The 54595-nt window shown below is 69.3% G+C and carries 58 protein-coding genes and 4 tRNA genes (2 of these 62 only partly in view); 20 read left to right on the forward strand and 42 right to left on the reverse strand.

Annotated elements, in window-relative coordinates:
• The 3 genes from KTR66_RS10790 to KTR66_RS10800 form a co-directional block, all read right to left on the reverse strand.
• Window positions 1–126 carry the 5' portion of a Zn-dependent hydrolase gene (locus tag KTR66_RS10790; RefSeq protein WP_213612606.1) on the reverse strand. The gene continues 1137 nt to the left of window position 1, outside the view, so only the first 126 of its 1263 coding nucleotides appear in the window; its start codon is at window positions 124–126; its stop codon lies off the left edge, out of view.
• Between the two features lie 64 nt (window positions 127–190).
• Window positions 191–267: transfer RNA gene (locus tag KTR66_RS10795), tRNA-Arg, on the reverse strand.
• A gap of 43 nt (window positions 268–310) precedes the next feature.
• Complete coding sequence (locus KTR66_RS10800) at window positions 311–862, reverse strand: carboxymuconolactone decarboxylase family protein (protein ID WP_213612607.1); 552 nt, start codon at window positions 860–862, stop codon at window positions 311–313.
• Between the two features lie 55 nt (window positions 863–917).
• On the opposite strand from KTR66_RS10800, the gene KTR66_RS10805 reads away from it, so the two are divergent.
• A complete protein-coding gene (locus KTR66_RS10805) occupies window positions 918–2480 on the forward strand; it encodes a sulfatase-like hydrolase/transferase (protein WP_213612608.1) in 1563 nt (520 codons plus the stop codon).
• A gap of 64 nt (window positions 2481–2544) precedes the next feature.
• On the opposite strand, the gene KTR66_RS10810 is transcribed toward KTR66_RS10805, so the two are convergent.
• Both KTR66_RS10810 and KTR66_RS10815 read right to left on the reverse strand, forming a co-directional pair.
• Window positions 2545–3042: a flavin reductase gene (locus KTR66_RS10810; protein WP_213612609.1), complete on the reverse strand. Its 498-nt coding sequence runs from the start codon at window positions 3040–3042 to the stop codon at window positions 2545–2547.
• Between the two features lie 8 nt (window positions 3043–3050).
• Window positions 3051–3734: a DUF3047 domain-containing protein gene (locus KTR66_RS10815; protein WP_213612610.1), complete on the reverse strand. Its 684-nt coding sequence runs from the start codon at window positions 3732–3734 to the stop codon at window positions 3051–3053.
• Here KTR66_RS10815 and KTR66_RS10820 point away from each other — a divergent pair.
• The gene (locus tag KTR66_RS10820) at window positions 3718–4485 is read left to right on the forward strand and encodes a dienelactone hydrolase family protein (RefSeq protein WP_371819087.1); all 768 of its coding nucleotides are present in this window, start codon (window positions 3718–3720) and stop codon (window positions 4483–4485) included. The genes KTR66_RS10815 and KTR66_RS10820 overlap by 17 nt on opposite strands.
• Window positions 4486–4524: 39 nt before the next feature.
• Here KTR66_RS10820 and gloA read toward each other — a convergent pair whose 3' ends face one another.
• From gloA to KTR66_RS10900, 16 genes are all read right to left on the reverse strand, one after another.
• On the reverse strand, window positions 4525–4920 hold the full coding sequence (gloA, locus tag KTR66_RS10825) for a lactoylglutathione lyase (protein ID WP_371819088.1): 396 nt from the start codon (window positions 4918–4920) through the stop codon (window positions 4525–4527).
• Between the two features lie 28 nt (window positions 4921–4948).
• Window positions 4949–5782, reverse strand: a complete 834-nt coding sequence (locus KTR66_RS10830) for an LpxI family protein (RefSeq protein ID WP_213612612.1) — start codon at window positions 5780–5782, stop codon at window positions 4949–4951.
• Entirely contained in the window at window positions 5779–6633 is an 855-nt protein-coding gene (gene lpxA, locus KTR66_RS10835) for an acyl-ACP--UDP-N-acetylglucosamine O-acyltransferase (RefSeq protein ID WP_371819089.1), read from the reverse strand. Before lpxA ends, KTR66_RS10830 begins: the two co-directional genes overlap by 4 nt.
• Window positions 6630–7106: a 3-hydroxyacyl-ACP dehydratase FabZ gene (fabZ, locus tag KTR66_RS10840; RefSeq protein WP_371819103.1), complete on the reverse strand. Its 477-nt coding sequence runs from the start codon at window positions 7104–7106 to the stop codon at window positions 6630–6632. Before fabZ ends, lpxA begins: the two co-directional genes overlap by 4 nt.
• Window positions 7106–8110 (reverse strand): UDP-3-O-(3-hydroxymyristoyl)glucosamine N-acyltransferase, encoded by a 1005-nt coding sequence (gene lpxD, locus KTR66_RS10845; protein ID WP_249732030.1) that lies wholly within the window; start codon window positions 8108–8110, stop codon window positions 7106–7108. The genes fabZ and lpxD overlap by 1 nt, the downstream gene beginning before the upstream one ends.
• Before the next feature lie 61 nt (window positions 8111–8171).
• The gene (locus KTR66_RS10850; RefSeq protein ID WP_213612614.1) at window positions 8172–8939 is read right to left on the reverse strand and encodes an OmpH family outer membrane protein; all 768 of its coding nucleotides are present in this window, start codon (window positions 8937–8939) and stop codon (window positions 8172–8174) included.
• A gap of 21 nt (window positions 8940–8960) precedes the next feature.
• Entirely contained in the window at window positions 8961–11288 is a 2328-nt protein-coding gene (gene bamA, locus KTR66_RS10855; RefSeq protein WP_213612615.1) for an outer membrane protein assembly factor BamA, read from the reverse strand.
• 95 nt (window positions 11289–11383) lie between these two features.
• A complete protein-coding gene (gene rseP / locus KTR66_RS10860; protein ID WP_371819090.1) occupies window positions 11384–12499 on the reverse strand; it encodes an RIP metalloprotease RseP in 1116 nt (371 codons plus the stop codon).
• Window positions 12500–12511: 12 nt separating this feature from the next.
• A complete protein-coding gene (gene dxr / locus KTR66_RS10865; RefSeq protein WP_213612616.1) occupies window positions 12512–13696 on the reverse strand; it encodes a 1-deoxy-D-xylulose-5-phosphate reductoisomerase in 1185 nt (394 codons plus the stop codon).
• On the reverse strand, window positions 13687–14499 hold the full coding sequence (locus tag KTR66_RS10870) for a phosphatidate cytidylyltransferase (RefSeq protein WP_213612617.1): 813 nt from the start codon (window positions 14497–14499) through the stop codon (window positions 13687–13689). The genes dxr and KTR66_RS10870 overlap by 10 nt, the downstream gene beginning before the upstream one ends.
• Complete coding sequence (uppS, locus tag KTR66_RS10875; protein ID WP_213612618.1) at window positions 14499–15239, reverse strand: polyprenyl diphosphate synthase; 741 nt, start codon at window positions 15237–15239, stop codon at window positions 14499–14501. The genes KTR66_RS10870 and uppS overlap by 1 nt, the downstream gene beginning before the upstream one ends.
• Window positions 15239–15814, reverse strand: coding sequence for a ribosome recycling factor (frr, locus tag KTR66_RS10880; protein WP_213612619.1), 576 nt, complete (start codon window positions 15812–15814; stop codon window positions 15239–15241). Before frr ends, uppS begins: the two co-directional genes overlap by 1 nt.
• A 12-nt stretch (window positions 15815–15826) precedes the next feature.
• Window positions 15827–16552 (reverse strand): UMP kinase, encoded by a 726-nt coding sequence (pyrH, locus tag KTR66_RS10885; protein WP_213612620.1) that lies wholly within the window; start codon window positions 16550–16552, stop codon window positions 15827–15829.
• A gap of 137 nt (window positions 16553–16689) precedes the next feature.
• Window positions 16690–17601: a translation elongation factor Ts gene (gene tsf, locus KTR66_RS10890; protein ID WP_213612621.1), complete on the reverse strand. Its 912-nt coding sequence runs from the start codon at window positions 17599–17601 to the stop codon at window positions 16690–16692.
• 24 nt (window positions 17602–17625) lie between these two features.
• Entirely contained in the window at window positions 17626–18411 is a 786-nt protein-coding gene (gene rpsB, locus KTR66_RS10895; RefSeq protein ID WP_213612622.1) for a 30S ribosomal protein S2, read from the reverse strand.
• A gap of 137 nt (window positions 18412–18548) precedes the next feature.
• The gene (locus tag KTR66_RS10900; protein ID WP_213612623.1) at window positions 18549–19145 is read right to left on the reverse strand and encodes a phosphonate metabolism protein/1,5-bisphosphokinase (PRPP-forming) PhnN; all 597 of its coding nucleotides are present in this window, start codon (window positions 19143–19145) and stop codon (window positions 18549–18551) included.
• A 17-nt stretch (window positions 19146–19162) separates the two neighbouring features.
• On the opposite strand from KTR66_RS10900, the gene KTR66_RS10905 reads away from it, so the two are divergent.
• On the forward strand, window positions 19163–20950 hold the full coding sequence (locus tag KTR66_RS10905) for a gamma-glutamyltransferase family protein (protein WP_213612624.1): 1788 nt from the start codon (window positions 19163–19165) through the stop codon (window positions 20948–20950).
• A gap of 235 nt (window positions 20951–21185) precedes the next feature.
• Here KTR66_RS10905 and KTR66_RS10910 read toward each other — a convergent pair whose 3' ends face one another.
• Window positions 21186–21935 carry an SDR family oxidoreductase gene (locus KTR66_RS10910; RefSeq protein WP_213612625.1) on the reverse strand — a complete coding sequence of 250 codons (750 nt, stop codon included), beginning with the start codon at window positions 21933–21935 and terminating at the stop codon, window positions 21186–21188.
• 127 nt (window positions 21936–22062) lie between these two features.
• On the opposite strand from KTR66_RS10910, the gene KTR66_RS10915 reads away from it, so the two are divergent.
• On the forward strand, window positions 22063–23106 hold the full coding sequence (locus KTR66_RS10915; protein WP_213612626.1) for a C-terminal binding protein: 1044 nt from the start codon (window positions 22063–22065) through the stop codon (window positions 23104–23106).
• 39 nt (window positions 23107–23145) lie between these two features.
• Here KTR66_RS10915 and KTR66_RS10920 read toward each other — a convergent pair whose 3' ends face one another.
• From KTR66_RS10920 to KTR66_RS11000, 17 genes are all read right to left on the reverse strand, one after another.
• Window positions 23146–24117: a tripartite tricarboxylate transporter substrate binding protein gene (locus tag KTR66_RS10920; RefSeq protein ID WP_213612627.1), complete on the reverse strand. Its 972-nt coding sequence runs from the start codon at window positions 24115–24117 to the stop codon at window positions 23146–23148.
• A gap of 3 nt (window positions 24118–24120) precedes the next feature.
• Entirely contained in the window at window positions 24121–24903 is a 783-nt protein-coding gene (locus tag KTR66_RS10925) for an SDR family NAD(P)-dependent oxidoreductase (protein WP_371819091.1), read from the reverse strand.
• A 40-nt stretch (window positions 24904–24943) separates the two neighbouring features.
• Window positions 24944–26296: an NAD(P)H-dependent oxidoreductase gene (locus tag KTR66_RS10930; protein WP_213612629.1), complete on the reverse strand. Its 1353-nt coding sequence runs from the start codon at window positions 26294–26296 to the stop codon at window positions 24944–24946.
• A gap of 65 nt (window positions 26297–26361) precedes the next feature.
• Window positions 26362–26733 (reverse strand): hypothetical protein, encoded by a 372-nt coding sequence (locus tag KTR66_RS10935; protein ID WP_213612630.1) that lies wholly within the window; start codon window positions 26731–26733, stop codon window positions 26362–26364.
• A gap of 112 nt (window positions 26734–26845) precedes the next feature.
• Window positions 26846–28132 carry a histidinol dehydrogenase gene (hisD, locus tag KTR66_RS10940; RefSeq protein ID WP_213612631.1) on the reverse strand — a complete coding sequence of 429 codons (1287 nt, stop codon included), beginning with the start codon at window positions 28130–28132 and terminating at the stop codon, window positions 26846–26848.
• A 119-nt stretch (window positions 28133–28251) separates the two neighbouring features.
• Window positions 28252–28923, reverse strand: a complete 672-nt coding sequence (gene hisG, locus KTR66_RS10945) for an ATP phosphoribosyltransferase (protein WP_249732031.1) — start codon at window positions 28921–28923, stop codon at window positions 28252–28254.
• A gap of 11 nt (window positions 28924–28934) precedes the next feature.
• Window positions 28935–30197 (reverse strand): UDP-N-acetylglucosamine 1-carboxyvinyltransferase, encoded by a 1263-nt coding sequence (gene murA, locus KTR66_RS10950; RefSeq protein WP_213612632.1) that lies wholly within the window; start codon window positions 30195–30197, stop codon window positions 28935–28937.
• 120 nt (window positions 30198–30317) lie between these two features.
• A complete protein-coding gene (locus KTR66_RS10955) occupies window positions 30318–31544 on the reverse strand; it encodes an HlyD family secretion protein (protein ID WP_213612633.1) in 1227 nt (408 codons plus the stop codon).
• A gap of 3 nt (window positions 31545–31547) precedes the next feature.
• On the reverse strand, window positions 31548–31964 hold the full coding sequence (locus KTR66_RS10960) for a hypothetical protein (RefSeq protein WP_213612634.1): 417 nt from the start codon (window positions 31962–31964) through the stop codon (window positions 31548–31550).
• Window positions 31965–32042: 78 nt separating this feature from the next.
• Complete coding sequence (locus KTR66_RS10965; RefSeq protein ID WP_213612635.1) at window positions 32043–32846, reverse strand: SDR family NAD(P)-dependent oxidoreductase; 804 nt, start codon at window positions 32844–32846, stop codon at window positions 32043–32045.
• 30 nt (window positions 32847–32876) lie between these two features.
• Entirely contained in the window at window positions 32877–33431 is a 555-nt protein-coding gene (gene dcd / locus KTR66_RS10970; protein ID WP_213612636.1) for a dCTP deaminase, read from the reverse strand.
• Window position 33432: 1 nt separating this feature from the next.
• The gene (locus tag KTR66_RS10975) at window positions 33433–33603 is read right to left on the reverse strand and encodes a hypothetical protein (protein WP_213612637.1); all 171 of its coding nucleotides are present in this window, start codon (window positions 33601–33603) and stop codon (window positions 33433–33435) included.
• A 46-nt stretch (window positions 33604–33649) separates the two neighbouring features.
• Complete coding sequence (locus tag KTR66_RS10980) at window positions 33650–34627, reverse strand: tripartite tricarboxylate transporter substrate binding protein (protein ID WP_213612638.1); 978 nt, start codon at window positions 34625–34627, stop codon at window positions 33650–33652.
• Window positions 34628–34701: 74 nt separating this feature from the next.
• Window positions 34702–35130, reverse strand: a complete 429-nt coding sequence (locus KTR66_RS10985; RefSeq protein ID WP_213612639.1) for a GNAT family N-acetyltransferase — start codon at window positions 35128–35130, stop codon at window positions 34702–34704.
• Window positions 35127–35582 carry a CopD family protein gene (locus KTR66_RS10990; RefSeq protein WP_213612640.1) on the reverse strand — a complete coding sequence of 152 codons (456 nt, stop codon included), beginning with the start codon at window positions 35580–35582 and terminating at the stop codon, window positions 35127–35129. The genes KTR66_RS10985 and KTR66_RS10990 overlap by 4 nt, the downstream gene beginning before the upstream one ends.
• Window positions 35582–36223, reverse strand: coding sequence for a ParA family partition ATPase (gene parA, locus KTR66_RS10995; RefSeq protein ID WP_213612641.1), 642 nt, complete (start codon window positions 36221–36223; stop codon window positions 35582–35584). The genes KTR66_RS10990 and parA overlap by 1 nt, the downstream gene beginning before the upstream one ends.
• A gap of 32 nt (window positions 36224–36255) precedes the next feature.
• The gene (locus KTR66_RS11000; protein WP_213612642.1) at window positions 36256–36885 is read right to left on the reverse strand and encodes a hypothetical protein; all 630 of its coding nucleotides are present in this window, start codon (window positions 36883–36885) and stop codon (window positions 36256–36258) included.
• Window positions 36886–37025: 140 nt separating this feature from the next.
• Here KTR66_RS11000 and KTR66_RS11005 point away from each other — a divergent pair, with 140 nt between their 5' ends.
• The gene (locus tag KTR66_RS11005) at window positions 37026–37484 is read left to right on the forward strand and encodes a CBS domain-containing protein (protein ID WP_213612643.1); all 459 of its coding nucleotides are present in this window, start codon (window positions 37026–37028) and stop codon (window positions 37482–37484) included.
• A 40-nt stretch (window positions 37485–37524) separates the two neighbouring features.
• Here KTR66_RS11005 and KTR66_RS11010 read toward each other — a convergent pair whose 3' ends face one another.
• A complete protein-coding gene (locus tag KTR66_RS11010) occupies window positions 37525–37857 on the reverse strand; it encodes a hypothetical protein (protein ID WP_213612644.1) in 333 nt (110 codons plus the stop codon).
• Window positions 37857–39173, reverse strand: coding sequence for a sulfite oxidase (locus KTR66_RS11015; protein ID WP_213612645.1), 1317 nt, complete (start codon window positions 39171–39173; stop codon window positions 37857–37859). Before KTR66_RS11015 ends, KTR66_RS11010 begins: the two co-directional genes overlap by 1 nt.
• A 35-nt stretch (window positions 39174–39208) precedes the next feature.
• On the opposite strand from KTR66_RS11015, the gene KTR66_RS11020 reads away from it, so the two are divergent.
• The 3 genes from KTR66_RS11020 to KTR66_RS11030 all read left to right on the forward strand — a co-directional run bounded on the left by KTR66_RS11020 (window position 39209) and on the right by KTR66_RS11030 (window position 44605).
• Window positions 39209–40642, forward strand: coding sequence for an NAD(P)H-hydrate dehydratase (locus tag KTR66_RS11020; protein ID WP_213612646.1), 1434 nt, complete (start codon window positions 39209–39211; stop codon window positions 40640–40642).
• A 98-nt stretch (window positions 40643–40740) separates the two neighbouring features.
• Window positions 40741–42141, forward strand: coding sequence for a malonyl-CoA decarboxylase (locus tag KTR66_RS11025; protein WP_213612647.1), 1401 nt, complete (start codon window positions 40741–40743; stop codon window positions 42139–42141).
• Window positions 42142–42217: 76 nt separating this feature from the next.
• On the forward strand, window positions 42218–44605 hold the full coding sequence (locus tag KTR66_RS11030; protein ID WP_371819092.1) for a 1-deoxy-D-xylulose-5-phosphate synthase N-terminal domain-containing protein: 2388 nt from the start codon (window positions 42218–42220) through the stop codon (window positions 44603–44605).
• 3 nt (window positions 44606–44608) lie between these two features.
• On the opposite strand, the gene KTR66_RS11035 is transcribed toward KTR66_RS11030, so the two are convergent.
• On the reverse strand, window positions 44609–45160 hold the full coding sequence (locus KTR66_RS11035) for a DUF1643 domain-containing protein (protein WP_213612649.1): 552 nt from the start codon (window positions 45158–45160) through the stop codon (window positions 44609–44611).
• 70 nt (window positions 45161–45230) lie between these two features.
• Here KTR66_RS11035 and KTR66_RS11040 point away from each other — a divergent pair.
• The 12 genes from KTR66_RS11040 to KTR66_RS11095 all read left to right on the forward strand — a co-directional run.
• A tRNA-Leu gene (locus tag KTR66_RS11040) sits at window positions 45231–45315 on the forward strand.
• A 38-nt stretch (window positions 45316–45353) separates the two neighbouring features.
• On the forward strand, window positions 45354–46676 hold the full coding sequence (tig, locus tag KTR66_RS11045; RefSeq protein WP_213612650.1) for a trigger factor: 1323 nt from the start codon (window positions 45354–45356) through the stop codon (window positions 46674–46676).
• 148 nt (window positions 46677–46824) lie between these two features.
• A complete protein-coding gene (gene clpP, locus KTR66_RS11050; RefSeq protein WP_213612651.1) occupies window positions 46825–47490 on the forward strand; it encodes an ATP-dependent Clp endopeptidase proteolytic subunit ClpP in 666 nt (221 codons plus the stop codon).
• Window positions 47491–47640: 150 nt separating this feature from the next.
• Window positions 47641–48897 (forward strand): ATP-dependent Clp protease ATP-binding subunit ClpX, encoded by a 1257-nt coding sequence (gene clpX, locus KTR66_RS11055; protein ID WP_213612652.1) that lies wholly within the window; start codon window positions 47641–47643, stop codon window positions 48895–48897.
• A 130-nt stretch (window positions 48898–49027) separates the two neighbouring features.
• Window positions 49028–51424: an endopeptidase La gene (lon, locus tag KTR66_RS11060; RefSeq protein WP_213612653.1), complete on the forward strand. Its 2397-nt coding sequence runs from the start codon at window positions 49028–49030 to the stop codon at window positions 51422–51424.
• Window positions 51425–51654: 230 nt separating this feature from the next.
• Window positions 51655–51927 carry an HU family DNA-binding protein gene (locus KTR66_RS11065; RefSeq protein WP_213612654.1) on the forward strand — a complete coding sequence of 91 codons (273 nt, stop codon included), beginning with the start codon at window positions 51655–51657 and terminating at the stop codon, window positions 51925–51927.
• Between the two features lie 91 nt (window positions 51928–52018).
• Window positions 52019–52093: transfer RNA gene (locus KTR66_RS11070), tRNA-Val, on the forward strand.
• A 63-nt stretch (window positions 52094–52156) separates the two neighbouring features.
• Window positions 52157–52233: transfer RNA gene (locus tag KTR66_RS11075), tRNA-Asp, on the forward strand.
• A gap of 217 nt (window positions 52234–52450) precedes the next feature.
• Window positions 52451–52819, forward strand: a complete 369-nt coding sequence (locus tag KTR66_RS11080) for an NADH-quinone oxidoreductase subunit A (RefSeq protein WP_213612655.1) — start codon at window positions 52451–52453, stop codon at window positions 52817–52819.
• Window positions 52820–52823: 4 nt separating this feature from the next.
• A complete protein-coding gene (locus KTR66_RS11085; RefSeq protein ID WP_249732032.1) occupies window positions 52824–53357 on the forward strand; it encodes an NADH-quinone oxidoreductase subunit B family protein in 534 nt (177 codons plus the stop codon).
• A 16-nt stretch (window positions 53358–53373) separates the two neighbouring features.
• Window positions 53374–53991 (forward strand): NADH-quinone oxidoreductase subunit C, encoded by a 618-nt coding sequence (locus KTR66_RS11090; protein ID WP_371819104.1) that lies wholly within the window; start codon window positions 53374–53376, stop codon window positions 53989–53991.
• Window positions 53988–54595: the 5' portion of an NADH-quinone oxidoreductase subunit D gene (locus tag KTR66_RS11095; RefSeq protein ID WP_213612658.1), read on the forward strand. Its footprint extends 625 nt past the window's final position; only the first 608 of its 1233 coding nucleotides appear in the window; it begins with the start codon at window positions 53988–53990; its stop codon lies off the right edge, out of view. Before KTR66_RS11090 ends, KTR66_RS11095 begins: the two co-directional genes overlap by 4 nt.

Here is a 54595-nt window from a genome sequence, read left to right on the forward strand (position 1 = left end):
ATGGGCGATCTCCTCGCCGCGGCCATAGGCTTCGCGCGTGACACCCACGCCGTCGAAGGTGGTCTCGCGCAGCGCGTCGAAGAGGCGCTGGGCGAGGGCGATGTCGGGGCGGAGGTTCGTGGCCATGCCGCATCTTTCCCCGCGGGGCGCGCGATCGCAACCGGCGCGGTCAGGTGATGCAGGGAAGGAGTGGCGGACCCGAATGGATTCGAACCATCGACCTCTGCCTTCGGAGGGCAGCGCTCTATCCAGCTGAGCTACGGGTCCACGCTGCCCTCTTCCTAGCCGAAGGCAGCGCGCCTTGGAAGCCTCACGCCGCGAAGGGATCTGGCGTGCCGTCCGGCAGCGGCACCCGCGCCACGTTCAGCGTGAGCCCGACCGCGGTGTAGTAGCCGCAGATGCCCAGCAGCTCGGCCACGCCGGTCTCGCCGAACATGGCCTTGGCCGTGTCGAAGGCGGCATCGCTCACATCGCCATCGGCGTGCAGCTCGGTGCAGAAGCGGTGCACCGCGGCTTCGTCCGCCGCCATGCCCTGCGGCGGCTGGCCGAGGCGCACCGCCTCCGCGATCTCGGGCTTCAGGCCGCCGGCCAGCGCCAGCGGATGGTGTGCGAACCACTCGTAGCGCGCGCGGTAGCGCTTTGCTGTGATCAGGATGGCGAGTTCCGAGAGGCGGGCCGGAAAGCTGCTGCCCCAGCGCATGAAGCGGCCCGCGCGCTGCAGCGCATCGGCCATGTCGGGGCTGTGCAGCCAGGCGGGGAAGGGCCCGCGCAGCCCGCCGCGCGCGCCGGCGCCGATGGCCTCCGCCACCTCGCGCTGGCGCTCGGTCATCATCTCGGGCGTGAGTTCGGTGAAGCGGGGCATGGCATTTCCTCGGGCGTTGTTCGCGCTAGGATGGCCGTGTCCCGGGGAAACGCCAATGCCTGCGAAGAACGTACTCTTCATCATGTGCGACCAGCTGCGCTGGGATCACCTCGGCTGCGCGGGCCACCCCTTCCTGAAGACGCCCAACATCGATGCGCTGGCCGCACGCGGCGTGCGCTTTTCCCAGGCCTATGTGCAATCGGGCATCTGCGGCCCCTCGCGCATGAGCTTCTACACGGGGCGCTATGTGGCCAGCCACGGTGCCACGCATAACCGCGTGCCGCTGGGCGTGGGCGAGGTGACGCTGGGCTGGCACCTGCGCCAGGCGGGCCGCACCCTGGCGCTGGCCGGCAAGACCCACATGCTGCCCGACGCGCATGGCATGAAGCGCCTGCTGCTCGACGGGCAGGAGGAGCTGGCCGTGCTGCTGCGCGAGGGCTGGTTCACCCTGGTGGACCGCCATGACGGCCACCACGCCGAGACCGAGAGTGCCTATGCCCATTGGCTGCGCGCCCAGGGCTATGACGGCCCCGACCCCTGGACCGATCACGTCATCGCGGTCGAGAGCCCTGCGGGCGAGGTGCTGAACGGCTGGAAGATGCGCAACGCCCGCCACCCCGCCCGCGTGCGCGAGGAACACAGCGAGACCGCCTACACGACCGACCAGGCGCTGCGCTTCATCCGCGCGCAGGGCGAGAATCCCTGGGTGCTGCACCTCTCCTACGTGAAGCCGCACTGGCCCTACATCGCGCCCGCGCCCTACCACGCCATGTACACGCCGGAGCAATGCCTGCCCGTGCAGCGCCACGCGGCCGAGCGCGGGCCGGACATCCACCCCATGCTGCGCGAATTCCAGAACGAGGAGGTGGCGGAGAGCTTCCAGCTGGATGACTGCATCGCGACCGTGCGCCCGGCCTATCAGGGGCTGATCGCGCAGATCGACGCGCATCTCGGCCGCCTCTGGGCGCTGCTGGAGGAGACGGGCCGCTGGCGCGACACCATGGTGATCTTCACCAGCGACCATGGCGATTACCTCGGCGACCATTGGCTGGGTGAGAAGGAGCTCTTCCACGACTGCATCCAGCGCGTGCCCTTCCTGCTCTACGATCCGTCGGCGGCGGCGGACGCCACGCGCGGGACGGTGGAGGGGCGCTTCGTCGAGGCGATCGACGTGGTGCCCACCATTCTCGATGCCCTGGGTCTCGAGGCGCAGCCGCATGTGCTGGAGGGGCGCTCGCTGCTCGCGCTCACGCGCGGCTCCGCGACGGAATGGCGCGATGCGGTGGTGAGCGAGCTGGACTGGACCTTTCGCGGCGCGCGCCGGCGGCTGGGTTTGCCCACCGGCCAGCATCGCGCCTTCATGATCCGCGACGCGCGCTGGAAATACATCCATTGGACGAGCGGCCTGCGCCCGCAGCTCTATGACCTCGTGGCGGATCCGGAGGAGTATTTCGACCTCGGCGCCGATCCCGCGCTCGAGCCGGTGCGGGCCGTGATGCGTGAGAAGCTGCTGGCCTGGGCGACCGGCCTTAAATGCCGCACGACGCTGACCTGGGCCGAGGCGGAATTCCGCACGGACAGGCACAAGGCGGCCGGCGTGTTCTATGGCGAGTGGTGAGACGCGAGCCTTTGCCGAGGGACGGATTCACGCCTTTGGTGATTCCACCAAAGGCGATCAGGCCCTAAGCCGCCTTCCCCACCAGGTGATAGTCCCGCGCGAAATACAGCAGCGCGGCCTCCACGCCATCCGCCGTGCGGATCGCCTCGATCTCGGCGAACATCACGAGATGCGTGCCCTTCTCCACCACATCGGTGATGCGCGCATCGAAGGCGACCAGCGCACCCTCCAGCACCGGCGCGCCGGTGTGCAGCTTGCGCCAGGTGCCGGAGTTGAAGCGCGCCGCGCCATCCACGCCTGTGAACCCGGCGAAGACGCCCGAGAGATCCTGATGCGTGCCGCAGAGGGTGTTCACCGCCAGCACGCCGTTCTGCCGGAAGGCTTCGCAGGAGGAGACGCTGCGGTTCATGCAGACCAGCAGTGTGGGCGGGCTGTCTGTCACGCTGCAGACTGCGCTGGCGGTGAAGCCGCCCAGGCCCCCTGGACCATCGGTGGTGACGATGTTCACCGCGGCCGGCAGCCGCGCCATGGCGTCGCGAAATTCCTTGCGTTCGATCGGCATCGTCTCTCCTAGGCGCAGCGGGTGAAGCGGATCCGTTCCACCATGGCGGAAATTCGGCTCTGTGTATCGTCCGCATCCGTGCCGATGGCGATTTCCTGCAAGGGCGGCGGGTCGCCAATGAAGGCTTCGCGCCAGTCCTTGGCGAGGTCCACGCGCTCCTCGAACCAGCGGCCCGTCGGCGCCGTGGCCGGGCGCAGGATGCGCACCTTGCCGAGGCCGCTGAGCCAGGGGCTGTAGAAGCTCTCTGGCTCCTGCCCCGTGCCGCCCCAGGCATAGATCAGCACGCTGCGCGGCAGGGCATGGCTGCCGGCACGGGCCTGCGCCACCCCATGCTGCATGCGTTGCCAGACGGTCGAGCGGCTGGGCCAGCCCTGGAAACCCACTGCAATGGAGATCGCGCGGTCATCGCCGCCGCGGCGTGTGAGATCGGTGGGCGGGGGGGCCGCATCCACCCTCCAGCGCCAGGTGAGGCAGCCGGGCACGCCATCGACGCGGCGCCAGACGAAGCTGCCCGCGCCCTGACCCTCGATCGCCACGCCATCGGGCAGGCTCCGGAAGCTGGCGGCGCGGATCCCGTCATACTCGCCATGCGTCCAGCCCGCGGCCGCGAGTCCGGCCTCCGTCGCCGCCCGCGCCACGGCGGGGGCGGTGAGGCCCAGTGTCACGGAGGCGAGCATGGCGCGACGATCCATCGTGGTTTACATGGCCGCCATCGAGGTTTGCGCCAAGGGAGATGACGCCATGTCCACCATCAAGATCGCCGCAACCGACGGAAGCGGCTCATTTGACTGCCTGGTTGTGACCCCGAAGACACAGGCGCCCACCGGCGTCGTGGTCATGATCCAGGAAATCTTCGGCATCAACGCCGCCATGCGCTCGCTCTCGGCCTGGGTGGCCGATATGGGCTTCATCGCGGTCGCGCCCGACCTGTTCTGGCGCCAGGAGCCGGGCGTGCAGCTCGACCCCGATGCCGGCCAGGCGCAGTGGGATCGTGCCTTCGCGCTCTTCAACGGCTTCGACCAGGAGAAGGGGCTCGAGGATCTGAAGGCCACCATCGCCGCCGCGCGCAAGCTGCCGGGCGCCAACGGGAAGGTCGGCACCATGGGCTTCTGCCTGGGCGGCCGCATGGCCTTCAAGACGGCGGCGCACACCGATGCGGACTGCAATGTCAGCTACTATGGGGTGGGCATCGAGGGCATGCTGGGCGACGCGCCCGGCATGAAGGGCCCGCTGCTGATGCACATCGCCGAGCTCGACAAGTTCGTGCCGCCGGCCGCGCAGAAGGCGATCCTGGAGGGGCTCGCCGGCCACCCGAAGGTGACCTGCCATGTCTATCCGGGCGTGGACCACGCCTTCGCCCGCATGGGCGGCCATGCCTGGGATGCACGCGCGGCCACCATCGCGAATGGGCGTACGGCGGAGTTCCTGGTGAAGTACCTCTGAGCGTGGCGCCGGCCCGGCATGTGCCGGGCCGGCACCCCCTTACTTCCGCTGGATCAGCTCGATCTTGTAGCCGTCCGGGTCCTCGATGAAGGCGATCAGCGTGGTGCCGAACTTCACGGGGCCCGGCTCGCGCGTGATCTTCACGCCCGCCGCGCGCATCTTTTCGCAGACGCCGTAGATGTCCGGCACGCCGATGGCGAGGTGCCCGAAGGCGCCGCCCATCTCATAGCTGGCGACGCCGTAATTGTAGGTCAGCTCCAGCACCGTCTCGCTCTTCTCATCACCGTAGCCGAGGAAGACGAGGGTGTACTTGCCGTCCGGCACGTCGTTCCGGCGCAATTCGCGCATGCCGAGATGCGTCGTGTAGAAGGCCACGCTGCGCTCGAGGTCGCCCACGCGCAGCATGGTGTGCAGGTAGCGGAAGGGATGGTCCATCATGTCTCTCCGTCGGATGGGCGCGCAATCAGGCTGAACGCGCGAAAGTCTCGGGCTCGACCGCGATGACAAAGAGGCCCTGCTTGCGGGCCTCGGCCACCAGGCCTTCACTATCGGCCAATATGGTGCGTCCCGCCTCGATGGCGATGCCACGCAGGCCGGCCTCGGCCGCGTGCCGGACGGTGAGCGAGCCGACGACGGGTGCATCCACCCGCAGCTCCTGCTGCGGCTTGGCGAGCTTCACCAGCACGCCGCCCGGGCCATCGCGGCGCAGGCTTCCCGCACGCGCCAGCAGGGCATCCGTGCCCTCCACGGCCTCGATGCCGAGGACCAGCCCCTGCTGCACCACGATGGATTGGCCCACATCCTGGTCTGCCAGGGCGCGCAGCACACCGATGCCGCGCAGGATGTCGGTGTGCGCCATCTCGTCCGGCGCCTCGCCGGCCAGCAGCCCGGCCTCGGCGGTGCTGGAGGGCAGCAGCGATTGCGGCGCCACCACCTCGAAGCCTTCCTCGCCCAGGATGCCGATGAAGTTGCGCAGCAGCGTGTCGTCGCCGGCGAAGACGGCCTTGCCCAGCCGCGCGATCACCTTCGCCATCCAGGCATCGGGCCAGAGCGTGAGTGGCGAGAGGCGCTTTGCCCGCCCGCAGAGGACGAGATGCGTGATGCCCTCGGCCCGCAGCCGCTGGATGATGGCACCGCCCGCGCCCACGCGCTCCTCGATATGCGGGTAGCTGCGCAGGCCGGGGTCGTCGTGGAAGTCGCGTAGCAGGACCACGAAGACCTCATGCCCGCTGGCCGTCGCGGCCGCCGCGACGCGGGCCGGGAAGGGGCCGCCGCCGGCGACCAGGCCGAGCTTCAAGCCTCTTCCTCGTCGCCACCCAGCTCGGCGGCCATGCGGCCGGGGCGGATCAGCTCGCGCTTGCGCTCGTCGGAGCGCAGGAAGGCCAGCACCTCCTCCACCAGCGCATCGCCGGCGAAGCGCTGCTCCGCCGCATCCATGCGCGCGGCGAAGGTGCCGGGATCGCGGAACAGCAGCCGGAAGGCCGAGCGCAGCGCGTGCAGGTTCTCGCGCGAGAAGCCGCGGCGGCGCAGGCCCACCACATTGAGGCCGACGAGGCGCGCGGGCAGGCCGAAGACATTGCCGAAGGGCGGGATGTCGTTGGTGACGCCGGCCAGGCCGCCCACCATCGCGTGCCGGCCCACGCGCACCATCTGGTGGATGGCCGAGCCACCGCCCAGGAAGCACTGCTCGCCCAGCTGCACATGGCCGCCCAGCATGACGTTGTTGGCGAGGATCACGCGGTCGCCCACGCGGCAATCATGGCCGACATGGCTGCAGGCCATCAGCAGGCAATCGGCGCCGATGCGCGTCATCCCCTGGCCGCCCACGCTGCCGCGATGCACCGTCACATGCTCACGCAACTGGCTCCGGGCGCCGATGGTGACGCCGGTCGGCTCGCCCTTGTACTTCAGGTCCTGCGGCGGCAGGCCGACGGAGGCATAGGGCGAGAGCTTCACCTCCGCGCCGATCACGGTCTGCCCCTCGATCACGACGTGGGAGGCGAGCTCAACGCCCTCCTCCAGCACGACGGCGGCACCGACGATGCAATAGGGGCCGATGCGACAGCCGGCGCCGATGCGGGCGCCGGGCTCGATGATCGCGGAGGGATGAATCTGCGCCGTGCCGGAGATGCGGTCCACGGGGCTCACCGGTCCCGGATCATGGCGGCATAGGTCGCCTCGGCCACAACCTGGCCATCCACCTTGGCCTGGCCACTGAACTTCCAGACATTGGCCCGGCGCTGCACCCGCGTCACATGCACCATCACCTGGTCTCCGGGCACCACGGGGCGACGGAACTTGGCACCCTCGATGGACATGAAATAGACGAGCTTGCCCTCGGCATCCGGGCCCAGCGTGGCGACGACGAGCACGGCCGCGGTCTGCGCCATGCTCTCGATCAGCAGCACGCCCGGCATCACCGGCTCGGTCGGGAAATGGCCCTGAAAGAAGCTCTCGTTGATCGAGACGTTCTTCACGCCGACCGCCGATTCGCCGAGGACGATGTCCACCACGCGGTCGATCAGCAGGAAGGGGTAGCGATGCGGGATGGACCGCATGATCTGGGCAATGTTGTAGCTGCCGATCACGGCGCTGGGCGGGGCGGCCTCATCCATCTCCATCACTCCGGTTTTTGCTTGGCAGCGGGGCGGGAATCGCTGCCGAGGCGCTTCAGGACCAACATCGCGCGGATCGCCTCCTTCTTGGGGGCGGCGGGGGAGCCGAGCACCTCGATCCCCGCGGGCACGTCATTCATCACGCCAGCCTGCGCGCCGATGCGCACCTGGCTGCCGATCTTCAGATGTCCCGTGATGCCCGCCTGGCCGCCGGCCATCACATAATCGCCCAGCGTGGTCGAGCCCGAGACGCCGACCTGTGAGACGAGGACGCAGCCGCGCCCGGTGCGGACGTTGTGGCCGATCTGCACGAGGTTATCGATCCGCGTGCCGGGGCCGAGCACCGTCTCGCCCAGAGCCCCGCGATCCACGCAGCTATTGGCGCCGATCTCCACCGCATCGCCCAGCCGGACCAGGCCCAACTGGGGGGCGGTGACGAAGCGACCATCGGCGGTGGTGTTGAAGCCGAAGCCTTCCTGGCCGATGCGCGCACCGGGATGCAGCACCACGCCGCGGCCGAGAACCGCATGGGTCACGCTGCAATGGCTGTGGATGACGCAATCATCGCCGATGGCGACATTGGCCCCGATCAACACCAGCGGCCCGATGCGGCAGTTGCGGCCGATCTCCGCACCCGCCTCGACGACGGTGCCGGCCCCGATCTCGGTGCCCTCGCCGATGCGCGCATCGGGATGGATGACGGCGGAGGGATGGATGCGGCCGCTGGAGACCGCCGGTGGATGGAACAGCGCGGCGACGCGCCCGAAGGCCAGGGCTGTATCACGGCAGACCACGGCGATGCTGTCGGGCGGGACTGTGTCGGCGAGATCCGGGGCGACAAGCACCAGACCGGCCGCGGTCTGCGCCAGCGCCTCCTTGTAGGCGCGCCCCTCGCAGTAGCTCACCTGCAGCCGCGTCGCCGAGCCAAGCGGCGCCACGCCTTCGAAGACGCGTTCCGGATCACCGCCGCCTTCGCCCCCCGCGGCCGCGAGGATGGCGGCGAGCGGCATGAGGCGCGGTGGCCCTAGGAATCGTCGTTCGTCCGCCATGCGGGCCCCGTGTCGCCCGGACTCAGTTGCGGCGGGGCTGCTGCGCGGGCGCGGGTGCGGCCGGGCGGGCGGGCGGCGTCGGCGGGGCGGGCGGGTTCGCGCCGTCGGAATCGGGGGCGATCGTCACCTGGCGCAGCGTGCGATTGAACTGCTGCGCAACCTCCTCGGTCAGGTCGAAGCCCGGATCATTCATGATGACCAGCGGGCGCGGCACCACGATGTTGACCGAGCGGCTGGCGGCGACCTGGCGCACCACACCGGCCAGCGCTTCCTCGATCTGCATGAGGGATTGCTGCGCCGCCTGCTCGATCGCCTGGCTGCGGTTGCGGAAAATGCGCTGGCTGTCCGTGATGCGGTCCTGCAGCTCACGCTCGCGGGCGCGGATCTGGTCCGGCGTCATCTGCGTGCGCTGCACGGAGAGTGCCTGCTGCGCCTCGCGCCAGCCATTCTGCTCGCGCTGCAAATCGTCATTCAGGCGGGTGCGGCGGCGCTCGATCTCTTCACGCACCTGGTTGAAGGCGGTGGAGAGGCGCTGGATCTCGGGGATGTCCACGATGCCGATGACCGCCGTCGGCGGCGGCGAGCCGGGCGGCAGGGCGGCAGGGCGGGCCGGCTGCCCCTGGGGCGGCCGCTGCGGCTGGCCCTGCGGCTGCTGCGGCGGGCGCTGCTGCTGCTGGCCCTGCGGGCGCTGGCCGCCCTGGCCAGGGACGAACCATTCCTGGTTCTGCTGCGCCAGGGCGGGGCTCGACGCCATGAGCAGCAGGGCGAGCGCGGTGCGGAAGGATGTCATGTCGTGTACCTGTCTGCGCGCTCAGAAGCGCGTCCCGAAGCCGAAACGGAATACCTGGGTCTGGTCGTAGGATTGCTTCACCACCGCCTGCGCGAGGTCGATGTTGATCAGCCCGAAGGGGCTGCGCCAGGAGATGCCGACGCCCGTGCCCACGCGCGGCGAGGAACTGGTGCCGATATTGGGGCCCTGCACCGTGTCCCACAGCGCGCCGACATCCACGAAGGCACGGCCCAGCAGGCCGATTTCGGACGGAATGCCCGGAAGCGGGAAGCGCATCTCCGTGCTCTGCGTCCAGAGGCGGCGGCCGCCCAGGGCGTCGTTGGTCTGCAGGTCACGCGGGCCGGCGCCGGCCAGCGCGAAGCCGCGCAGGTTCTCGCCGCCCAGGAAGAAGCGGTCCACGATGCGCTCCTGGTTCCCGTTGCCGTTCCAGGGCTCGATGTAGCCAAGGCTGCCCGAGATGCTCAGGACGTAGTCCGGGTGCCCGAAGACCTGCTCGAAGGGCAGGAAGAGGGCGCCGTCCAGGCGGGCGCGGAAGAAGGCCACGTCGCCGCCCAGGCCCGCGAAGTCGGTGCCGAGGCGCATGATGTAGCCGCGCCGCGGCTCGATCAGGTTGTCGCGGGTGTCATAGGCGATGGTCTGGCTGATCTGGCTCAGCAGCGTCGTGCCGGCCTGCTCCTGGATGTAGATCGAGGCGCCCGGCTGGATGTTGTAAACTTCGCGGTTGATCAGGCTGTAGGACCAGGACTGGCGCAGGCGCTCGTTGAACTCGTAGCCCGCGCGGACCGCGAAGCCGCCGCGGCGCTCGCTGAACTGCGAGATGTTCTGCAGGTTTCGCTGGATGTAGAAGAGGTCCGCGCCGACCGCGAGGTTGCGGTCCATGAATTGCGGGTTGGTGGCCGAGAGGTCAAGCTGGCTGCGGCGCTGGGCGAGCGTCGCATTGATGCGCGCATCAATGCCGGTGCCCGAGAGGTTGCGCTCGCGCAGGCCGACATCCGCCAGGAAGCCGGCATCCGTCGAGTAGCCGCCGCCGATGCTGACCTCACCCGTCGCGCGCTCGACGACCTGGGTGTTCAGGATCGTGCGGTCCGGCGCCGAGCCGGGCGAGTTGGTGATCTGGACGTCCGAGAAATAGCCCAGGTTGCGCAGACGCTCACGCGAGCGGCGGACCTGCGCGGCGTTGAAGGCGTCGCCCTCCGCGAGGCGGAACTCGCGCCGGATCACGCGGTCCTGCGTGCGGGTATTGCCGTTGATGTCGATGCGCTCGACGAAGACGCGCGGCGCCTCGTTCACCGCGAAGGTGATGTTGATCGTGTTGTTCTCGGTGTCGCGCGTCACGCGCGGCTGCACGTCCACGAAGGGGAAGCCGCGCAGGTTCGCGCCATCGGCGATGGCCTGGGCGCTACGCTCCACCGCGTCGCCGTTATAGACGCCGCCCGCGCTGATCTCGAGGAAACGCTGCAGATCCGCGGGATTCAGGTTCGGGAAGGCCGAGGTGATCTCAACCGTGCCGAAGGTGTAACGCGGCCCCTCGTTGACGTTGTAGGTCAGGAAGAAGCCGCTGCGGTCCGGCGCCAGCTCGGCCGTCGCGGTGCCCACCTGGATGTCGGCATAGCCGGTGCGCAGATAGTAGCGGCGCAGCAGCTCGCGGTCGAAGTTCAGGCGGTCCGGATCGAAGGTGTCGGAGGAAGAGAGGAACCGGTACCAGGCCTGCTGCTTGGTCGAGATCACATCCGCGAGGCGCGCATCCGAATAGGCGCGGTTGCCCACGAAGTTCACGCGCGCGACCAGCGCGGCATCGCCCTCGGTGATCTCGAACACCACATCCACGCGGTTCTGGTCGAGCTCGATGATCTTGGGCTCGACCCGCGCGGCGAAGCGGCCGCGGCGGGCATAGAGGTCCAGGATGCGCTGGCGGTCGGCCTGCACCATCTGCGTGGTGAAGACCGAGCGCGAACGCAGCTGCACCTCCGGGCGCAGGTTGTCGTCGGAGACGCGGCGGTTGCCCTCGAAGGCGACGCGGTTGACCAGCGGATTCTCCGCCACCGTCACGATCAGGCGCGAGCCGTCGCGCGCGATGCTGACGTCCCGGAACAGGCCGGTCGCGAAGAGGCTGCGCAGCGAGCGGTCTGCGCGGTCGCTGTCATATTGGTCGCCGGGGGCGAGCAGCATATAGCTGCGGATCGTATCGATCTCGATCCGCTGGTTGCCGCGGATCTCCACGGCCGTGATCACGCCGCCCGGCGCCTCCGCACGCGCAGGGATGCTGCGCGGGCGATTCTGCGCCTCGGAGGGGACGGGGGCCAGGACCGTGAGGCCGGCCGCCACGAGCAGGATCGGATGCAGCTTCATTGTCAAACGGGAACCCACCCTGTTTCGGCCACGGAAAAGCGGCCGGACCATAGCCTCAGGCGCCTGTGGCCGCCACCCCGGGAGTGTCGTCTTCTTCATCCGATCCACCCCGCAACCCAGCGGCCGATGCCGCCATGGGCGATATCATTCCAGGTTGCAAACAGAAAAAGCCCGATCAGCACGGCGAATCCCGCCCGGAAGCCCAATTCCATGGCCCGGGGCGGCAGCGGCCGCCCGCGGATCGCTTCCGCCGCATAGAACATCAGGTGCCCGCCATCCAGCAGGGGAATCGGGAAGAGGTTCAGCAGGGCGAGGCTCACCGAGAGCAGCGCCATCAGGTTCACCAGGGGCACGATGCCGAGCGTCGCCGCCTCGCCCGAGACCTCGGCGATGCGGATCGGCCCGCCCAGCTCCTTCGGGCTGCGGGTGCCGGCGAACATTTCGCCGATGCCCACCAGCGTCTGCCAGCTGACATCGGCGGTCTGCACGGTGCCGGCCCAGAGGGCGTCCAGCGGCCCGAGGCGCTCAAACTGCGCCCGCCCGCCCTGGATGCCGAGCACGCCGACCGGCGGCGAATCGCCCCGCGCCTGCGCCGCCGGCACGGCGGTCAGCGTCAGCTCCCGCCCGTCGCGGTCCACGCGCACCTGCACCTCCTGCCCGGCGCGGGGCTGGATGTGGCGCTGCACCTGGTCGAACCGCGTGATGCGCTGGCCGTCCAGCGAGAGCACCACGTCGCCCGGCAGCAGCCCGGCGCGCTCGGCGGCCGAGGCCGGCACGACGGCCGCGATGGTGGCCAGCCCGCGCGGCACGCCATGCGTGGCGAAGAGGCCGGCGAAGAGCAGGGCGGCCAGCACGAAATTGGCGATCGGGCCGGCGGCCACGATGATGGCGCGGTCCAGCACCGGCTTGTTGTGGAAGGTTTCGCCCTCGCGCTCGGGGACGCGCTCGGCCTCGGGCGTGTCATCCAGCGGCGACTGGCCGTGCAGCTTCACGTAGCCACCGAGCGGGATCCAGGCGAGGCGCCACTCCGTGCCGCGCTTGTCGGTCCAGCGCAGCAGGGCGCGGCCGAATCCGATGCTGAAGGCATCCACATGCACCCGGCGCCAGCGCGCGGCGGCGTAATGGCCGAGCTCGTGGAAGAAGATGAGCACGCCCAGGACCACCAGGAAGGCGATCACGGTCCGCGCGGCGTCGGGCAGGAAATCCAGCAAGGTCAGCTCCCGTCAGGCGGCCGCGCGAGTGGCGGCCAGCTCCGATGCGATGTGGCGTGCCGCGCGGTCCAATTCCAGCACGGCGTCCAGGTCCGGCACGCCGCGCCCGGCCAGGGCCGCCATGGTGTCTTCCACCACGGCCGCAATGTCGAGGAATCCCAGGCGCTTCTCCAGGAAAAGGCCGACCGCGACCTCATTGGCGGCGTTCAGCGCGCAGGGCGCGCCGCCCTCGGCCGCCAGCGCCTCGCGCGCCAGGCGGAGCGCGGGGAAGCGGACCGGGTCGGGGGCCTCGAAATCCAGCCGGCCGAGGGCGGCGAGGTCGAGGCGGGGCACGTCCACGGCCATCCGAGCGGGCCAGGCGAGGCAATGGGCGATGGGCGTGCGCATGTCGGGCGAGCCCAGCTGCGCCAGCAGCGAGCCGTCGCTGTACTGCACCATGCCATGCACGGCCGACTGGCGGTGCACCAGCACCTCCAGCCGCTCGGCCGGAACGGGAAAGAGGCGTGCGGCCTCGATCAGCTCCAGGCCTTTGTTGAACATGGTGGCGCTGTCCACGCTGATCTTGGCCCCCATGGACCAGACCGGGTGCCGCACCGCCTGCTCTGGGGTGGCCGTCCGCATCTGGGCCAGCGGCCAGTCGCGGAAGGGGCCGCCCGAGGCGGTGATGATGATTTTCTCGATCACCCGCGGGTCGCGCGGGTCGAGCGCCTGGAAGATGGCGTTGTGCTCGGAATCGACCGGCAGCAGCGTCGCGCCATGCCGGGTCGCCATATCGAGCACCAGTTGCCCGGCGCAGACCAGGCTCTCTTTGTTGGCCAGCGCCAGCGTGCCGCCGCGCTTCAGCGCCGCCATGGTGCTCTTGAGGCCCACGGCGCCGACGATGGCGGCCATGGTCCAGTCGGCCGGGCGGGCGGCGGCCTCGATCACCGCCTGGGCGCCGGAAGCGGTCTCGATACCGGTGCCCGCCAGCGCCGCCTTCAGCGCGTCATGGCAGGCCTCATCGGCCACCACGGCCAGTTCGGCCCGATGGGCGCGGGCCTGGGCGGCCAGCGTCGCCACGTCGCGGCCGGCCACAAGGGCGCGCACCCGGAACTGCCCAGGCTGGGCCGTATCCAGCAGCGCCATGGTGCTGCGCCCGATCGAACCCGTGCTGCCGAGCACGGTGACGCTGCGCGCCGAAGTCTCCGTCACACCCATCTCCACACATGAACCCCCGGCCCGGATGCCAGGCCGATCAGGGCCGCGACCGGGGCGGCGGCCATCACGCCGTCCAGCCGGTCGAGCAGCCCGCCATGCCCAGGCAGCAGCCCGGACGAATCCTTCACGCCGAAGCGCCGCTTGATCCAACTCTCAAACATGTCGCCCGACTGGGTGGCAAGGCCCAGCAGGACGGCCACCGCCGCGATGGTGCCGAGCGGCGCTGGCCCGCCCAGGGCCAAGGCGGCGCCAAGGCCAACCAGCATGGCGCCGAGCAGGCCGCCCAGCGCGCCCGACCAGGTCTTATTGGGGGAGATCCGGGGCGCGAGCTTGGGCCCGCCCAGGAAGCGGCCGGTGAAATAGGCCGAGATGTCCGAAGCCCAGACGACGAGGAACAGGAACAGCACATTGCCGCGCCCGGCCGCGCCGTCATGCCGCAACTCGAGCAGCGCGATGCCCGCCAGGCCGATATAGAGCACGCCGAAGCCCAGCCAATGCGCGGGCAGGGCGCCGGCCATGCGCCAGGCCACCACCGCGCCCAGCGCCACCACGGCAAGGCCCGCGAGCGGCCAGTTCAGCGCGGCAAGGCCCGCGCCGATCAGCACCGGCGGCAGCACCAGCAGCCCCGGCAGCCGGCGTGAGCGCCCCCCGCAGAGCCGCACCCATTCCCAGCCGAGCCCCAGCACGCAGAGCAGCATGAGCCCCGACCACCAGGCGCCGCCCACCCACATGCAGAACAGCGCGGCGGGCGCGATGAGGGAGGCGGTCAGGACGCGCGCGCGCAGATCCGCGAGCTGGGCCATCAGCCGGTGCGCGCGCCGAAGCGCCGCTCCCGCGCGGCATAGGCGGCTAGCGCCGCATTGAAATCCTCGAGGCCGAAATCGGGCCAGAGCACGGGCTGGAAGATCAGCTCGGCATAGGCGGCCTGCCAGAGCAGGAAATTCGAGATGCGCTGCTCACCGGATGTGCGGATGATCAGGTCCGGGTCCGGCATGCCAGCGGTAAACAGATGCCGTTCGAAGCTCGCCTCATCCAGGGCGGCGGGGTCGAGCTCGCCGCGCCGCGCGGCCTCGGCCACGGCGCGCGCGGCGGCCAGGATCTCGGCCCGCGCGCCGTAGGAGATGGCCATGTTGAGGTTGAGGCGCGTGCCGCCGGCCGTCACTTCCTCGGCCGCCAGCATGGCCTTCTGCGTCTCCTCCCCGAAGCGCGCGCGGTCGCCGATGACGCGCAGGCGCACCCCTTCCTTGGTCAGCTGGTTCACCTCGGCCCGCAGATAGTGGCGCAGCAGCAGGGTGAGTTCCTGCACCTCATCGGCCGGGCGGGACCAGTTCTCGGAGGAGAAGGCGAAGAGCGTCAGCCAGGAGACGCCGGCCCGGATCGCCGCCTCGATGGCGCGCCGCGCCGCATCCGCCCCGGCGCGGTGGCCGAGTGCGACGGGAAGTCCACGCGCCTGGGCCCAGCGGCGGTTGCCATCCATGATGATGGCGACATGCCGGGGCGTCTCCGCCCCTGCACCCGCCACTGGAGCCGGGTGCGCGCTCATCAAACGGTCTTGATGTCCTTTTCCTTCTCGGCGAGGAGGACATCGATCTTCTTCACATACTCGTCCGTCAGCTTCTGGACCTCGTCGGACCAGCGCTTGGCGTCATCCTCGCCGATCTCGGACTTCTTCTTCCAGGCCTGGATCTGCTCCATGCCGTCGCGGCGCACGCCGCGGATCGCGACCTTGGCACCCTCGGAATACTTGGAGGCGGTCTTCGCCAGCTCATTGCGGCGCTGCTCGGTCAACGGCGGCAGCATGACGCGGATGGTCTGGCCTTCGGATTGCGGATTGAGCCCGAGGCCCGAATCACGGATCGCAATCTCGACGGCCTTCACGACCGAGCGGTCCCAGACCTGCACCTGCAGCATGGACGGGCCGGCGACCGAGACGTTGCCGACCTGCGAGAGCGGCTGGTTGTTGCCATAGGCCTCGACGCGGATCGGCTCCAGCAGCGAGGGGCTGGCGCGGCCGGTGCGAAGCCCGCTGAACTCCTTCTTCAGCGTGTCGATCGCGCCATCCATGCGGCGCACCAGATCGGTCTTCAGGACCTGACGGTCGGGCGGGGGAGCGGCCATGATGTGTGACTTTCAGGGCGTGTCGGTGACGGTGGTGAAGCGGCCTTCGCCGCGGATCACGGCGGTGAAGGCGCCGGGTTCGTGGATGTTGAAGACGATGATGGGCAGGTGGTTCTCGCGCGCGACCGAGATCGCCGCCGCATCCATCACGGCGAGGTCGCGCGAGAGCATTTCGAGGTAGCTCAACGTGGTGTAGCGCGAGGCGTCCGGGTTCTTGCGCGGATCGCTGTCATAGACGCCATCCACCTGCGTGCCCTTGAGCAGCGCCTGGCAGCCCATCTCGGCCGCGCGGAGCGCCGCAGCCGTATCGGTGGTGAAGAAGGGGTTGCCGGTGCCGGCCGCGAAGATCACCACGCGGCCCTTCTCCATGTGCCGCATGGCGCGGCGGCGGATATAGGGCTCGCAGATCGAGCTCATCTCGATGGCGGATTGCACGCGCGTCTGCACGCCGATCTTCTCGAGCGCGGATTGCATGCCGAGCGCGTTCATCACGGTGGCCAGCATGCCCATGTAATCGGCCTGGGCACGGTCCATGCCGGTCGCCGCACCTGCGACACCGCGGAAGATGTTGCCGCCGCCGATCACCAGCGCGACCTCGACACCGAGGTCCACCACGCCCTTGATGTCCTGCGCGATGGCCTTCACGGTCGTGACGTCAAGGCCATAGGCGCGGTCGCCCATCAGGGCCTCGCCCGAGACCTTCAGCAGGACGCGCTTGTAGCGGGGCGGTTCGCTCATGGCGGGGGACGGTTCCTTGGCGGTTGGTGCGACGATAGCAGGGGGGCGGGTCGCCGCAAGCGCTCGCGGCCGCCGGATGGTCGGGCCCGCCGAAAAAGGGGCGGGCCGGGGCTGATCGCCCGGCCCGCCATTCGCCTTTACGAAACGCCGGCGGTGGCGGCCACTTCGGCCGCGAAGTCGGAGACCTGCTTCTCGATCCCCTCGCCGAGCTGGAAGCGGGTGAAGCCGGTCAGCTTCAGGCCCAGCTTGTCCACCACGGCCTTCACGCGGCTCTCGCCGTCATGCACCCAGACCTGCTCCAGGAGGACCACTTCCTCGTAGAACTTGCGGATGCGGCCTTCCACCATCTTCTCGATGACGGCGGGCGGCTTGCCAGAGGCCTGGGCCTGCTCGGTCAGCACGGCCTTCTCGCGCTCGAGCGCGGAGGGCTCGACGGCGCTGATGTCCAGCGCCGCCGGGCGGGTGGCCGCGACGTGCATGCCGATCTGGCGACCCAGCGTCTCCATCACCGACATCTCGTTCTCGCCCTCGAGGGCGACGAGCACGCCGATCTTGCCGAGGCCCGGCTTCACGGCGTTGTGCATGTAGGTGGCGACCGCGCCCTTGCTCACGCGCAGCACGCTGGCGCGGCGGATCGTCATGTTCTCGCCGATGGTGGCGATCAGCTTCGTCAGCTCTTCCTGGGTGCTGTGCTGCGTGCCCGGATAGGTCGCGGCCTTCAGCGCCTCGATGTCGTCGCCGACGGAGAGCGCCAGCCCCGCCACCTCGGAGACGAAGTTCTGGAAGCTCTCATTGCGCGCGACGAAATCCGTCTCGGCATTCACTTCCACCATCGCGGCCACATGCGGGCCGGAGGCGACGCCCACCAGGCCCTCGGCGGCCACGCGGCCGGACTTCTTCGCCGCGGCGGAGAGGCCCTTCTTGCGCAGCCAGTCGATCGCGGCCTCGATGTCGCCGCCGGTTTCCACCAGCGCCTTCTTGCAATCCATCATGCCGGCACCCGTCGCTTCGCGCAGGTCCCGAACCAGGGCAGCCGTGATTTCAGCCATCTTCTTGCTCCTTCTTGCGCGCGATCAGGCCTGGGCGGCCGGCTCTTCGGCGGCGACCTCGATGGTCACCTCCTCGGCCACCGGCTCGGCCAGGGCGCCGACATCGCGGCCCGAGGCTTGCATCTCGGCCGAGATGCCGTCGAACACGGCGGCCGCGATCAGGTCGCAATAAAGGTTGATGGCGCGGATCGCGTCGTCATTGCCCGGGATCGGGAAGGTGACGCCGGTGGGATCGCAGTTGCTGTCCACCACGGCCACCACCGGGATGCCAAGCGTATTGGCTTCCTGGATGGCGAGCTTCTCCTTCACGACGTCGATCACGAAGATCATGTCGGGCAGGCCGCCCATCTCCCGGATGCCGCCCAGCGCGCGGTCGAGCTTGTCGCGCTCGCGCGTCAGCATCAGGATTTCCTTCTTGGTCAGGCCCTGGATGTCGCCCGAGAGGCGCGCATCCATCTCCTTCAGGCGCTTGATCGAGCCCGTGATGGTCTTCCAGTTGGTCAGCATGCCGCCGAGCCAGCGGTGGTTCACGTAGTACTGGCCGCAGCGCGTCGCGGCCTCGGCCACGTATTCCGCCGCCGCCTTCTTGGTGCCCACGAAGAGCACGCGGCCGCCGCCGGCCACCGTGTCACGCACCGTGCGCAGCGCGCGCTCCAGCATGGGCACGGTCTGCTGCAGGTCCAGGATATGCACCTGGTTGCGCACGCCGAAGATGTAGGGCGCCATGCGCGGGTTCCAGCGCCGCGTGTGGTGGCCGAAATGCACGCCCGCCTCGAGCAGCTGGCGCAGGGAAACTTCTGGCATCGCCATGTCGAACTTCCTTCCGAATCAGTCCGGTTGAGCCTCCGCGGTGCAAACCTCGGGGATGAGCCGAGACCGGACCCTGCCGTGAGGAAGGGAGCACCGCGTGTGGATTTCCGCGGGGCCCATGCCTCGCGGTGGCTGGCCTATGGCCGAAAACCGCCCGGAAGGCAACCCGCGGCCACCGCTTCCAGCGCGGATCTGAGCCGCGCGGCACCCTGTTCCACCGGGCCGTCATTGATGACGCGCAGCATGTCGAGCCCGTCCGGCAGCGGCACCTCGCGCGCCAGGCGGGCTGCGATGGCGCCCGCATCCTCCCGCCCGCGCGCGGCCAGGCGCGCGGCCAGCAGGGCAGGGGGCGCCGTCACCTCGATCACGGTCAGCGCGCGTAGCGCCGCCGCCTGGAGGAGCACCGCGCGCGAGAGGCTGAGCACCACGACCCGATCCGCCGGCGCCTCCTCATGCCGGATGCCGTAGCCCAGGCCATGGGCGCGCCAATGCAGCAGGAACTGGCCTGCCGCGAGGGCTGTCTCGTAACCCTCGGGCGTCAGTGCCTCATGCACCTCGCCACCCGCGACCTCGGGCCGGGTGATGCTGCGGCGGGCGAAGTGGAAGCGCGGGTCACCCTTCAGCCCTGCCCTCACCGCATCCAGCAGCGTGTCCTTGCCCGCGCCCGAGGGGCCGGCGAGCGCGACCCAGCCCGGTTGACCGAAGCCCGCAATCGCCCCCAGATCAGACGGCATCCGAAAAGGTCTTCCCCATGTTCACCACCCGCCCCGAGATCGCCGGCACCTTCGGCGCGGTCGCCACCACGCATTGGCTGGCGAGCCAGGTCGGCATGGCCGTGCTCGAGCGCGGCGGCAATGCCTTCGACGCCGCGGCCGCCGCCGGCTTCACCCTGCAGATCGTCGAGCCGCACCTCAATGGCCCGGGCGGTGATTGTCCCATCATTCTGCACGATGCCAAGCAGGGTCGCGAAATTGTCATCTGCGGGCAGGGGCCGGCCCCTTCCGGGCTGAGTGTGGACCTGATCGCGAACAAGCTCGGCCTCGACATCATGCCGGGCACGGGCTTCCTGCCCGCCCCCATCCCCGGCGCCTTCGACGCCTGGGCCACCATGCTGCAGAACCACGGCACCTGGCGGCTGCGCGACGTGCTGGCCTATGCCATCGGCTATGCCCGCAATGGCGCGCATATGGTGGCGCGCATCTGCCAGACGGTGGCCACCGTCCGCCCGCTCTTCGAGGCGGAATGGACCTGCTCCGCCGCGCTCTGGCTGCGCAATGGCGGCCCGCAGCCCGGCCAGCTCTATGCCAACCCCACGCTGGCCGACACCTATGAGCGCGTCCTGCGCGAGGCCGAGGCCCCCGGCCGCTCGCGCGAGATGGAGATCGAGGCCGCCCGCCGCGCCTGGTATTCCGGCTTCGTGGCCGAAGCGGTCGAGCGCTTCGCCCGCATCCCCGCCATGGACACCTCCGGCCAGCGCCATGCGGGCGTGATCACCGCGCATGACATGTCCCAATGGCGCGCCGGCATCGAGGAGGCGGTGCGCCTCGATTATCGCGGCACCACCGTCCTGAAATGCGGCGCCTGGAGCCAGGGGCCGGCCATGCTGCAGACGCTGGCGCTGCTCGCCGGCTATGACCTCGCCGCGATGGACCCGGTGGGCGCGGATTACGTCCATCACGTCACCGAGGCCATGAAGCTCGCCTTCGCCGACCGGGAGGCCTTCTATGGCGACCCGAATTTCGTGGATGTGCCGCTCGCGACCCTGCTCTCGCCGGAATATGCCGAGGCGCGCCGCAAGCTGATCGGTCCCGACGCGTCGCTGGAATTCCGCCCCGGCAATCCGGACGGCCTCCCCATCCGCGGTGTGGACTATGCCGCCGCCGTCCGCCGCGCCGAGGAAATGGCCATGGCCGCCGGCACGGGTGAGCCCACCGTCTCGCGCCTCGGCGCGGCCGGTGGTGACACCTGCCATGTGGACGTGATCGACCGCGACGGGAATTTCGTCAGCGCCACGCCCTCGGCCGGCTGGCTGCAATCCTCGCCGGCCATCCCGGAACTCGGCTTCTGCCTCGGCACGCGCTGCCAGATGTTCTGGCTCGACGAATCCCTCCCCAACGGCCTGAAGCCCGGCAAGCGGCCGCGCACCACCCTCTCGCCCTCCATGGTGCTGCGCGACGGCAAGCCCTGGATGAGCTTCGGCACGCCCGGCGGCGAGCAGCAGGACCAGTGGCAGCCCATCATGCTCACCCGCATGCTGGCGCATGGCTTCAACATCCAGGAAGCGATCGACCTGCCCAGCTTCCACTCCGAACACTGGGTCAGCAGCTTCTGGCCGCGCGGCGCCAAGCCCGGCAAGCTCGTCCTCGAAGGCCGCTTCGCGCCGGACGTCCTCGCCGCCCTCCGCGCCCGCGGCCACCGCGCCGAAATGGGCGGCGACTGGAGCGAAGGCCGCCTCACCGGCGCCCGCCGCGAAGCCGATGGCCAGATCTTCGCCGGCGCCAACCCGCGCGGCATGCAGGGCTATGCCGTGGGGCGGTGAGGTTGCCCTAGGGAGGACGCCGTCCTCCCCAGACCCCACCTGCCAAGGGCCGAGAGGCCCTTGGAACCCGGGACTGGGCCTTGGGAGGGAGGGGGCGTCGCGGGAGCGCCCGTGATCCAGGGCGCGCCCTGCCCCCTCCCTCCCAAGGCCAAACTCTCGGCGGGTCCAGGGGCGCCACGCCCCTGGCGGGAGGGTCCGGGAGGGCAACGCCCTCCCGGGGAAGAACCTCAACGCATCACAGCTTGCGCTGCATCTGCGCCAGGTAGCTGCGGTTGCGCGTCGGCGTGATCAGCACTTCGTTGATGCAGACATGCGGCGGCTGGCTGGCGAGGAATTTCACCAGGGCGCCGCAATCTTCCGGCTGCACCATCTCGGCGAGTTCCTTTTCGGTGAGCTTGTTGGGGCGTTTGTCGAGGATGGGCGTGCGGACTTCGCCCGGGCACATCACGGTGCTGCGGATGCCGTTGCCGCATTCCTCCATGTTCAGCGAATGGCTCATGGCGACCACGCCGTGCTTGCTCGCGGTATAGCCGGCGCCGCTCAGCGGGCTGACGAAGCGGCCGGCCATCGAGGCCGTGTGGATGAAGAGGCCGTCCTTCTGCGCGCGCATGATGGGAAGGGCCGCCAGCACGCCGTGGAAGGCGGAGGTGAGGTTGCCTTCGACGAGTTCCTTCACGCCCTCGGCCGAGAGGTTGCTCCAGCGGCGTTCGGTGATGTTGAGTCCGGCATTGTTCACCATGACGTCGAGGCGGCCGAGCTTCTGCTGGATGAAGTCCGCGACCTTCTGCACGGCGGCGGCCTTGCTCATGTCGGCGGTCTTGACGTGGGCGGTGCCGCCCATGGCCTTGATGCGCGCGGCGACGGCATCAAGCTTGGCCTTGGTGCGGCCGGTCAGCACGACGATCATGCCCATCTCGGCCAGCGCGATCGCCGCTGCCTCGCCGATGCCGCTGCCCGCACCCGTCACCCATGCGACCTTTGTCATTGGACCTTCCTTCCTTGGCTTGGTTGCGGCCAGTCTGCCGCAAGGCCGCGCGCTGGCAAGCCCGCGGCCTTGCCGGGTGCGGGGACGCATGCTTGGCTTGCCCCACAAGAGAGGGAGGCCAAGGCCAATGGCGAAGTTCCGCATCGTGACGCCCGCGGGCGCCAGTTTCACCACCGCCGGGGGCGGCTATGAGCTCGAAATGGAGGCGCTTGCCGGCCTCGATGCCGAGATCGTGGAAGCGCCGACGGACACGGCGGGTTTCATCGCCGCGGCCGCCACGGCGGATGCGATCTACGCCAAGGGCATTCCCATCACGGCCGAGATCATCGGCGCGCTGAAGAACTGCAAGGTGATCAGCCTGGGTTCGGTGGGCGTGGACAGCGTGGATGTGAAGGCGGCGACGCGTGCGGGCATTCCCGTGACGAACGTGCCCGACACCTTCATCGAGGAGGTGGCGGACCACTGCATGATGCTGCTGCTGGCGACCTTCCGCCGCGCCATCGAGCAGGACCGCATGGTGCGCGAGCATCGCTGGAAGGAAGGCCGCCCGGCGCTGCTGAAGATCCCGCGCCTGATGGGGCAGACGCTGGGCTTCATCAGCTTCGGCCGCGTGGCGCGCGCGGTGGCGAAGCGCGCCGCCCCCTTCGGCCTGCGCATGATCGCCTATGATCCGTTCCTCGATGAGACGCTGATGAGCGAGCACGGCGTGCTGCCGGCGACGCTGACCGAGGTGATGAGCCAGTCCGACTTCGTCTCGATGCATGCGCCGGCCCGGCCGGAATGCAACAAGATGCTGCAGGAGAAGCACTTCCGCCTGATGAAGAAGAGCGCGATCTTCCTCAATGTCGGCCGTGGCCCTACGGTGGATGAGGCGGCGCTGATCAAGGCGCTGAGCGAGGGCTGGATCGCCTATGCGGGCCTGGATGTGCTGGAGGTCGAGCCGCCCTCCCACAACAACCCGATCCTCAGCATGGACAATGTGATCCTCTCGGCGCACACGGCCTCGGCCTCGGCGCGCTTCGATGAGGCGCGCAAGCGCCGCGTGGGCAGCGAGCTCTCGCTGGTGCTGCAGGGCAAGTGGCCGATGAGCTGCGTGAACCCCGCCGTGCTGCAGAACACGAAACTGCAGCGTTGGCAGCCCGTCGGCCTGGGCCGCGGCCCGAACAGCTGAGGTGATGGGGCGGGTGATCCGGCGGGGCCGGATCACCCCTCAATCCAGCACGATCCCGCGCGCCCGGATGATCGCGGACCAGCGCGCGCGTTCCGTCTCGATCATCCGGCTGAGGGCGGCCTGGTCCCGCACCGGCTGGATCAGCAGGCCGAGGCCGCCGAAGCGCTCCTGGAAGCCATTGTCGCGCTGCACCTCGGCCAGTGCCGCGCTGAGCCGGGCCTGGATCGGCTGTGGCGTGGAGCGCGGCGCGGCGACGCCGAACCAGGTCGTCGCCTCGTAATCCGGGAAGCCCTGCTCGGCCACGCTCGGCACCTGGGGCAGCACGGGCACGCGGCCGCGCGTCGTCACCGCCAGCGCGCGCAGGCGCCCGGCCTGCACCAGGGGCAGCGCCGTCAGGATCACGTCGAACATCACCTGCACATCGCCCGCCATCAGCGCGGTCAGTGCCGGCGCGCTGCCGGGATAGACGACGTTCTCCAGCTCGATCCCCGCCGCGCTGCGGAACAGCTCGGCGGCGAGGTGGATCGGATTGCCCACGCCGACCGTCGCGGCGTTCAGCCGCCGCTGGCGGGCAAGCGCGACGAATTCCGCGAGGTTCGCGGCGGGCAGCGCGGGCGGGACGACCATGAGCAGCGGCGTTTCGACCATCGCGGCCAGCAGCGTGAGGTCGCGGTCGGCGTCGTAGGGCAGGCGGCGGTAGAGCAGCGGGTTCACCACCATGCTGGCGCCCGAGGCCATGAGCAGCGTGGTGCCATCGCCCGCGGCCTGGGCCACGGCCTGGGTGCCGATGATGGTATTGGCCCCGGCGCGGTTCTCGACCACGACCGGCTGGCCCAATTCGCGTGAGAGACGCTCGGCGATGAAGCGGCCGAGCTGGTCGGTCACACCGCCCGGCGCATAGGGCACGACGAGGCGGAGCGGGCGGCTGGGCCAGGCCTCCTGCGCGCGCAGGGCTGGCGCCGCCAGCGCGGCCGGAACCGCGATGGCCGCGCGGCGTGTCAGCGATGCCATGGCTCAGTCCTCGACGAGGGGCGGGCCGGCCAGCACGCCGCCATCGATCACCATGCTCTGCCCGGTCATGAAGCCGGAGGCGGCGCTGGCCAGGAAGACGGCAGCCCCCGCGATCTCGTCCGGCTCGCCGATGCGCAGCAGTGGCGTGTCGCGCGTGCGCTTCTTCAGGTTCACCGGATCTTCCCACAGGGCGCGGGCGAAGTCGGTCCGCACCAGGCCGGGGGCGATGGCGTTCACGCGCACGCCGCGCGGGCCCCATTCGGTGGCCAGCGCGCGCGCCAGCTGCATGTCCGCCGCCTTGGAGACGCCGTAGATGCCCAGCCGCGGTGAACCGCGGAAGCCGCCGATCGAGCTCACGATGATGACCGAGCCGCCGCCACGCGCCGCCATGCCCGGGATCGCCATCTGGCAGAGCCAGAGGTTGCTCCGGACATTGGAGTTCATGATGCGGTCATAGGCCTCGTCCGGAATGTCCTGCGAGGGGCCGAAATAGGGGTTCACCGCCGCGTTGCAGACCAGCACGTCCACCTGGCCATAGGCCGCGATGGTGGCATCCACCAGCGCCTGCAGCTCGGGCTTGCGGCCGATGTTGCAGGCGACCGCCATGGCGGTGCCGCCATTCGCCGTGATGCCGTCCACCACCTCCTGGCAGGCATCGAGCTTGCGGGAGCTGACGACGACCTTGGCGCCATGCTGCGCCAGACGCTCGCAGATGGCGCGGCCGATGCCGCGGCTGCCGCCGGTGACGATGGCGACCTTGCCGGTCAGGTCGAACAGGTTTTGCACGCGGGCTTCCTCCGTTTTGTTGGGAGGAAGCGTAGCGGGCCTATTCGGCGGCCAACAGGGGGCGCGCCTGGCTTTCCATCTCGTGGCGGAGCCGCACCGCATCCTGCGTCGCGTCCAGCGCCACGTCGGATTGGCGCAGGACCGCGCCCGCCGGAATGTCGCGCAGCAGCTTCACGCCATGGGCGAGGCCGATCGGCAGCGCGTTCTCGGCCAGGCTGCGCGCGGCCGGGATGCACTTGCCCCAGACCATGGCGCCGCCCTCGCCATCCAGGATCTCGCCGGCCTTGAGCGGACGCTTGGCGGTGGCCACCGCATCGCCGCGCCAGGCCTCGCTCATGCCCGTGGGCTCGCGCCGCAGCGCGACGGAGGCGACGGAGACGGCGAGTTCCAGGCCGATGAGGTGATAGGGGCGCCAGAGTGCGGCGTAATGGCCGGTGCTGTCCGTGTGCACGCCGTACTCCGAGAAGCAGCGGCGGATATAGTCGGTCTCGCCCTCGAAGACGGCATAGACGCCCCAGCGCAAATCCCCTACCACCTGGCGCGCATCGCGCTCCAGGCTGCTGATCACCTCCACCATGCCCTTCTGCGGCAGGATGCCGCCCTCGCTGCGCGGGCGGAGGATATGCGGCAGGTCCTGCACGCCGCAGGGCGGGAAGGCGAGGCCATCCTCGGGCGGGAGAAGGCCGGTGGCGTTCGCGATGGCGGCCATCTCGATGCTCGACTTCGTGCCATCGAGGAAGGAGTTGAACATCTGCGGGTTCATCCCGCCCGCCTTGGCCTGCTCCGGCGTCAGCCCGTAATGGCCCCAGACCGTCTCGGGCGTGGAGGCGTGGAAGATGGGCAGGTATTTCGTGCCCTTGCCGGCGGCGATGACCGGCAGGCCCATGGCGCGGATGGTATCCACCATCTCGCAGACCAGGGCCGGCTGGTCGCCATAGGCCATGGAATAGACGACGCCCGCCTGGGCGGCCTTCGCCGTCAGCAGCGGGCCGGCCAGCACATCCGCCTCGACATTCACCATGACGATGTGCTGGCGCGCGGCGATGGCGGCGAGCGCGTGGCGGATGCCGGCGGCCGGGTTGCCGGTGGATTCCACCACCACCTCGATGCGCGGATCATTCACCGTCGCCGCATCCTCGGTGACGAAGGTGGCGCCGGAAGCCAGCGCGGCATCGAGGCTGGCGGCGGCCGAACGCTCCGGCTCCCAGCCGATGCGCGTCAGGTTCTCGCGCGCGCGGGCGGGCGCGAGATCGGCGATCACGGCCACATGGATGCCGGGCGACCGCGCCGCCATGGCGAGGAACATGGCGCCGAACTTGCCGGCGCCGATGACGCCGACGGTGATGGGCTTTCCAGCCGCCGCGCGGGCGGCGAGGAGGCGGGAGAGGTTCATGGTCGGGTCACCTGTTCAAATGCCTGGCGCAGACAAGCCACGGCCCGGCCCTGGAGGCAAGCCGCCTACTGCACCAGCACGCAGGAGGGGTTTTCCTGCGTGCCCGAGACCTGGAGCGTGGCCGCCCGGTCGCCCAGCCCCGTGACCTGGCAGAGTTGGCGCAGAGGGCCGCCCACATTGCCGCGGATGGTGAAGCGCACCTGCGTGGCACCCGGCTGGCCGCGCTGGCAACGCCGGCCGGGGTCGGTGACGACATAGTAGATGTTGTTCCAGGTGCCGGCGCTGTCGCGGGCGTCCATGATGATATTGGCGGCCCAGCTGCTCTGAAGTTCCACGCAGTAGAGGAAGAAGGTCGAATTCTGGCTTTGCGCGGGGGGCGCGATGGCCAGGGCCGAGAGGCCCAAGGCGGATGCGGCGAGCAGGGTGTTGCGGATCATCGGGGATCTCCTTCGCCAACCATGCTACCGCTGCGCCGGGGCCTGCCCAATCGGTGCGCGCGATCGATGCGATCGGTTTCGCCCGATCATCACGGCCGCCACACGCCGCCTGTCAGAGCCGGATGGCGACGCTCGCCGCATGGGCGCCCAGGCCCTCGGCCTCGGCCAGCTTGACCGCGGCGGGGCCGATGGCGGCCAGGCCCACGGCATTGGCCTCCACCCAGGTGGTCCGCTTCAGGAAATCATAGACCGAGAGGCCCGAGGCGAAGCGGCTGGTGCGGCCGGTGGGCAGCACATGGTTGGGGCCGGCCACGTAGTCGCCGATGGCTTCGGGCGTGTAGCGGCCGAGGAAGGCGGCGCCCGCGTGGCGGATTCGCGCGAAGAGGGCCTGTGGATCGGCCGTCATGATCTGCAGGTGCTCCGGCGCCAGGCGATTGGTGAGGTTGGCGGCCTCCTCCCAGTTCTGGACCAGGATGATGGCGCCATGCCTGGCCCAGCTTTCGCCCGCGATGGCGCGGCGGGGCAGGGTTTCCAGGGCCTTCTCCACCTCGCGCGCCACGGCCTGCGCGAAGCCCGCGTCATCGGTGATGAGGATGGATTGCGCGGCCTCGTCATGCTCGGCCTGGGCCATCAGGTCCATCGCCACATGGGCCGGGTTGTTCGTGCCATCGGCCAGGATCAGCACTTCGGAGGGGCCGGCGATGGAATCGATGCCGACGCGGCCGAAAACCTGGCGCTTGGCTTCCGCCACATAGGCATTGCCAGGGCCCACCACGCGGTCCACCGGCGCGATGCTCGCCGTGCCCCAGGCCAGCGCCGCCACCGCCTGCGCGCCGCCGATGCGCCAGACTTCCGTGACACCCGCGCGGCGGGCGGCGGCCAGCACCAGCGGGTTGAGCGCGCCGCCCGGCGTGGGGACGACCATGGCGAGGCGCGCCACGCCGGCCACGCGCGCCGGGATGGCGTTCATCAGCACGGAGGAGGGGTAGGCCGCCTTGCCGCCAGGGACGTAGAGGCCGACCGCATCGAGCGCGTTCCAGCGCAGGCCGAGGGCGACGCCATCGGCGCCGGGGAGGACGAGGTCGGCCGGGAGTTGCGCGCGGTGGAAGGCTTCGATGCGCTGTGCGGCCAGGTCGAGCGCTTCCAGCAGCGTTGGCTCCACGCTGGCGATGGCGGCGTCGACCTCGGCGGGGGTGACGCGCAGCGCCGTGGGGTCGGCCGGCGCCCAGCCGTCGAAGCGCGCGGTCAGGCGCAGCAGGGCGGTGTCGCCTTCGCTGCGGATGGACTGGATGATCTCGGCGACGGCGGCGTCCACGCGCGTGGTCGTATCGCGCCCATCTTCCAGGATGGCGGTGAAGGCGGCTTCGAAGCCGGCATCGCGTGTGCTGATCAGCTGCATGTCAAACTCATGGTTCCCAAAGGCCTGGGCCTTTGGCGGGGTCCAGGGGCAGCGCCCCTGGGGGCATGTTTGAGGGGCTGATTCACGCCTTTGGTGATTCCACCAAAGGCGATCAGACCCTAGGCGAGGGCGGCCCTGAACCGCGCAATCCACCCGGCGATTTCTTCCGGGCGCGTCTTCAGCGCGGTGCGGTTCACGATGAGGCGCGAGGTGACATGCGCGATGACTTCGGTTTCCACCAGCCCATTCGCCTTCAGGGTCGAGCCGGTCTGCACCAGGTCCACGATGACGCGGGAGAGGCCGAGGGAGGGCGCCAGCTCCATGGCGCCGTTCAGATGCACCACCTCCGCCTGCACGCCGCGGGCGGAGAAGTGGCGGCGGGCGATGTTCGGGTATTTGGTGGCGACGCGAATGCGCGACCAGCGTGACGGATCGTCCTGCCCCGCCGTCACCGCCTGTTCGGCGACGGAGACGCGGCAGCGGCCCAGGCCCAGGTCGAGCGGCGCGTAGATCTGGTCCGTGTCGTATTCCATCAGCACGTCGCCGCCGCAGACGCCGATCTGCGCGCCGCCATGGGCCACGAAGGTCGCGACGTCGAAGGGGCGGACGCGCACCACGTCCAGCATCGGGTCATTGGTCTCGAAGCGCAGGCGGCGACTGTCCTCATCGGCGAAGTCGGCGGCGGGGACGATGCCGGCGCGGGCCAGCACGGGGCGCAGTTCCTTCAGGATGCGGCCCTTCGGCAGGGCCAGGATGAGGCCGGTGCCGGCCTCGCTGGTGGTCAGCGGCATGGGCATGTCCATCACGCGGGCAGCCGCGCGATGTCGGCGCCGACGGCGGCCAGCTTCTGCTCGACATGCTCATAGCCGCGGTCGAGGTGATAGACGCGGTTCACGATGGTCTCCCCCTCGGCGGCGAGGCCGGCCAGGATGAGGCTGACCGAGGCGCGCAGGTCGGTCGCCATCACCGGCGCGCCGGCGAGCTTCGGCACGCCGCGGATGATGGCGGAGGTGCCGTGGAAGTTGATGCGGGCCCCCATGCGCATCAGCTCGGGCACATGCATGAAGCGGTTCTCGAAGATGGTCTCGGTGATCATCGAGGCACCCTCGGCCACGCACATCAGCGCCATGAACTGGGCCTGCATGTCGGTCGCGAAGCCGGGGAAGGGTTCGGTCACCACATCCACGCCGCGCAGGCCGTTGAGGCGGCTGACGGTGAGGCCGGTATGGGTCTCGGCCACATCCACGCCGGCATCGCGCAGCACGCGGGCGACGGCGCCCAGATGCTCCATCTTGGCACCTTGCAGGTGCAGCGTGCCGCCGGTGATGGCCGCCGCGCAGGCATAGGTGCCGGCCTCGATCCGATCAGGGACGATGGGGTGGGTGGCCGACATCAGCGTGGCTCCGCCCTCGACGCGCAGCGTGCCGGTGCCGATGCCCTCGATGCGGGCGCCCATGCGCATGAGGCACATGGCGAGGTCGCTGATCTCGGGCTCGCGCGCGGCGTTGACCAGCTCGGTCTCGCCCTCGGCGAGGCAGGCGGCCATCAGCAGGTTCTCGGTGGCGCCGACGCTGACCTGGGGGAAGATGATCTTGGCCCCGCGCAGCTTGCCCTGGGGGGCGCGGGCCTCGATGTAGCCGGCATTGATGTCGATCTCGGCGCCGAGCTGCTCCAGGCCCTTGATGTGCAGGTCCACCGGCCGGGTGCCGATGGCGCAGCCGCCGGGCAGCGAGACGCGGGCCTGGCCGTAGCGGGCCAGCAGGGGCCCGAGCACGAGGACGGAGGCGCGCATCTTGCGGACGATGTCGTAGGGCGCTTCCAGGTTGGTGGCGGCGCCGCTCAGCTTCAGGGTCCGGGCCTCGCGGTCATGCTCGACGGTCAGCCCGTGCTGGACGAGCAGGGCGCGCATGGTGGCGATGTCGGCCAGGTCCGGCGCGTTGGTCAGCGTCAGTGGCCCGTCGCAGAGCAGGGCGGCCGCCATCAGCGGCAGGGCCGCGTTCTTGGCGCCTGAGACCGGCACGGTGCCGTTCAGCTTCACGCCGCCGCGGATGCGAATCCGGTCCATGTGATCTCTGCCTAATCCAAAACCCAGCCTGGAGCCTGGATCATCTGCCACCACCCCCCGCTCAAGACAACCGCGCCCTGAGCATGGCCCGCCCCCGGCCGGAGGGGGCGGCGGCGCCGGTCAGTGGCCGGAGAACACCAGTGCCTTGAAGGGCAACATAAGGGTCTGAATTCGCAGCAGGATCGCATGCACCAAGCCGACGGCGTCGATCCCATGCAGTGCGATGGCCTGCAGTGTCCCGGTGGCCGGGTCGCTCAGCGCCTCGTGGTTCGAGGTGTAGGCGTTGGCGAAGCAGTTGCTGCCAGGGATCACCTGGTCCAGCCCGCCGGGATAGAGCGGCTCAAGGATGGCCAGCACGGTGCCGGGCCGGCTGAACTGCTGGGCGTCCAGCAGCACGTCGCCGCCGCGCACCTGCCCGCTGGCGACGAAGGGCTGCACGCCCGTCACCACCATGGGGATGACGGTCCAGGGCAGGGACGCGCAGCTCGCCTCGGCCAGCATGCCGACGCGCAGGACGCGCGCCTCGATCTGGCCGAAGCCGGCGGCGAGGCGCGGGCTGCGCTGGCCCAGATCCTCCGGCACCAGCACGCCCGCAGGGCGGGCGAAGGGGTTCACCACATCGCCCACCTGCAGCAGGAACTGCTCCACACGGCCAGAGACGCCGGCGCGCACGATGGTCTTGTCCAGCTCGGCCTCGGCCTGGGCGAGGGCGGCCAGCGCGCTGGCCCGCTCGGCCGGGAGCTGATCGGAGAGCCGGGCGGCGACGGCCTCGCGCGCGGCCTGGGCGGCGGCGACCCCCGCTTCGCGCTGCCGCACCGTCACCTGGAGGCGCTCCACCTCGCGCCGGGCCGCGACATCGCCGAGCGAACGGCGCATCGCCAGTTCATCCGCCGTCTGCTGCAGCGCGGCCTGGGCTTCCAGGATGCGGGCCTCGGCGGCGGCAAGGTCGGCCTGGGCCACCAGCCGGGCGGCATCCACCTCGGCCACCGCGCGCCGCGCGACCTCGACGGCGGTGCGCTGGGTTTCGTCCGCCAGGCGGAACAGCGGCGCGCCGGCCTCCACCGCCTCGCTGCCGCGGACGTAGATCTCGGCCACGCGGCCGTTGATCTGGGGGACGATCGGCACGGTGCGGAAGACCGAGCTGACATGCACGCTGGTCGGGTGGAAGTAGAAGACGGCGGTGATCAGGCTGATCGCCAGCAGCAGGCAGGTGACGATGCCCCAGCGCAGCTCGAACCAGACCGAGAAGAGCGTGATCTCATGGCCGAAGCGCTTGCCCTGGGCGTAACGCCGGAAGAGGTAGTCCGGCAGGATCGTGACCATCGAGCAGAGCAGGATTTCCAGCATGGCTCAGTGGCCCCGCTTCCTGGCGGCCTGGGTCTGCGGCTGCGCCTCGGGATCGTCGCCGCCGCCGGGCGGCAGGCCTGCGATGCGCTCGCTCGATCCGGCGATCCGGCGCATGGGGCTCAGGAAATCCGGGAAGTCGATCAGCGCCAGCAGGAGCCCGGCCACCCAGAAGGCATGGATATGGGTGAAGAGGGCGAGCAGCCCGAGCACGGCCACGATCTCGAATTGCAGCTTGTGGGTGCGGTGCGCCATGCGCTCCGGCAGGGTGTGCAGCCTGAGGAAGAGCAGGCCGAAGGCGATGGTCGAGACCAGCAGGATGCCGGCCGTGATCCACATCAGCCCGTCGCTGCCATCGGGGCCGGGGATGAAGATGGGCAGGTGGTGCGGGGCGGCCGGATGGATGGCGGCGGGCGTGCTCATGCGGCGGGATTCTTGTGCTGTCGGGGAGGGAGGGCCCGCGCGAGCCTATGGCCTTCGCCTCCCCGGCGAAAGTCCTGGTCAGCCGGTCCGGCCGCGTTGGCGAGCGAGGTGCCAGCGCTGCACCCGGGCGATGAGCGCATTGCGCAGATCTGGCGGCAGCGCGCCCACCAGCCGGATGCCCAGATGCACGCGGCGCGGGAAGGAGATGCGCGTCCGGCCGGCGGCAATTCCCTCCAGCGTGAGCCGCGCGGCGCGCGCCGGCCGCATGATCAGCGGCATGGGCATGGTGTTGCCGGCACTGAGCCTGGTGCGGATATAGCCCGGTGCCACGGCATGAAGCCGGATGCCGCGCGCGCGCTCATTGCCATCCATCGCCTCCGCCCAGGCCTGGAGGGCTGATTTGCTGGCCGAATAGGCGGGCGCCATGGGTGCGGCCACGAAGGCGAGGATGGACGAGATCACCGCGATGCGGCCGCGCACGCCATCGGTGTCCATCGGCTGCTCCGCCATGGCGGCGATGGCTGGCAGCGCCGTGTTGATGGTGCCGGTGACATTGGTGTTCAGGATGCGCCGCGCCTGCTCGGCGCATTCGAAGGGGGCACCGATCTCGCCCAGCACAGCGGCATTGGCGATGACGAGGTCGAGCGGCCTGGACCCCTGCACCCAGCTCGTCATGGAAGCCGCGTCGCAGACATCGATCACGGCCGTGGTGACGCAGGCCCCGCGGGCGATGCACAATGCCTCGGTCTCCGCCAAGCCCGCCGGGTCGAGATCCCCGAGATGAAGCATGACTCCGGGCGCGGCGCAGGCCTCGGCCAGCGCGCGACCCAGGCCGGAGGCCGCGCCGGTGATCAGCACGTTTCGCCAATTGTAGCGACCCACGGGGTGTCTCGGCCTTCGCGAACCCGTCCTCTACAGCCGTGGCAGCGCCACGCCGCGCTGGCCCATGTATTTGCCCGCGCGGTCGGCATAGCTCACCTCCGGCGCGCCGGCCCCCTGCAGGAAGAGGAACTGGCAGATCCCTTCATTGGCGTAGACCTTGGCCGGCAGCGGCGTGGTGTTGCTGATCTCGATGGTGACCTGGCCTTCCCACTCGGGCTCCAACGGCGTCACGTTCACGATCAGGCCGCAGCGCGCATAGGTGGACTTGCCGAGGCAGACCACCAGAACGTCGCGTGGCACCTTGAACCACTCCACCGTGTGGGTCAGCACGAAGGAATTGGGCGGGATGATGCAGACAGGGCCCTTGCGGGTGACGAAGCCGGTCTCCGAGAATTCCTTGGGGTCCACCACCGCGTTGTCCACATTGGTGAAGACCTTGAACTCGTCCGCCGCGCGCGCGTCATAGCCGTAGGAGGAGAGGCCGTAGGAGATCACGCCTTCGCGCTTCTGCGCCTCGATGAAGGGCGAGATCATGCCATGCTCGGTCGCCATGCGGCGGATCCAGTGGTCGGGCATGATGGGCATGTCAGGGCTTCCTCGGCTCTGGCTCGGAGGAGGGGGGTCTAGCCTCGTTCGGGGCGTCCCGTCCATCGGCCGAGGCGTCCGGCGCCTCGGCGCGGGCGCGCTGCTGCGCCTTGCGCTTGCGGAGATTGGCCCGCAGCGCGGCGGCGCGGCGGGCTTCCTTGTCGTCGGTCATGCGGCGGCGTGGTCCAGCTGGTTGGGCGATGCCGGCCCGTCACACCTCAACCCGCATCCATCTGCAACCCCTCGCGGCGGATCACCTCGGCCCATTTGCGGGTCTCGGCCGCGACGAAGGCGGCGAATTCCTCCGGGCTGAGGCGCAGCGGCACGCCGCCCAACTCGGTGAAGCGGGCCTTGGTCTCATCGAGGTCGAGCCAGGCATTCACCTCGGCATTCACGCCGGTCACGACGGCCGTCGGCAGGCCTGCGGGGCCGAAGACGCCGAACCAGGTGTTCACCTCATAGCCCGCCAGCTCGGGCAGCGTTTCGCGCATCGCGGGCACCTCGGGCAGCTGCGGGCTGCGCTCGGCGCTGGTGACGGCGAGGGCGCGGACGCGGCCGGCGCGGATGTGCTCCATCACGCCGGTCAGGTTGTCGATCATGAAGGCCACATGCCCGGCCAGCAGGTCCACCTGGGCCGGGCCCGAGCCCCGGAAGGGCACATGGATCGCCTGGGCGTTCAGCATCTGCAGCATGAGCACGGGCGAGAGATGCGTCGATTGCCCCACACCCGTGGACGCATAGGGGATCTGCCCCGGCCGCGCTCGCAGCAGCGCCGCGAGCTCAGCCACGTTGCGGGCCGGCGTGTCGTTGTTCACCACCAGCACGTTGGGGCCGCGGATGGTGCCGGCGATGCTGGTGATCTGATCCGCGCGGTAGGCGAGGTTGCGGAACAGCGAATAGGCGATGGCCTGCGGGCCGATATTGCCCGACATCAGCGTGAAGCCATCGGGGCGGGAGCGCACCAGCTCCAGCGTGCCGATGGTGCCGCCGGCGCCAGCCCGATTCTCCACCACCACGTTCACGCCCCAGCGCGCCTGGAGCCGTGGGGCCATCAGGCGGGCCATGATGTCGGTGGTGCCGGCGGGGGCGGCGGGAACGAGGATGCGCACCGGCTGGGCCGGCTTCCAATCTTGCGCCCGGGCGGCGAGGGGAAGCAGTGGCAGGGCAAGCGCTGCGCGCCGGGCGAGCTTGGGCATGGACGTTCTCCTCAAGGCCTTGTCTTTGGCCGGAGCATGTCCCCCTTTGGCGCGCGCGTCACGCGCCTTCGTGGTCAGACCAAGCGCTTGCGGTACCAGATCCGCGCATGCCCGGGCGGCATGCCGTCCAGCCGCCCGGCCTCCACCCAGCCATTGCGCGTCCAGAAATGGGGCGCGTGGAAGCTGAAGGTGTCGGTATAGGCATCGGTGCAGCCGCGGGCGCGCGCCACCGCCTCGGCGCGCGCCAGCAGCTCGGTGCCCAGTCCCTTGCCGCGCTGGTCCTGCGCCAGCCAGAGCCAGTCGATGAAGAGCCAGTTCCAGTAGGTGAGGCCGAGGAGCCCGCCCTTCACCACCTCATCCTCGTCGCGCGCCAGGACGGTCACCGGCTCGCGGTCATAGGGGCCGCCGCGCTCCTGGTTGTAGCTGTGCAGGCCGCGTTGGATGGCGGCCACCGCCTCCAGCTCGGGATAGTCGTCGTCGCGGATGGTGAGGTTGTGCGTCAACCGATGCGCCCCCAGGCGGCGATGCCGAGTGTTGTCAGGCCCAGCAGGAGATTGGCCGTGACGAGCAGGCGGATGCGGTCATTGGCGGCGGCGGCGCGCGGCGCATCGCCCGCCGCCAGCGCCTCGCGCATCGCCCGCCAGGGGCCGAAGAAGATCGCGAGGTAGATGGCGGCCATCAGCAGGCCCGTCAGGTGCATCAGGTGCACATGCCACCCCACGCCACGGAAGCCGCCGTAATGGCCGAAGAGCAGCCAATAGCCACTCACCAGAACGATCGGCATGGCGTGCCAGACGATGAGGAAGAAGCGCCTGTGGACGCGGCCCATCAGGGCCAGGCGCTGCGGTGGCTCCAGCACACTGAGCGCCGGACGGAGCGCGAGGATGGCGAAAGCCATGCCACCCACCCAGAGCGCCGCGAAGACAACATGCAGCGCGAAGGCGAGGTTCGCCATCACTTGCCCTTGGCCTTGCCGGCGACAAGCTTGCCGATCGCCGCGGCCAGCGCGCGCATCTCCTCGGCGGCGGGGCTGCGAGCGGCACTTTCCGTCACGCCCTGTCCCAGCGCGAAGGCGGCGCCGAAGGCCGAGCGGTTGCCGAGCGTCTGCGCCATGACGGGCGCCTTGCGCCGCGCCAGTTCCTCCATGACCACATCCCGCAGGCGGCCCGAGGCAGGAAGGCGGTTCAGCACCAGCCGGTGCGCACGCTTCTCGGCCTCGGCCAGCGCGATGGTCGCCTCGCTGGCCCAGAGGTCGGGGAGCGAGGCCTGGAGCGGGATCAGCACGAGGTCGGCGCCGCGGATCGCGATCCGGCTGTCGGTGTCGGCATGGGGCGGCGTGTCCAGCACGATCACATCGGCCTCGCGCTTGAGCTTTTCCAGCGCGCCGGTGACGCGCCAGCCCGACGGCGCGTCGAAGAGGAGGCGCGGGGCCGTGGCGGGGCGCAGCGCATGCCAGCGCGAGAGGCTCGCCTGCGGATCGGTGTCGAGCAGCGCGACCCGCCGGTTGCCCTGGAGCAGGGCGACCGCGAGGTTGGAGGCGAGGGTGGATTTCCCAGCCCCCCCCTTCTGCTGTGCGACGGCGATGATGAAGGCCATTCCAGCGCTCCGGCGAATCGTCGGCGCGCAGTCTAGCGCGAATCCCGCGCCTTGAGCGCGGCCCGCGCCGCCGCCATCACACTGATGGCGGGAACCGTCAGCGGCGGCGCCTCCGGCAGCAGGGCGGAGGCGCCCGCCATGGAGGCCTGGGCAAGGACGACGCGCCCGGGCAAGGGGCGCGCCACCTCGGCGATGCGGGCGTGGTAGGCCGCCGTCTCGCCAGCCTGGAAGAGCGGCCAGGCGCCCTCCACCAGGTGCAGGCGCAACTGCGCGCCGCTCTTCCGGGCGGCCGCCTCGAAGATGCTGCGCGTGGGCCCCTCGGTGGTGGGGGCGGCATAGAGCACTTCGACCAGCCCGCCGCGCCGCGTCGCCGCCTCGGCGAGCGCGGCATCGGCGCGCAGCACGGGCCGGGGCGCATCCTGCGCATGGGCGGCTGCGTCGCCGATGGTGGAGCAGGTGAGCAGAACGGCATCCGCCCCCTGGGCCATTTCGCGGAGCAGGGCAGCCGCCTCCTCCAGCGTCTCCGGCGTCGGGTCGCGCAGCAGGTCCGGCCGGACCCGGTGCGTGAGGGCGAGGGCGCCGCCAGGGAGGGCGGCGGCTGCGGCCTGGAAAAGGAGGGCGTTGCTTTCCGCCGTGTGCAGGCAGGCCAGGGTCAGGGGCATGGGGGATGCTACCGGCGGTCCTGCGGCGTGTTGCATGAGCGAAACATGAAGTCTTCGACAGGTCGACGGAATCTGTGATGCCTGAGTGTGCCCGTAGGTTATAGCGGTGGGCTTCGTTTCCCCATCGCAAGGATGCAGCCATGACCGTCGGTGCCGTGCTCAACCAGAAGGGTGCTGCCGTGATCTCGGTCCTGCCGGGTTCTCCGGTGACCGAGGCGGCGGAGATCATTTCCAAGCGGCGCATCGGTGCCGTCGTGGTCTGCGATGCCGAGGGCACGCTGGTCGGCATCCTGAGCGAGCGGGACGTGGTGCGCGGCCTGACGCAGCATGGCGCGGGCCTGCTCTCCCTGCCCGTCTCCGCTCTGATGACCCATGAGGTCGAGGTGGTGACGGCGGCCACCTCGGTGGATGAGGCCATGGAGATCATGGATGCCGGCTATTTCCGCCATCTGCCGGTGGTGGATCGGAACCGGCGCCTGTGCGGCATCGTCTCGATCCGCGACCTCGTGCGCTTCCGCATCACCAGCCAGCAAAGCGATGTGGAATCGCTGCAGGCTTACGTCATCGGCCGCGGCTACGGCCTCGGGCGGGTGGCCTGAGGGGAGGGGGCGCCGGGCGGGGTGGGCCGCCCGGCGGTTGTCAGTTGAGGAAGGGGTTCCGCCCCCGGGCCGGAGCCGCGCGCGGGCCGAAATGCTGCGCGAGGTAATCCACGATGAGGGTGCGTTCGGCACCCTCCAGCGGATTCATCCCGTGCTTCTCCGTCATCCAGTCCATCAACCCATCCCACTGCTCCCGCGGGAAATGGCTGCGGCGGATGATCGCGGTGCTGTGGCACGCGGTGCAGGTGTAGAAGACTTCCTCCTGCCCCTGGCCGGCGGGCAGGATGGAGGGGTCCTCGGGCGGGTCGGCCGCCTGGGCGATTGCCAGCGCTCCGCCGAACAGGCCGACCGTGAGCAGAAGAAAGCGCCGCATCAGCCGACCAGGATCGCCGCCCGGCTGATCGGGTTCGCCCCATAGCCCTGCGGGTTCCAGTTGGCGGCGGCGAAAGGCTGCATCTTCCCGTTGCTGTCCGTCGCCCGGTACCAGATCTCGAAATACCCGTCCGACGGCAGCGCCACGCGGCCCTGCCAGCGCTGCCAGGCATGGCGGTTGGCGGGGGCCGCAACCTGCATCGGCGTCCAGCTCGCGCCGAAATCCACGCTGACATCCACCGCGCGCACCGTGAGGTCGCCGGCCCAGGCCGCCCCGCGCAGATCCAGGCTGCGGGTGCCGGCCGGCAGGCGCGAGCCGTGCGCGTGTGAGGAGAGGATCGAGCGCACCGGCATGCTCGTCATGTCCACGAAATCGGCGCCGTTGTTGTTGCTGCCGGGGACGATCGGGCGCACCGGGATGCGGTAGCTGGTGCCGCCCATGCCCGCGCCGGTGTGCGGCTTGTCGAGGATGGTGATGCGCGTCAGCCATTTCTGGCTGAGGCTGCCGGGCCAGCCGGGCGTGACGAGGCGGATCGGCGCGCCATGGATGTGCGGCAGCGGCTGGCCGTTCAGCGCGAAGGCGATGATGGTGTCCTCGTCCATGGCCTTGGCCAGCGGCATGCCGCGGCTGATGGCCTGGCGATCGGTGGCACCCGAGAGATGCGGGTCGGCGCCGAAATGGCCGGTATAGGCCGCGCCCGGCTTGAGGCCGGCGGCGGCCAGCACGTCGCGCAGACGCACGCCTGTCCATTCGCCATTGCTGATGGCGCCATTGCCCCATTGGTTGCCGCGCGTCTGCGGCGTGAAGAAGGCGCGGCCATTTCCGCCGCACTCCATCTGCAATTGCCGCGTGACGTTGGGGAAGCGCGTGCGCAGATCACCCACCGTCAGCGTGAGCGGGCTGTTCACCTCGCCATCCAGGGTGAAGCGCCAGGCATTGGGGTCGGTCGTCAGCGGCTCGGGGATCTGGCCGTTGTTGCGCACGAAGAAGTAGCGATAGCTGGTCACCGCCTCATCCAGCATGTGCTCGGGCGTCTCACCGACCAACGGACGGTCGCCCTGCAGAATGAGTTCCGCCTTGCCCTCCATCCGAAAGACGGCGGGCGCCTGCTGGGCCGAGGCCGGGCGGGCGAAGAGGGCCGGCAGCAGGCCGTCGGGCATGTGGCGGCCAAAGGGAATGGCACCGCCCACGGCGGCGCCCATCGTGGCGAGGGCAGCGCCCTTCAGCACGCCACGCCGGCCCCAGGCCAGCGCATCGGCGCGCTCCGGATCGTCGCGATAGAGTTCCTGGATCGAGCGTTCCCGCTTCTGGACCATGTGACGTCTCCCTTTGTTGCCCCATTATGGCGGCAATGACACCCAACCCCGCAATCCCCCCGGAGCTGCTGACGCCCGCCGAAATGGCCGAGGCGGACCGTCTCGCCGGCAACGGGCCGGCCCTGATGGACGCCGCCGGGCGCGCCGTGGCGGTGGCCATCCGCCGGCGCTTCCGGCCCTGCCGTGTCCTGGTGCTGGCGGGCCCAGGCAACAATGGCGGCGATGGCTATGTGGCAGCGCGCCTTCTGGAGCGCGCAGGCTGGGATGTGGGGGTTGCGGCCCTGGCGCCGCCCAGGGGCGACGCGGCCCTGGCGGCCGCTGCCTGGCGCGGGCCGATGCGGCCCTTCGCGGCGGCCGAGGTGGCGCGCGCCGGGCTTCTGGTGGACGCGCTTTTCGGCGCCGGCCTCTCCCGCCCGCTGGACGGGCCGGCGGCGGAACTGCTGGCCGCGGCGCAGGCGCCGATCGTCGCGGTGGATGTGCCCTCGGGCGTCTGCGGCGCGACCGGCGCGGTGCGCGGCTTCGCGGCGCGGGCGGCGCTGACCGTCGGCTTCTTCCGCGCCAAGCCCGGCCATCTGCTCCGCCCGGGGCGTGACCTCTGCGGGGAGCTGGTCCTGGCCGATATCGGCCTGCCGGCCGATGTGCTGCGGTCCATCCGGCCCAGATGCTTCGCCAATGGCCCGGCCCTGTGGCGCCTGCCGCGCCCCGATGCGGCGAGCCACAAGCACAGCCGCGGCCATGTGACGATCATCTCGGGCACGGAGATGGCCGGTGCGGCGCTGCTCGCCGCCCGTGCAGCCCGGCGGATCGGCGCCGGGCTCGTCACCCTCGCCTGCGCCGACGGCTCGAGCGCCCTCCTGCACCGCCTGGCCGAGCCGGGCGCCCTGGTGATCCAGGCCGCGGGCATGCAGGACCTGCTGGGCGCGCTGCTCGATGATCCGAAGCGCCAGGTGATCCTGCTTGGTCCGGGCTTGCCGCCCGATGCGACCACGCGCGGCGCCGTCGTCGGTTTGCTCGCGGCCGGACGGCGCCTTGTGCTCGATGCCGGCGCCCTGACCGCCTGCGAGGGCCAATCCGAGGCGCTGCGCGGGGCCGCCATCCTCACGCCGCATGAGGGCGAATTCGCGCGCCTCTTCGGCGCCCCGGGCGCGGATCGGCTGACGGCGGCGCGTGAGGCCGCACGCAGCACCGGCGCCGTGGTGCTGCTCAAGGGCTCGGACAGCGTGATCGCGGCGCCGGATGGCCGGGCTGCGATCAACCACAACGCGCCGCCCACCCTCGCCACGGGCGGCAGCGGCGATGTGCTGGCGGGCCTTGCCGCCTCGCTGCTCGCGCAAGGGATGGAACCCTTCGAGGCCGCCTGTGCCGCCGCCTGGCTGCAGGGCGAGGCGGCACGGCTCCACGGGCCCGGATTGCTGGCGGAGGACCTGCCCGAGGCGGCCATGCGTGCGGCTATTTCTCTCGGCGAATGAAAGATTTGCATCCTGCGCGAACGGGGCCGGAGCCTCTGATCGCACTTTATTTCTGAATGTTTCCGGGTTACGCTCATGCCCTCCCTTGGAGACTGCTCATGCCAGATGCCACCCTGTCCCTGAACGACTCCCTGGTGGATCGCGCGCTGCGCCGGGTCACCGGTCTCTGGCGGGACATGGCGGACCGCGTCGGCGGCCGTGACGATGCCGAGGATGTGGCGGCGCAGATGCAGGCCTGCCTGGCCGCGCGTGGCGGCGAGGTCTCGGCCCGGGCCCGCGCGGCCAAGCTCGCAGCGGCGTATCGCGGCTTCTCCGAGGCGGAGCGGGTGAGTTTCCTGCGCGTCCTTGCGGGCTTCGACGCCGACCCGAAGGCTGTCGAGCGTGCCATCGCCGAATGGACCCAGGCCGCGGATGGCCCGGCCAAGGCGGCCGCCAAGGTTCGGCTGCGCCGTGCCCTGGAAAGCCCGCGCGTGCGGCTGCTGACGCAGTTCACCGCGATCCCCGACGGCATGAAGCTGCTGGTGGACCTGCGCGCCGACCTGCTGCGTGCCGTCGAGACCGACCCGCTGCTGGAGGCGCTGGAGGCCGATCTCAAGACGCTGCTCACCTCCTGGTTCGACCTGGGCTTCCTGGAGCTTCGCCGCATCGACTGGAACTCGCCCGCGGCCCTGCTCGAGAAGCTGATCCGCTATGAGGCGGTGCACCGCATCGAGAGCTGGGACGACCTGAAGAACCGCCTGGATTCCGACCGCCGCTGCTACGCCTTCTTCCACCCGCGCATGCCGGAAGAGCCGCTGATCTTCGTCGAGATCGCGCTGATGAAGGGCCTCGCCGGCTCCGTGCAGGCGCTGCTCGACCCCAAGGCCGAGGTGATGGATCCGAACCAGGCCGATACCGCGATCTTCTACTCCATCAACAACTGCCAGCGTGGGCTCGATGGCATCGCCTTCGGCAATTTTCTCATCAAGCGCGTGGTCGAGGTGCTGGGCCAGGAATTCCGCGGCCTCAAGCAATTCGCGACCCTCTCGCCCGTGCCCGGCTTCTGCCGCTGGCTGAACGCGCGGGAGGAGGCAGGGGATGCGACGCTGCTGACGGCGGAGGAACTCACCGCCATCCGCAACGCGGCGGGCGTGCCGCCGGAGACCTCGCCCGGCGCGGCCCTGCAATTGCTGCTCTCGCGCAAGGAATGGCCGCCGGCGCTGTCCAAGGTGCTGGAGCCGGTGCTGGTCCGGCTTTGCGCGCGTTTCGTCGCCGTCGAATCCGGTCGCAACCCCAAGCGCGCGGCCGATCCGGTGGCGCATTTCCACCTCTCCAACGGCGCCCGCGTCGAGCGCATCAACTGGCGGGGCGACACCTCGGCCAAGGGCATGCGCGAGAGCGCGGGGCTGATGGTGAACTACCTCTATGATCCTGAGTTCATCGAGGACAATCACGAGGCCTATGCCGGCGAGGGCAAGCGCGCGATGGCCAGTACCGTTCGCAAGCTGGTCAAGGCCTGAGCCTGCGAGCAATGCGGGTCTAGCCACGCCGGGGGGGGATCGGGGTAAGCTGCCTCCCAAGCCAGGAAGCATGCCCATGAACCAGCAGACCCCCCTCTCGCGTGCCGCCACCATGGACGAGGCGCGGCGCGTGGCGCTGCTCAACGCGGTCGAGCGCAAGCTGCTCTGGATCTCGGCCTGGATGATCCATCACGCCAACCATGTCCGCCCCAACCGGGACGGGCTGAAGGTGGGCGGGCACCAGGCCTCCTGCGCCTCGGTCATCTCGATCCTGACCGCGCTCTATTTCGACATCCTGAAGCCGGCGGACCGCGTCGCCATCAAGCCGCATGCGGGGCCGGTGTTCCACGCGATGAACCTGCTGCTGGGGCGGCAGAGTGCCGACCGCCTCTCCACGCTGCGACAATTCGGCGGCATCCAGCCCTATCCCTCGCGCATGAAGGATGGCGGCGAGGTTGATTTCTCCACGGGCTCCGTCGGCCTCGGCGTGGCGCTCACCAGCTTCGGCAGCCTCGTGCAGGATTATGTGCGGCTGAAGAAGCTGGCCCCCGAGGGCCTGCCCGCCGGCCGGCATGTCGCGATCGTCGGCGATGCCGAGCTGGACGAGGGCAATATCTACGAGGCCCTGCTGGAGGGCTGGAAGCACGACATCCGCAATGTCTGGTGGGTGGTGGACTACAACCGCCAGAGCCTGGACAGCGTGGTGCAGGACCGCCTCTTCGGCCGCATCGAGGGCCTGTTCCGCGACATGGGCTGGAATGTCGTCACCCTCAAATACGGCCGCAAGCTGCAGGCGGCCTTCGCGCGGCCGGGCGGCGAGGCGCTGCGCCGCTGGATCGATGACTGCCCCAACAGCCTCTATGCCGCGCTCACCTTCCAGGGTGGGGCGGCCTGGCGCTCCGCGCTGCTGGCGGAACTGGGCCGCGAGGAGGGGCTGCGCGCCATCATCGATCCGCTGACGGATGACGAGCTGGCGGCGCTGATGAACAACCTGGGCGGCCATGACATCGAGACGCTGATGGAAGCCTTCCGCGCGCAGGACGCGGCGGGCGACCAGCCCACCTGCTTCATCGCCTATACCGTGAAGGGCATGGGCCTGCCCTTCGCCGGCCACAAGGACAACCATGCCGGGCTGATGACGAAGGAGCAGATGGAGGAGTTCCGCTCCGCCATGCGCATCCGCCCCGGCCATGAATGGGACGAGTTCGAGGGCCTCGACGTCCCGGCCGAGGAGATGCGCGCCTTCATCGACAGCGTGCCCTTCGCTGAGAAGCTGACGCCCGCGGGCCGCTCGCTCACCTCGCCCAAGATCCCCATCCCGGCCGTGCTGCCGGTGCCGCGCGTGCCGGCGGGGCGCAAGCTCTCCACCCAGGCGGCCTTCGGCGAGATCCTGGCCGGCATCGGGCGCGGGGAGGGGGAGTACGCGCCCATGGCGGGGCGCATCGTCACCACCAGCCCGGATGTGACGGTCTCCACCAATCTCGGCCCCTGGGTGAACCGGCGCGGCATCTTCGACCGGCATCTGAAGAATGATGTCTTCCGCGATGCGAAGCTGGCTTCGGCCCAGCGCTGGGGCATGTCGCCCGAGGGGCAGCATGTGGAGCTCGGCATCGCCGAGCAGAACCTCTTCCTGGTGCTGGCCGCACTCGGCCTCTCCGACCGGCTCTATGGCGCCCGCCTGCTGCCCATCGGCACGGTCTATGATCCCTTCGTCAATCGCGGCCTCGATGCGCTGATCTATGGCTGCTACATGGATGCGCGTTTCCTGCTGGTCAGCACACCGTCCGGCATCACCTTGGCGGCCGAGGGCGGGCAGCACCAGTCGGTGAACACGCCGCTGATCGGCATGGCGCAGGATCGGCTGGCCGCCTATGAGCCCGCCTTCGCGGATGAGCTCTCCATCCTGATGCGCCACGCCTTCGCGCATATGCAGGAGCCCGACGGCTCCTCCGTCTGGCTGCGCCTTTCGACCCGCGGCCTGACCCAGCCCGAGCGGCAGCTCGACCCGGCGCAGGTGATCGCCGGCGGCTATTGGATGGTGCCGCCCGCGGTGGGCGCGCGCATCGCCATCGCCTATCAGGGGGCGCTGGCCCCGGAGGCCATGGCCGCCTTCGAGACGCTGCGGCAGGAGGAGCCGGGCGCCGGCCTGATGGCCGTGACTTCGCCTGACCGTCTGCACCAGGGCTGGCTCGAAGCCCGCAAGCGCGCCCGCGGTGGGCCGGGCGGCGCGCCCTCCCACATCGAGACGCTGCTGGCGCCGCTGGCCCCCGGCGCGGGCATCGTCACCCTGCTGGATGGCCACCCGGCCGCGCTGGACTGGATGGGCGGGGTGCGCGGCCAGCGCATTGCCGCGCTCGGCGTGGACCGCTTCGGCCAGGGCGGCGACATCCCGGCGCTCTATGCCGAATACGGGCTGGACGAGGCGGCGATCCTGGATGCCTGCGCGGAGCTGCTGCTGGGCTGAGCCTCAGCCCGGGAAGGGCACCAGCGCCGCATCCCGCCGCTGGTAGAGGGGGTGCTTCGGGCTGCCGTCATTGTTCGTGCCGAAGCACATCGGCGTGATCCCTGCCCCCCGCAGAAGTGCCGCCAGAGCCGGCCCGCGCCCCATCAGCGGTTTGGGGGGCTGCCCCCAGGCGACGACGACCAGCGGTGCCCCGCGCGCATAATGCAGGATGGTCGCGTCATTCTCCGCCCCCACCGGGTCATCCACCTCCAGCAGGCGCTTCTTGTCGGTCGCGCGATAGGCGAAGGCATTGAGCATGACGAGGCCGGGCAGGCCCCAGCGGTGCCGCGCCCGCCAGATGCAGCCGGCGACCGTCGGGTCATCCGCGTCCAGATCGGCCGTGGAGGGGTTCATGCCGATCACGACCCCGAAGCCGGGCGTGCCGATCGGCTGCCCATCCCAGCGCCGCTCCAGCCACCAGCGCCAGCGGCGGCATTCGGAAAAGGCGGCGGCGGAGACGATGTCGGAGGCGAGGCGCAGCCGCACCTTTCCGCCCGGGTCATGCGGGATGGTCATGGGGGGCCAGTATTGGCGAGGGCGGCCGTTTCGGCTACATGCGCCGCTTCCCATTTGGCCACGCGGTCATGCGGGCGTGGTGGAATTGGCAGACACGCTGGATTTAGGTTCCAGTGGCGCAAGCCGTGGGGGTTCAAATCCCTCCGCCCGCACCACGGCCGCGCCCATCAACACACGAACGGAATCGCTCACTATGCAGGTCACTGAGGTTGCGAACGAAGGGCTCAAGCGGGCCTACACGGTGGTGGTTCCCGCGACGAGCATCGCCGCCCAGAAGGACAAGCGCCTGGCGGAGCTGGCCAAGGACATGAAGATGCCGGGCTTCCGCCCCGGCAAGGTGCCGCAGAAGGTGGTGCTGGCCCGCTACGGCCAGGCCGTGATGGGCGAGGTGCTGGAAGCCTCCGTGCAGGAAGCCACCAGCAAGGTCGTCACCGACAACAACCTCCGCCCCGCGCTGCAGCCCAAGATCGAGCTGGTGAACTTCGCCGATGGCGCCGACCTCGAATTCCGCATGGATGTCGAGGTGCTGCCCACCATCCCGATGCCGGACTTCGCCAGCATCAGCCTGACGCGCCTGAAGGCCGCCCCGGGCGATGAGGAAGTCGCCAAGGCGCTGGAGAGCATCAGCCGCCGCCAGGCGAGCCTGGAAGAGACGGAAGCCCGCGCCGCCGCCAAGGGCGAGGTGCTGGTCTGCGACTTCGTCGGCCGCATCGGCGGCGAGGAGTTCCAGGGCGGCTCCGCCACCGACATGCCGATCGAGGTGGCCGGCCCCGGCTTCATCCCGGGCTTCACCGAGCAGCTGGAAGGCCTCGCCCCGGGCGAGCAGCGGATCGTCAAGGTGACCTTCCCGGCCGAATACGGCTCGGCCGAGCTGGCCGGCAAGGATGCCGAGTTCACCGTGACCGCCAAGGCGCTCAAGGTCTATTCCAAGCCCGCGCTGGACGATGAGCTGGCGAAGAAGCTGGGTCTCGAGAGCTTCGAGAAGCTGCGCGAGGTGATCCTGGAGAGCCTGCAGCGCGAATATGACAGCCAGAGCCGCATGGCCATCAAGCGCAAGCTGCTGGATGCGCTGGCCGAGCGCGCCAGCTTCGAAGTGCCCGAGGGCATGGTGGAGAATGAGTTCAAGCAGATCTGGGAGCGTGTGGAGGCCGATATGAAGGCCGGCCGCCTGGACGGCGAGGATGCCGGCAAGGACGAGGCCACGCTGAAGGCCGAGTACCGCGGCATCGCCGAGCGCCGCATCCGCCTCGGCCTGCTGCTCTCCGAGATCGGCACCACCAACAACATCACGGTGAGCCGCGAGGAGCTGGGCAACGCGATGCGCGCCGAGGTGCAGCGCTATCCGGGCCAGGAAAAGCAGGTGTTCGAGTTCTTCCAGAAGAACCCGCAGGCGCTGGAGAACCTCCGCAGCCCGATCTTCGAGGAGAAGGTCGTGGACTTCATGCTGGAGCTGGCCAAGGTCGAGGACGAGACCGTGACGCCGGAGAAGCTGGCCGAGGCCGCCACCCAGATCTGAGGGTGAAACGGGGGAGGGGGTTTTCGCGCCCCCTCTTTCCTTGGGCGCGTCTCTGCCCACATGCTGTGCCTGACCGAGGGGCCGGGGCACGATTCGTCCGGCCTTAACCAGGCCGTGCCCATCCTGGGGCGGACCTCAGAAGATGGGAATGCAAGACGTGCGATATGTGGGGACCCAGGATCGCGATCCTGTTGAAATCTATAACAACTCCCTCGTCCCCATGGTGGTGGAGCAATCCAGCCGCGGCGAGCGCGCCTATGACATCTATTCGCGGATGCTCAAGGAGCGGATCATCTTCCTGACTGGCGCCGTCTATGACGGCGTCTCCTCCCTGATCTGCGCGCAGCTCCTGTTTCTGGAGAGCGAGAACCCCAACAAGGAAATTTCCTTCTACATCAACAGCCCGGGCGGCGTGGTGAGCGCCGGGCTCGCGATCTATGACACCATGCAGTTCATCCGCAGCCCGGTCAGCACGGTCTGCCTCGGGATGGCGGCTTCGATGGGCTCGCTGCTGCTGACGGCCGGCGCCAAGGGCAAGCGCTTCGCCCTGCCGAACGCCCGCGTGATGGTCCATCAGCCCTCCGGCGGTGCCCAGGGCCAGGCGACCGATATCGAGATCCAGGCGCGCGAAATCCTGGAATTGCGCAAGCGCCTGAACCAGATCTACGTCACCCACACGGGCCAGCCGGTCGAGGCCATCGAGGCCAAGCTGGAGCGTGACAGCTACATGTCGGCCGAGGAGGCCCGGGACTGGGGCCTGATCGACCAGGTGGTGGACAAGCGCCCCGCGGTTACGGAAGCCCCCAAGAGCTGAGCCTCGACAGAGGTTTATGGGGCAGGATGCGTCGGCAAGGGCGGCAAAGCTTCCCTTGCAGGCCCCCGGGAGGGTAGATTCCCGGGTCACGAGTTTGAAACGCGGCCTGGGGGCAGACAGCCGGGTCCCTCCCCGCCGCGAGGAGTGCGCATGAGCAAGTCTGGCGACAGCAAGAATACCCTTTACTGCTCCTTCTGCGGCAAGTCGCAGCATGAGGTGCGCAAGCTCATCGCGGGCCCGACCGTCTTCATCTGCGATGAATGCGTCGAACTCTGCATGGATATCATCCGTGAAGAGCACAAGACGCATATGGTGAAGACACGCGATGGCGTGCCGACGCCCAAGGAGATCTGCAAGGTCCTCGACGACTACGTGATCGGCCAGGAGCACGCGAAGAAGGTGCTCGCGGTCGCGGTTCATAACCATTACAAGCGCTTGGCCGCTGTCGCGAAGAACAACGACGTCGAGATCGCCAAGTCCAACATCATGCTGATCGGGCCCACAGGCTCGGGCAAGACGCTGCTGGCGCAGACGCTGGCCCGCATCCTGGACGTGCCCTTCACCATGGCCGATGCAACCACGCTGACCGAGGCCGGCTATGTCGGCGAGGATGTGGAGAACATCATCCTCAAACTGCTGCAGGCGGCCGACTACAATGTCGAGCGCGCGCAGCGCGGCATCGTCTACATCGACGAGGTCGACAAGATCAGCCGCAAGTCGGACAACCCCTCGATCACGCGGGATGTCTCGGGCGAGGGCGTCCAGCAGGCGCTGCTCAAGATCATGGAGGGCACCGTGGCCTCCGTCCCGCCGCAGGGCGGGCGCAAGCATCCGCAGCAGGAATTCCTGCAGGTGGACACGACGAACATCCTCTTCATCTGCGGCGGCGCCTTCGCCGGGCTGGAGCGGATCATCGGCGCGCGCGGCAAGGGCTCGGGCATCGGCTATGGCGCGGAGGTGCGCAGCCCCGAGGATCGCCGCATGGGTGCCGTGCTGCGCGAGGTCGAGCCCGAGGACCTGCTGAAGTTCGGCCTGATCCCGGAATTCATCGGCCGCCTGCCGGTCGTGGCCACCCTCGAGGATCTGGACGAGAAGGCGCTCATCGAGATCCTGACCCGCCCCAAGAACGCACTGCTCAAGCAGTATCAGCGCCTCTTCGAGATGGAGGGGGCCAAGCTCACCTTCACGGAAGACGCGCTGCGCTCGGTCGCCACGCGTGCCATCCAGCGCAAGACCGGCGCGCGCGGCCTGCGTTCCATCATGGAGCAGATCCTGCTCTCCACCATGTTCGAATTGCCGGGCCTCGCCGATGTGGAGGAGGTGGTGGTGAACCGCGAAGTGGCGGAGATCCGGGCCCAGCCGCTCTTCATCTACGGCGAGAAGCCCGCCGAACAGACCTCCGCCTGAGCCGGCGGAGGTCAGAGGGGGCGGCTTGTTTGCCGCCCTTTCATGACCAAATAAGGTCATCAACCCGTGGCTTCGGGTGGGCGTGCCGAATTCGGGCGCCTGCCCCGCCGACTGTCCCAGTGAGGTCCTCATGACGGAAACCATTCGCGGCGACCTGCTTCCCGTATTGCCGCTGCGGGATATCGTCGTCTTCCCGCACATGATCGTGCCGCTTTTCGTTGGCCGCGAGAAATCCGTCCGCGCGCTTGAAGCCGTGATGCGCGAAGACAAGCAGATCCTGCTCGTCGCCCAGAAGAACGCTCTGCAGGATGACCCGGCGGCGAAGGACCTCTTCGAGACCGGCACCGTCTCCACGGTGCTGCAGCTGCTGAAGCTGCCGGATGGCACCGTGAAGGTGCTGGTGGAAGGCGGCCGCCGCGCGAAGATCGTGGGCTTCAAGGAGACCGAGAGCTACTTCGAGGCTTTCACCGAGCCGATGGCCGAGGCTGCCTCGGACAAGCGCGAGGTCGAGGCGCTGATGCGCACCGTGATCTCGCAGTTCGAGAGCTACATCAAGCTCAACAAGAAGATCGCGCCCGAGGTGCTGGTCTCGATCAACCAGATCGATGACGCCGGCAAGCTCGCGGACACGGTGGCGAGCCACCTCTCCATCAAGATCCCCGAGAAGCAGGAGCTGCTCGAGATCGCCTCCGTCGCGGCCCGGCTGGAGCGCGTCTTCTCCCACATGGAAGGCGAGATGAGCGTGCTCCAGGTGGAGAAGCGCATCCGCAGCCGCGTGAAGCGGCAGATGGAGAAGACGCAGCGCGAATACTACCTGAACGAGCAGATGCGCGCGATCCAGAAGGAGCTGGGGGAGGGCGAGGACGGCAAGGACGAATCGGCGGAGATCGAGGCCAAGATCAAGGCCACGAAGCTCAGCAAGGAAGCGCATGACAAGGCGATGGCGGAGCTGAAGAAGCTGCGCACCATGTCGCCCATGTCGGCCGAGGCGACCGTCGTCCGCAACTACCTCGACTGGATCCTCAGCATCCCCTGGAAGAAGCGCAGCGTCATCCGCCGCGACATCACCGCGGCCGAGAAGGTGCTCGACGCCGACCATTACGGCCTGGAGAAGGTGAAGGAGCGGATCATCGAGTATCTGGCTGTGCAGGCGCGCAGCAAGAAGATCCGTGGCCCCATCCTTTGCCTGGTCGGCCCGCCTGGCGTGGGCAAGACCTCGCTCGGCAAGTCCATCGCCAAGGCCACGGGGCGCAACTTCGTCCGCATGTCGCTGGGCGGCGTGCGGGACGAGGCGGAGGTGCGCGGCCACCGCCGGACCTATATCGGCTCCATGCCGGGCAAGGTCATCCAGGGCATGAAGAAGGCGAAGACGAGCAACCCGCTCTTCCTGCTGGACGAGATCGACAAGCTCGGCGCGGATTGGCGCGGCGACCCCTCCAGCGCGCTGCTGGAGGTGCTGGACCCCGAGCAGAACGCCACCTTCGCCGACCACTACCTGGAGGTGGATTACGACCTGTCGGATGTGATGTTCGTCACGACCGCCAATTCGCTGCGCATGCCCCAGCCCCTGCTGGACCGCATGGAGATCATCCGCATCCCCGGCTACACCGAGGATGAGAAGGTGCAGATCTCCAAGCGCCATTTGCTGCCCAAGGTGACCGAGGCGAATGGTCTGAAGCCGGCCGAATGGTCGCTTTCGGATGACGCACTGCTCGACCTGGTGCGCTACTACACGCGCGAGGCCGGCGTGCGGAACCTGGAGCGCGAGCTGGGAGGCCTGGCCCGCAAGGCGGTGAAGGAGATCGTGACCGGCAAGGCGAAGAAGGTCGCGATCACCCGCAAGAACCTCGAGAAATATGCGGGCGTGAAGAAGTTCCGCTACGGCGAGGCCGAGAGCGAGGACATGGTGGGCGTCGTCACCGGCCTCGCCTGGACGGAGGTGGGGGGAGACATCCTCTCCATCGAAAGCGTGGTGGTGCCCGGCAAGGGCAACATCAAGCCGACCGGCCAGCTGGGCGATGTGATGAAGGAATCGGTCAGCGCCGCGCTGTCCTATGTCCGCTCGCGCTCCATCACCTTCGGCATCAAGCCCACGCTCTTTGAGAAGCGCGACATCCATGTGCACGTACCGGAAGGTGCGACGCCCAAGGATGGGCCCAGCGCAGGTGTCGCCATGGCGACCTCGATCATCTCCGTGCTCACCGGTATCCCGGTGCGGCGCGAGGTGGCGATGACGGGCGAGATCACATTGCGCGGCCGCGTCCTGCCGATCGGCGGCCTGAAGGAGAAGCTGCTGGCCGCGCTGCGCGCGGGCATCACCACGGTCTTCATCCCGAAGGACAATGAGAAGGACCTGGCGGACATCCCGGACAGCGTGAAGAAGGCGCTGAAGATCATCGCCGTCAGCCATGCCGACGAGGTGATCAACAAGGCGCTCGTGCGCGCGCCCGAGGCCATCACCTGGGTGGAGCCGGAGGAGGCGCCGGTGCCGGCGGTCGAATCGGGAGCGGCTGTCCGGCCGCACTGACGGGGCCGGGATTGCGTTCCGGGAAGGGCGTCCCTCGTGGGCGCCCTTTTCATTTTCGCCACGGCCATCAAGGGTTTGCGGAAGCTATCCCCAAAAAACCCAGGCAAACCGCCGCGAATCGGAGGTGTGGCTGATTGACGCGGCGGAAAACCGCCGCTTACTGTCCCGCTCAGGCCAGTGTGGAGAATCGGTCTTCACGTGCGTAGGCCGTTCAGTAAGGGGACCGTCCCATGAACAAGCAGGATCTCGTGGCCGTCGTTGCCGAGTCGGGTGAACTGTCCAAGGCGAAGGCCGGCGACGTTCTCGACTCCGTCTTCGAGGCGATCACCAAGGCGCTGAAGAAGAAGCAGGAAGTCCGCCTCGTCGGCTTCGGCACCTTCAGCACCAGCAAGCGCAAGGCCGGCAAGGGCCGCAACCCGCGCACGGGCGAGGAGATCAAGATCCCCGCCTCGACCACGGTTCGCTTCAAGGCCGGCAAGAACCTCAAGGACGCCGTGAACTGAGCTGACGCCAGTTCCGTCTTGCAGGGCCGGTCCGCCAAGTGCGGGTCGGCCCTTTTTCTTGTGCGGGGCGTCATGGCATGATGACGCCCTGGGGCGCTTAGCTCAGAGGTAGAGCGCCTGCTTTACACGCAGGATGTCGGCGGTTCGACCCCGTCAGCGCCCACCATCTTTTCCGGCTCCGGTTGGTTGACAGCCACTCGGGCGGGGCCTAAACGCCCCTTCGTCTGCTGCGGGTGTAGCTCAGTCGGTTAGAGCGCCGGCCTGTCACGCCGGAGGTCGCGGGTTCGAGCCCCGTCACTCGCGCCAGATTTTACCCTCCTCAACATTGCCAATCCGATCCGATCGCACGGCGCAACCGCCTGTGCTGACGTGCGTTTAACTTGCACCCCCTATGGCGGAGCGGGCCTTCCTTGCTGTATGGTGCGCCGCGTCAGAGGCGCAGTCCCGCGCCCCTGGCCCATCGTGCATCCGCCGTGGCAAAGCGGCCAGGAATGCGCGAGGCAAAAGAGTCGCCGAGGCAAAGATGACGCAGCCCTTGCTCGCCGAGTATTTCCCGATCCTCGTTTTTCTGGGGATCGCGGGAGGCATCGCCCTCGCCATGGTGGGCGGCAGCCTGCTGGTTGCGCGGCAGAAGCCCAATGCCGAGAAGCTCTCCGCCTATGAGTGCGGCTTCGCGCCCTTCGACGATACGCGCCGCCGCTTCGACGTGCGGTTCTACTTGGTCGCGATCCTGTTCATCATCTTCGACCTCGAAGTGGCCTTCCTCTTCCCCTGGGCGGTGACGCTGGGCGAGATCGGCTGGCTCGGCTTCTTCTCGATGATGGGCTTCCTCGGCGTGCTGACGGTGGGCTTCATCTATGAGTGGCGCAAAGGCGCCCTGGATTGGGAATAAGGCCATGAACGAGATTGCCTGGAACCCGGCCGGAGCCCCGCAGGACGCCGTGATTCGCGCCGTGACCGGCGAGATCGAGGAGAAGGGCTTTGTCGTCGCCAACCTGGACAAGGTGGTGAACTGGGCCCGCACCGGCTCGCTCTGGCCGATGACCTTCGGCCTCGCCTGCTGCGCGGTGCCGATGATCCATGCCTACATGGCGCGCTATGACCTCGACCGCTTCGGCATCATCCCGCGCGGTTCGCCGCGGCAGAGCGACGTGATGATCGTGGCCGGCACGCTGACCAACAAGATGGCCCCCGCGCTGCGCAAGGTCTACGACCAGATGAGCGAGCCGCGCTGGGTCATCTCCATGGGCTCCTGCGCCAATGGCGGGGGCTATTACCACTACAGCTACTCGGTGGTGCGGGGCTGCGACCGAATCGTGCCGGTGGACATCTACGTCCCCGGCTGCCCGCCCACGGCCGAGGCGCTGGTCTACGGAATCCTGCAATTGCAGAAGAAGATCCGCCGCACGGGGACCATCCTTCGTGGTTGACGCACTCGAGAACGACATCCGCGGCCTGATCGCGGACCGCCTGCCCGTGGCCTTCACGCGCGAGCGTGGCGGGGCCGAACTCGTGCTGCACGTGACGCGCGATGCGCTGCTGCCGCTCATGACGCTGCTGCGCGACGCGCCCGCGCTCGATTTCGCGCAGCTCATGGATGTCTGCGGCGTGGACTGGCCCGACCGGCCGGAGCGATTCGAGGTGGTGTACAACCTGCTCTCGCTGACGCGGAACGAGCGGCTGCGCGTGATCACGATGACGGATGCCGAGCAGCCCGTGCCGAGCGTGGCTTCCATCTGGCCCACCGCCACCTGGTTCGAGCGCGAGACCTGGGACATGTACGGCGTGGTCTTCGCGGGCCTGGCCGATCTTCGCCGGCTGCTGACCGATTACGGCTTCGAGGGGCATCCGCTCCGCAAGGATTTCCCGCTCAGCGGCTTCGTCGAGATGCGCTACGACGCCGAAGTCGGCCGCGTGGTGCAGGAGCCGGTGAAGCTCGTGCAGGATTTCCGCAACTTCGACTTCCTGAGCCCCTGGGAGGCGATGACCACCCTGCCGGGCGACGAGAAGGTGCATCTGAACCGCATCGCGCGCCCCGAGGATGAGAAGGGGGACAAGGCATGAGCGACCTCAGCCCGATCGGCGAAGCGGCCCCGAACGAGACGGAACGCCGCATCGTCGAGATGGACAGCCACACCATCAATTTCGGTCCGCAGCACCCGGCGGCACATGGCGTGCTGCGCCTCATCCTCGAGATGAAGGGCGAGGTGGTGGAGCGCGCCGATCCGCATATCGGCCTGCTGCATCGCGGCACCGAAAAGCTGATCGAGTACAAGACCTATCTCCAGGCGCTGCCCTATTTCGATCGCCTCGACTACGTCAGCCCCATGTGCATGGAGCACAGCTTCGCCCTGGCGACGGAGCGGCTGCTGGGCATCACGCAGGACGTGCCGGAGCGCGCGCAGTACATCCGCGTGCTCTTCGCCGAGATCACGCGCATCGCGAACCACCTGCTGAACGTGACGACCTACGCGCTGGATTGCGGCGCGATCACGCCGGCGCTCTGGGGTTTCGAGCAGCGCGAGCATCTGCTCGAAATGTACGAGATGACCTCGGGCAGCCACTACCACGCCAATTACTTCCGGCCCGGTGGCGTCGCGAAGGACATTCCCGCCGCGCTGCCCGAGAAGATCGAGCGCTGGATGGCGCAGTTCCCGGCCTTCCTCGA

Source organism: Roseococcus sp. SDR (genome assembly GCF_019083995.1).
GTDB lineage: Bacteria > Pseudomonadota > Alphaproteobacteria > Acetobacterales > Acetobacteraceae > Roseococcus.

Coding starts and splice junctions, on each gene's coding strand:
- parA (WP_213612641.1), bottom strand. CDS start 36,223: ATGGCCTTCATCATCGCCGTCGCACAGCAGAAGGGGGGGGCTGGGAAA.
- KTR66_RS10915 (WP_213612626.1), top strand. CDS start 22,063: ATGGCGAAGTTCCGCATCGTGACGCCCGCGGGCGCCAGTTTCACCACC.
- KTR66_RS11010 (WP_213612644.1), bottom strand. CDS start 37,857: ATGCGGCGCTTTCTTCTGCTCACGGTCGGCCTGTTCGGCGGAGCGCTG.
- pyrH (WP_213612620.1), bottom strand. CDS start 16,552: ATGAGCGAACCGCCCCGCTACAAGCGCGTCCTGCTGAAGGTCTCGGGC.
- KTR66_RS10850 (WP_213612614.1), bottom strand. CDS start 8,939: ATGACATCCTTCCGCACCGCGCTCGCCCTGCTGCTCATGGCGTCGAGC.
- bamA (WP_213612615.1), bottom strand. CDS start 11,288: ATGAAGCTGCATCCGATCCTGCTCGTGGCGGCCGGCCTCACGGTCCTG.
- KTR66_RS10930 (WP_213612629.1), bottom strand. CDS start 26,296: ATGAACCTCTCCCGCCTCCTCGCCGCCCGCGCGGCGGCTGGAAAGCCC.
- tsf (WP_213612621.1), bottom strand. CDS start 17,601: ATGGCTGAAATCACGGCTGCCCTGGTTCGGGACCTGCGCGAAGCGACG.
- KTR66_RS10905 (WP_213612624.1), top strand. CDS start 19,163: ATGTTCACCACCCGCCCCGAGATCGCCGGCACCTTCGGCGCGGTCGCC.
- KTR66_RS10955 (WP_213612633.1), bottom strand. CDS start 31,544: ATGCTGGAAATCCTGCTCTGCTCGATGGTCACGATCCTGCCGGACTAC.
- KTR66_RS11000 (WP_213612642.1), bottom strand. CDS start 36,885: ATGCCCCTGACCCTGGCCTGCCTGCACACGGCGGAAAGCAACGCCCTC.
- dcd (WP_213612636.1), bottom strand. CDS start 33,431: ATGCCCATCATGCCCGACCACTGGATCCGCCGCATGGCGACCGAGCAT.
- KTR66_RS10980 (WP_213612638.1), bottom strand. CDS start 34,627: ATGCCCAAGCTCGCCCGGCGCGCAGCGCTTGCCCTGCCACTGCTTCCC.
- KTR66_RS10935 (WP_213612630.1), bottom strand. CDS start 26,733: ATGATCCGCAACACCCTGCTCGCCGCATCCGCCTTGGGCCTCTCGGCC.
- KTR66_RS10920 (WP_213612627.1), bottom strand. CDS start 24,117: ATGGCATCGCTGACACGCCGCGCGGCCATCGCGGTTCCGGCCGCGCTG.
- lon (WP_213612653.1), top strand. CDS start 49,028: ATGACGGAAACCATTCGCGGCGACCTGCTTCCCGTATTGCCGCTGCGG.
- KTR66_RS10900 (WP_213612623.1), bottom strand. CDS start 19,145: ATGCCGTCTGATCTGGGGGCGATTGCGGGCTTCGGTCAACCGGGCTGG.
- KTR66_RS11015 (WP_213612645.1), bottom strand. CDS start 39,173: ATGGTCCAGAAGCGGGAACGCTCGATCCAGGAACTCTATCGCGACGAT.
- dxr (WP_213612616.1), bottom strand. CDS start 13,696: ATGGGTGTGACGGAGACTTCGGCGCGCAGCGTCACCGTGCTCGGCAGC.
- clpP (WP_213612651.1), top strand. CDS start 46,825: ATGCAAGACGTGCGATATGTGGGGACCCAGGATCGCGATCCTGTTGAA.
- KTR66_RS11025 (WP_213612647.1), top strand. CDS start 40,741: ATGCCAGATGCCACCCTGTCCCTGAACGACTCCCTGGTGGATCGCGCG.
- KTR66_RS10800 (WP_213612607.1), bottom strand. CDS start 862: ATGCCCCGCTTCACCGAACTCACGCCCGAGATGATGACCGAGCGCCAG.
- clpX (WP_213612652.1), top strand. CDS start 47,641: ATGAGCAAGTCTGGCGACAGCAAGAATACCCTTTACTGCTCCTTCTGC.
- KTR66_RS10815 (WP_213612610.1), bottom strand. CDS start 3,734: ATGGATCGTCGCGCCATGCTCGCCTCCGTGACACTGGGCCTCACCGCC.
- lpxD (WP_249732030.1), bottom strand. CDS start 8,110: ATGCCGCTCGCCGCCATCCTCGCGGCCGCGGGGGGCGAAGGCGGCGGT.
- KTR66_RS11085 (WP_249732032.1), top strand. CDS start 52,824: ATGAACGAGATTGCCTGGAACCCGGCCGGAGCCCCGCAGGACGCCGTG.
- KTR66_RS11065 (WP_213612654.1), top strand. CDS start 51,655: ATGAACAAGCAGGATCTCGTGGCCGTCGTTGCCGAGTCGGGTGAACTG.
- KTR66_RS10990 (WP_213612640.1), bottom strand. CDS start 35,582: ATGGCGAACCTCGCCTTCGCGCTGCATGTTGTCTTCGCGGCGCTCTGG.
- KTR66_RS11030 (WP_371819092.1), top strand. CDS start 42,218: ATGAACCAGCAGACCCCCCTCTCGCGTGCCGCCACCATGGACGAGGCG.
- hisD (WP_213612631.1), bottom strand. CDS start 28,132: ATGCAGCTGATCAGCACACGCGATGCCGGCTTCGAAGCCGCCTTCACC.
- KTR66_RS11080 (WP_213612655.1), top strand. CDS start 52,451: ATGACGCAGCCCTTGCTCGCCGAGTATTTCCCGATCCTCGTTTTTCTG.
- KTR66_RS10810 (WP_213612609.1), bottom strand. CDS start 3,042: ATGCCGATCGAACGCAAGGAATTTCGCGACGCCATGGCGCGGCTGCCG.
- uppS (WP_213612618.1), bottom strand. CDS start 15,239: ATGAGCGCGCACCCGGCTCCAGTGGCGGGTGCAGGGGCGGAGACGCCC.
- KTR66_RS10910 (WP_213612625.1), bottom strand. CDS start 21,935: ATGACAAAGGTCGCATGGGTGACGGGTGCGGGCAGCGGCATCGGCGAG.
- rpsB (WP_213612622.1), bottom strand. CDS start 18,411: ATGGCGATGCCAGAAGTTTCCCTGCGCCAGCTGCTCGAGGCGGGCGTG.
- KTR66_RS10805 (WP_213612608.1), top strand. CDS start 918: ATGCCTGCGAAGAACGTACTCTTCATCATGTGCGACCAGCTGCGCTGG.
- KTR66_RS11035 (WP_213612649.1), bottom strand. CDS start 45,160: ATGACCATCCCGCATGACCCGGGCGGAAAGGTGCGGCTGCGCCTCGCC.
- tig (WP_213612650.1), top strand. CDS start 45,354: ATGCAGGTCACTGAGGTTGCGAACGAAGGGCTCAAGCGGGCCTACACG.
- KTR66_RS10820 (WP_371819087.1), top strand. CDS start 3,718: ATGGCGCGACGATCCATCGTGGTTTACATGGCCGCCATCGAGGTTTGC.
- gloA (WP_371819088.1), bottom strand. CDS start 4,920: ATGGACCATCCCTTCCGCTACCTGCACACCATGCTGCGCGTGGGCGAC.
- KTR66_RS10975 (WP_213612637.1), bottom strand. CDS start 33,603: ATGACCGACGACAAGGAAGCCCGCCGCGCCGCCGCGCTGCGGGCCAAT.
- KTR66_RS10870 (WP_213612617.1), bottom strand. CDS start 14,499: ATGGCCCAGCTCGCGGATCTGCGCGCGCGCGTCCTGACCGCCTCCCTC.
- KTR66_RS11005 (WP_213612643.1), top strand. CDS start 37,026: ATGACCGTCGGTGCCGTGCTCAACCAGAAGGGTGCTGCCGTGATCTCG.
- frr (WP_213612619.1), bottom strand. CDS start 15,814: ATGGCCGCTCCCCCGCCCGACCGTCAGGTCCTGAAGACCGATCTGGTG.
- fabZ (WP_371819103.1), bottom strand. CDS start 7,106: ATGGAGATGGATGAGGCCGCCCCGCCCAGCGCCGTGATCGGCAGCTAC.
- KTR66_RS10960 (WP_213612634.1), bottom strand. CDS start 31,964: ATGAGCACGCCCGCCGCCATCCATCCGGCCGCCCCGCACCACCTGCCC.
- hisG (WP_249732031.1), bottom strand. CDS start 28,923: ATGCCGCTGACCACCAGCGAGGCCGGCACCGGCCTCATCCTGGCCCTG.
- murA (WP_213612632.1), bottom strand. CDS start 30,197: ATGGACCGGATTCGCATCCGCGGCGGCGTGAAGCTGAACGGCACCGTG.
- KTR66_RS11020 (WP_213612646.1), top strand. CDS start 39,209: ATGACACCCAACCCCGCAATCCCCCCGGAGCTGCTGACGCCCGCCGAA.